The sequence below is a fragment of the Gottfriedia sp. NPDC056225 genome, from assembly GCF_042267765.1.
In the GTDB taxonomy this organism is placed as follows: Bacteria; Bacillota; Bacilli; order Bacillales; family Bacillaceae_G; genus Gottfriedia.
In genome coordinates this window covers 1-57,671 of sequence record NZ_JBHJTJ010000007.1, presented here as the reverse complement: position 1 = coordinate 57,671, position 57,671 = coordinate 1, and the positions used below count along the sequence as shown (strand labels likewise).

Annotated in this window: 56 protein-coding genes, 2 pseudogenes and 2 riboswitches (1 of these 60 running past the window's edge); of the genes and pseudogenes, 41 read left to right on the top strand and 17 right to left on the bottom strand. The window is 32.2% G+C overall.

Annotation, left to right across the window (positions count from 1 at the left end; translation table 11 throughout):
* The 9 genes from ACFCYN_RS07290 to ACFCYN_RS07250 all read left to right on the top strand — a co-directional run.
* On the top strand, positions 1 to 93 hold the 3' end of the coding sequence (locus tag ACFCYN_RS07290) for a hypothetical protein (RefSeq protein WP_172445175.1). 114 nt of this gene lie to the left of the window's left edge; the window shows 93 of its 207 coding nt (coding positions 115-207); its start codon lies beyond the left edge, outside the window; it ends in the stop codon at positions 91 to 93.
* A gap of 202 nt (positions 94 to 295) precedes the next feature.
* Positions 296 to 766, top strand: a complete 471-nt coding sequence (locus ACFCYN_RS07285; protein ID WP_172445174.1) for a DinB family protein — start codon at positions 296 to 298, stop codon at positions 764 to 766.
* Positions 767 to 880: 114 nt separating this feature from the next.
* On the top strand, positions 881 to 1,291 hold the full coding sequence (locus ACFCYN_RS07280) for a DUF4288 domain-containing protein (protein WP_375948451.1): 411 nt from the start codon (positions 881 to 883) through the stop codon (positions 1,289 to 1,291).
* Between the two features lie 148 nt (positions 1,292 to 1,439).
* Positions 1,440 to 2,231, top strand: coding sequence for a GNAT family N-acetyltransferase (locus ACFCYN_RS07275; RefSeq protein ID WP_375948449.1), 792 nt, complete (start codon positions 1,440 to 1,442; stop codon positions 2,229 to 2,231).
* 190 nt (positions 2,232 to 2,421) lie between these two features.
* On the top strand, positions 2,422 to 2,796 hold the full coding sequence (locus ACFCYN_RS07270; RefSeq protein ID WP_172445171.1) for a MerR family transcriptional regulator: 375 nt from the start codon (positions 2,422 to 2,424) through the stop codon (positions 2,794 to 2,796).
* 37 nt (positions 2,797 to 2,833) lie between these two features.
* A complete protein-coding gene (locus ACFCYN_RS07265; protein WP_172445170.1) occupies positions 2,834 to 3,595 on the top strand; it encodes an SDR family oxidoreductase in 762 nt (253 codons plus the stop codon).
* 605 nt (positions 3,596 to 4,200) lie between these two features.
* The gene (locus ACFCYN_RS07260) at positions 4,201 to 4,440 is read left to right on the top strand and encodes a hypothetical protein (RefSeq protein ID WP_172445169.1); all 240 of its coding nucleotides are present in this window, start codon (positions 4,201 to 4,203) and stop codon (positions 4,438 to 4,440) included.
* Between the two features lie 186 nt (positions 4,441 to 4,626).
* The gene (locus ACFCYN_RS07255; RefSeq protein ID WP_375948446.1) at positions 4,627 to 5,049 is read left to right on the top strand and encodes an SRPBCC family protein; all 423 of its coding nucleotides are present in this window, start codon (positions 4,627 to 4,629) and stop codon (positions 5,047 to 5,049) included.
* 178 nt (positions 5,050 to 5,227) lie between these two features.
* The gene (locus ACFCYN_RS07250; protein WP_375948444.1) at positions 5,228 to 5,476 is read left to right on the top strand and encodes a hypothetical protein; all 249 of its coding nucleotides are present in this window, start codon (positions 5,228 to 5,230) and stop codon (positions 5,474 to 5,476) included.
* Between the two features lie 169 nt (positions 5,477 to 5,645).
* Here ACFCYN_RS07250 and ACFCYN_RS07245 read toward each other — a convergent pair whose 3' ends face one another.
* Positions 5,646 to 7,277: a P-loop domain-containing protein gene (locus ACFCYN_RS07245; protein WP_375948442.1), complete on the bottom strand. Its 1,632-nt coding sequence runs from the start codon at positions 7,275 to 7,277 to the stop codon at positions 5,646 to 5,648.
* A gap of 830 nt (positions 7,278 to 8,107) precedes the next feature.
* On the opposite strand from ACFCYN_RS07245, the gene ACFCYN_RS07240 reads away from it, so the two are divergent.
* The 3 genes from ACFCYN_RS07240 (at position 8,108) to ACFCYN_RS07230 (ending at position 10,112) form a co-directional block, all read left to right on the top strand.
* Positions 8,108 to 8,524 carry an NUDIX hydrolase gene (locus ACFCYN_RS07240; protein ID WP_375948440.1) on the top strand — a complete coding sequence of 139 codons (417 nt, stop codon included), beginning with the start codon at positions 8,108 to 8,110 and terminating at the stop codon, positions 8,522 to 8,524.
* A gap of 139 nt (positions 8,525 to 8,663) precedes the next feature.
* On the top strand, positions 8,664 to 8,957 hold the full coding sequence (locus ACFCYN_RS07235; RefSeq protein WP_375948439.1) for a hypothetical protein: 294 nt from the start codon (positions 8,664 to 8,666) through the stop codon (positions 8,955 to 8,957).
* A 612-nt stretch (positions 8,958 to 9,569) separates the two neighbouring features.
* Complete coding sequence (locus ACFCYN_RS07230; RefSeq protein ID WP_172445164.1) at positions 9,570 to 10,112, top strand: DUF1003 domain-containing protein; 543 nt, start codon at positions 9,570 to 9,572, stop codon at positions 10,110 to 10,112.
* 69 nt (positions 10,113 to 10,181) lie between these two features.
* Here the strand turns inward: ACFCYN_RS07230 and ACFCYN_RS07225 are convergent, their stop codons facing one another.
* Together ACFCYN_RS07225 and ACFCYN_RS07220 are read right to left on the bottom strand one after the other, a co-directional pair.
* On the bottom strand, positions 10,182 to 11,441 hold the full coding sequence (locus tag ACFCYN_RS07225) for a S1C family serine protease (RefSeq protein ID WP_375948436.1): 1,260 nt from the start codon (positions 11,439 to 11,441) through the stop codon (positions 10,182 to 10,184).
* A gap of 325 nt (positions 11,442 to 11,766) precedes the next feature.
* The gene (locus ACFCYN_RS07220) at positions 11,767 to 12,225 is read right to left on the bottom strand and encodes a VOC family protein (protein WP_172445161.1); all 459 of its coding nucleotides are present in this window, start codon (positions 12,223 to 12,225) and stop codon (positions 11,767 to 11,769) included.
* Positions 12,226 to 12,386: 161 nt separating this feature from the next.
* Here ACFCYN_RS07220 and ACFCYN_RS07215 point away from each other — a divergent pair, with 161 nt between their 5' ends.
* Positions 12,387 to 13,316 (top strand): helix-turn-helix transcriptional regulator, encoded by a 930-nt coding sequence (locus tag ACFCYN_RS07215; protein WP_375948434.1) that lies wholly within the window; start codon positions 12,387 to 12,389, stop codon positions 13,314 to 13,316.
* Between the two features lie 201 nt (positions 13,317 to 13,517).
* On the opposite strand, the gene ACFCYN_RS07210 is transcribed toward ACFCYN_RS07215, so the two are convergent.
* Genes ACFCYN_RS07210 through ACFCYN_RS07200 form a run of 3 tightly spaced genes read right to left on the bottom strand, consistent with a single transcriptional unit; the run spans position 13,518 to position 14,548 of the window.
* Positions 13,518 to 13,772: a hypothetical protein gene (locus tag ACFCYN_RS07210; RefSeq protein ID WP_375948432.1), complete on the bottom strand. Its 255-nt coding sequence runs from the start codon at positions 13,770 to 13,772 to the stop codon at positions 13,518 to 13,520.
* An 18-nt stretch (positions 13,773 to 13,790) separates the two neighbouring features.
* The gene (locus ACFCYN_RS07205; protein WP_375948538.1) at positions 13,791 to 14,180 is read right to left on the bottom strand and encodes an SHOCT-like domain-containing protein; all 390 of its coding nucleotides are present in this window, start codon (positions 14,178 to 14,180) and stop codon (positions 13,791 to 13,793) included.
* A complete protein-coding gene (locus ACFCYN_RS07200) occupies positions 14,177 to 14,548 on the bottom strand; it encodes a DUF2089 domain-containing protein (protein ID WP_098117382.1) in 372 nt (123 codons plus the stop codon). Before ACFCYN_RS07200 ends, ACFCYN_RS07205 begins: the two co-directional genes overlap by 4 nt.
* A gap of 454 nt (positions 14,549 to 15,002) precedes the next feature.
* Here ACFCYN_RS07200 and ACFCYN_RS07195 point away from each other — a divergent pair, with 454 nt between their 5' ends.
* On the top strand, positions 15,003 to 15,578 hold the full coding sequence (locus ACFCYN_RS07195) for a GNAT family N-acetyltransferase (RefSeq protein WP_172445157.1): 576 nt from the start codon (positions 15,003 to 15,005) through the stop codon (positions 15,576 to 15,578).
* 548 nt (positions 15,579 to 16,126) lie between these two features.
* Here ACFCYN_RS07195 and ACFCYN_RS07190 read toward each other — a convergent pair.
* A complete protein-coding gene (locus ACFCYN_RS07190; RefSeq protein ID WP_172445155.1) occupies positions 16,127 to 16,318 on the bottom strand; it encodes a hypothetical protein in 192 nt (63 codons plus the stop codon).
* Between the two features lie 81 nt (positions 16,319 to 16,399).
* Entirely contained in the window at positions 16,400 to 16,534 is a 135-nt protein-coding gene (locus tag ACFCYN_RS07185) for a hypothetical protein (protein ID WP_257131755.1), read from the bottom strand.
* Positions 16,535 to 16,634: 100 nt separating this feature from the next.
* Here ACFCYN_RS07185 and ACFCYN_RS07180 point away from each other — a divergent pair, with 100 nt between their 5' ends.
* A complete protein-coding gene (locus ACFCYN_RS07180; protein WP_098117379.1) occupies positions 16,635 to 16,778 on the top strand; it encodes an imidazoleglycerol-phosphate dehydratase in 144 nt (47 codons plus the stop codon).
* 51 nt (positions 16,779 to 16,829) lie between these two features.
* Here the strand turns inward: ACFCYN_RS07180 and ACFCYN_RS07175 are convergent, their stop codons facing one another.
* Positions 16,830 to 17,294 (bottom strand): hypothetical protein, encoded by a 465-nt coding sequence (locus ACFCYN_RS07175; RefSeq protein WP_172445154.1) that lies wholly within the window; start codon positions 17,292 to 17,294, stop codon positions 16,830 to 16,832.
* A gap of 192 nt (positions 17,295 to 17,486) precedes the next feature.
* Here ACFCYN_RS07175 and ACFCYN_RS07170 point away from each other — a divergent pair, with 192 nt between their 5' ends.
* Entirely contained in the window at positions 17,487 to 20,222 is a 2,736-nt protein-coding gene (locus ACFCYN_RS07170; RefSeq protein ID WP_375948428.1) for a dynamin family protein, read from the top strand.
* Between the two features lie 63 nt (positions 20,223 to 20,285).
* Here the strand turns inward: ACFCYN_RS07170 and ACFCYN_RS07165 are convergent, their stop codons facing one another.
* Both ACFCYN_RS07165 and ACFCYN_RS07160 read right to left on the bottom strand, forming a co-directional pair.
* Entirely contained in the window at positions 20,286 to 20,540 is a 255-nt protein-coding gene (locus tag ACFCYN_RS07165) for a hypothetical protein (protein WP_172445152.1), read from the bottom strand.
* Positions 20,541 to 20,691: 151 nt separating this feature from the next.
* Entirely contained in the window at positions 20,692 to 21,618 is a 927-nt protein-coding gene (locus ACFCYN_RS07160) for a DUF4349 domain-containing protein (protein WP_375948425.1), read from the bottom strand.
* Between the two features lie 394 nt (positions 21,619 to 22,012).
* Positions 22,013 to 22,158, top strand: a riboswitch (cobalamin riboswitch).
* Positions 22,159 to 22,509: 351 nt separating this feature from the next.
* Between ACFCYN_RS07160 and ACFCYN_RS07155 the strand changes: the two genes are divergently transcribed.
* Together ACFCYN_RS07155 and abc-f are read left to right on the top strand one after the other, a co-directional pair.
* Positions 22,510 to 23,004, top strand: a complete 495-nt coding sequence (locus ACFCYN_RS07155; RefSeq protein ID WP_098117374.1) for an acyl-CoA thioesterase — start codon at positions 22,510 to 22,512, stop codon at positions 23,002 to 23,004.
* A gap of 378 nt (positions 23,005 to 23,382) precedes the next feature.
* Entirely contained in the window at positions 23,383 to 25,218 is a 1,836-nt protein-coding gene (abc-f, locus tag ACFCYN_RS07150) for a ribosomal protection-like ABC-F family protein (RefSeq protein WP_172445150.1), read from the top strand.
* Between the two features lie 71 nt (positions 25,219 to 25,289).
* Here the strand turns inward: abc-f and ACFCYN_RS07145 are convergent, their stop codons facing one another.
* Positions 25,290 to 26,108 carry a YitT family protein gene (locus tag ACFCYN_RS07145; protein ID WP_172445148.1) on the bottom strand — a complete coding sequence of 273 codons (819 nt, stop codon included), beginning with the start codon at positions 26,106 to 26,108 and terminating at the stop codon, positions 25,290 to 25,292.
* Positions 26,109 to 26,270: 162 nt separating this feature from the next.
* Between ACFCYN_RS07145 and adh the strand changes: the two genes are divergently transcribed.
* Positions 26,271 to 27,788: an aldehyde dehydrogenase gene (adh, locus tag ACFCYN_RS07140; RefSeq protein ID WP_375948422.1), complete on the top strand. Its 1,518-nt coding sequence runs from the start codon at positions 26,271 to 26,273 to the stop codon at positions 27,786 to 27,788.
* Positions 27,789 to 27,937: 149 nt separating this feature from the next.
* Entirely contained in the window at positions 27,938 to 28,213 is a 276-nt protein-coding gene (locus ACFCYN_RS07135; protein WP_172445144.1) for a hypothetical protein, read from the top strand.
* Between the two features lie 126 nt (positions 28,214 to 28,339).
* On the opposite strand, the gene ACFCYN_RS07130 is transcribed toward ACFCYN_RS07135, so the two are convergent.
* Both ACFCYN_RS07130 and ACFCYN_RS07125 read right to left on the bottom strand, forming a co-directional pair.
* Positions 28,340 to 28,714 carry a hotdog domain-containing protein gene (locus tag ACFCYN_RS07130; protein WP_375948420.1) on the bottom strand — a complete coding sequence of 125 codons (375 nt, stop codon included), beginning with the start codon at positions 28,712 to 28,714 and terminating at the stop codon, positions 28,340 to 28,342.
* A 95-nt stretch (positions 28,715 to 28,809) separates the two neighbouring features.
* Positions 28,810 to 29,133 (bottom strand): YnfA family protein, encoded by a 324-nt coding sequence (locus ACFCYN_RS07125; protein ID WP_375948536.1) that lies wholly within the window; start codon positions 29,131 to 29,133, stop codon positions 28,810 to 28,812.
* Between the two features lie 192 nt (positions 29,134 to 29,325).
* Here ACFCYN_RS07125 and ACFCYN_RS07120 point away from each other — a divergent pair, with 192 nt between their 5' ends.
* The 3 genes from ACFCYN_RS07120 to ACFCYN_RS07110 all read left to right on the top strand — a co-directional run bounded on the left by ACFCYN_RS07120 (position 29,326) and on the right by ACFCYN_RS07110 (position 32,804).
* Entirely contained in the window at positions 29,326 to 30,732 is a 1,407-nt protein-coding gene (locus tag ACFCYN_RS07120; protein ID WP_375948418.1) for a PQQ-dependent sugar dehydrogenase, read from the top strand.
* Between the two features lie 218 nt (positions 30,733 to 30,950).
* Positions 30,951 to 32,669, top strand: a complete 1,719-nt coding sequence (locus tag ACFCYN_RS07115; RefSeq protein WP_375948416.1) for an alpha-keto acid decarboxylase family protein — start codon at positions 30,951 to 30,953, stop codon at positions 32,667 to 32,669.
* A 9-nt stretch (positions 32,670 to 32,678) separates the two neighbouring features.
* Entirely contained in the window at positions 32,679 to 32,804 is a 126-nt protein-coding gene (locus ACFCYN_RS07110) for a hypothetical protein (protein WP_375948414.1), read from the top strand.
* Between the two features lie 92 nt (positions 32,805 to 32,896).
* Here the strand turns inward: ACFCYN_RS07110 and ACFCYN_RS07105 are convergent, their stop codons facing one another.
* Entirely contained in the window at positions 32,897 to 33,382 is a 486-nt protein-coding gene (locus tag ACFCYN_RS07105; RefSeq protein WP_375948412.1) for a hypothetical protein, read from the bottom strand.
* 380 nt (positions 33,383 to 33,762) lie between these two features.
* On the opposite strand from ACFCYN_RS07105, the gene ACFCYN_RS07100 reads away from it, so the two are divergent.
* Positions 33,763 to 34,800, top strand: a complete 1,038-nt coding sequence (locus ACFCYN_RS07100; RefSeq protein ID WP_172445136.1) for a M42 family metallopeptidase — start codon at positions 33,763 to 33,765, stop codon at positions 34,798 to 34,800.
* Positions 34,801 to 35,030: 230 nt separating this feature from the next.
* On the opposite strand, the gene ACFCYN_RS07095 is transcribed toward ACFCYN_RS07100, so the two are convergent.
* Complete coding sequence (locus tag ACFCYN_RS07095; RefSeq protein ID WP_375948410.1) at positions 35,031 to 35,924, bottom strand: L,D-transpeptidase family protein; 894 nt, start codon at positions 35,922 to 35,924, stop codon at positions 35,031 to 35,033.
* Between the two features lie 458 nt (positions 35,925 to 36,382).
* Between ACFCYN_RS07095 and ACFCYN_RS07090 the strand changes: the two genes are divergently transcribed.
* The 7 genes from ACFCYN_RS07090 to ACFCYN_RS07060 all read left to right on the top strand — a co-directional run bounded on the left by ACFCYN_RS07090 (position 36,383) and on the right by ACFCYN_RS07060 (position 48,282).
* On the top strand, positions 36,383 to 38,011 hold the full coding sequence (locus tag ACFCYN_RS07090; RefSeq protein WP_375948408.1) for a glycoside hydrolase family 13 protein: 1,629 nt from the start codon (positions 36,383 to 36,385) through the stop codon (positions 38,009 to 38,011).
* 378 nt (positions 38,012 to 38,389) lie between these two features.
* On the top strand, positions 38,390 to 40,126 hold the full coding sequence (locus ACFCYN_RS07085) for an ABC transporter ATP-binding protein (RefSeq protein ID WP_375948406.1): 1,737 nt from the start codon (positions 38,390 to 38,392) through the stop codon (positions 40,124 to 40,126).
* Positions 40,126 to 41,913, top strand: a complete 1,788-nt coding sequence (locus ACFCYN_RS07080; protein WP_172445132.1) for an ABC transporter ATP-binding protein — start codon at positions 40,126 to 40,128, stop codon at positions 41,911 to 41,913. Before ACFCYN_RS07085 ends, ACFCYN_RS07080 begins: the two co-directional genes overlap by 1 nt.
* Positions 41,914 to 42,229: 316 nt before the next feature.
* A complete protein-coding gene (locus ACFCYN_RS07075; RefSeq protein WP_375948405.1) occupies positions 42,230 to 42,757 on the top strand; it encodes a YcxB family protein in 528 nt (175 codons plus the stop codon).
* A gap of 628 nt (positions 42,758 to 43,385) precedes the next feature.
* Positions 43,386 to 45,659, top strand: coding sequence for an ATP-dependent DNA helicase (locus ACFCYN_RS07070; protein WP_375948403.1), 2,274 nt, complete (start codon positions 43,386 to 43,388; stop codon positions 45,657 to 45,659).
* Between the two features lie 80 nt (positions 45,660 to 45,739).
* Positions 45,740 to 45,843, top strand: a riboswitch (SAM riboswitch).
* Positions 45,844 to 45,922: 79 nt separating this feature from the next.
* A complete protein-coding gene (locus tag ACFCYN_RS07065; protein ID WP_172445129.1) occupies positions 45,923 to 47,092 on the top strand; it encodes a trans-sulfuration enzyme family protein in 1,170 nt (389 codons plus the stop codon).
* Between the two features lie 5 nt (positions 47,093 to 47,097).
* Positions 47,098 to 48,282 carry a trans-sulfuration enzyme family protein gene (locus ACFCYN_RS07060; protein ID WP_375948401.1) on the top strand — a complete coding sequence of 395 codons (1,185 nt, stop codon included), beginning with the start codon at positions 47,098 to 47,100 and terminating at the stop codon, positions 48,280 to 48,282.
* A gap of 454 nt (positions 48,283 to 48,736) precedes the next feature.
* On the opposite strand, the gene ACFCYN_RS07055 is transcribed toward ACFCYN_RS07060, so the two are convergent.
* Positions 48,737 to 49,159, bottom strand: a complete 423-nt coding sequence (locus tag ACFCYN_RS07055; protein ID WP_172445126.1) for a hypothetical protein — start codon at positions 49,157 to 49,159, stop codon at positions 48,737 to 48,739.
* 360 nt (positions 49,160 to 49,519) lie between these two features.
* Here ACFCYN_RS07055 and ACFCYN_RS07050 point away from each other — a divergent pair, with 360 nt between their 5' ends.
* The 10 genes and pseudogenes from ACFCYN_RS07050 (at position 49,520) to ACFCYN_RS07005 (ending at position 57,533) form a co-directional block, all read left to right on the top strand.
* Entirely contained in the window at positions 49,520 to 50,974 is a 1,455-nt protein-coding gene (locus ACFCYN_RS07050; RefSeq protein WP_375948399.1) for an NAD(P)/FAD-dependent oxidoreductase, read from the top strand.
* 181 nt (positions 50,975 to 51,155) lie between these two features.
* A pseudogene (locus tag ACFCYN_RS07045) lies at positions 51,156 to 51,889 on the top strand (class I SAM-dependent methyltransferase).
* Positions 51,890 to 51,913: 24 nt separating this feature from the next.
* The gene (locus ACFCYN_RS07040) at positions 51,914 to 52,450 is read left to right on the top strand and encodes a sugar O-acetyltransferase (RefSeq protein ID WP_375948397.1); all 537 of its coding nucleotides are present in this window, start codon (positions 51,914 to 51,916) and stop codon (positions 52,448 to 52,450) included.
* Between the two features lie 179 nt (positions 52,451 to 52,629).
* Positions 52,630 to 53,082, top strand: coding sequence for an SRPBCC family protein (locus tag ACFCYN_RS07035; RefSeq protein ID WP_375948395.1), 453 nt, complete (start codon positions 52,630 to 52,632; stop codon positions 53,080 to 53,082).
* 161 nt (positions 53,083 to 53,243) lie between these two features.
* Positions 53,244 to 53,678, top strand: coding sequence for a hypothetical protein (locus tag ACFCYN_RS07030; RefSeq protein ID WP_172445121.1), 435 nt, complete (start codon positions 53,244 to 53,246; stop codon positions 53,676 to 53,678).
* Positions 53,679 to 54,136: 458 nt separating this feature from the next.
* On the top strand, positions 54,137 to 54,559 hold the full coding sequence (locus tag ACFCYN_RS07025) for a VOC family protein (protein ID WP_375948393.1): 423 nt from the start codon (positions 54,137 to 54,139) through the stop codon (positions 54,557 to 54,559).
* Positions 54,560 to 54,703: 144 nt separating this feature from the next.
* Positions 54,704 to 55,144, top strand: a complete 441-nt coding sequence (locus ACFCYN_RS07020) for an NUDIX hydrolase (RefSeq protein WP_375948391.1) — start codon at positions 54,704 to 54,706, stop codon at positions 55,142 to 55,144.
* The gene (locus ACFCYN_RS07015; RefSeq protein WP_375948389.1) at positions 55,145 to 55,699 is read left to right on the top strand and encodes a histidine phosphatase family protein; all 555 of its coding nucleotides are present in this window, start codon (positions 55,145 to 55,147) and stop codon (positions 55,697 to 55,699) included.
* A gap of 254 nt (positions 55,700 to 55,953) precedes the next feature.
* A pseudogene (locus ACFCYN_RS07010) lies at positions 55,954 to 56,675 on the top strand (IS1595 family transposase); the annotation flags it as partial.
* 105 nt (positions 56,676 to 56,780) lie between these two features.
* Positions 56,781 to 57,533 carry a hypothetical protein gene (locus ACFCYN_RS07005; RefSeq protein WP_375948387.1) on the top strand — a complete coding sequence of 251 codons (753 nt, stop codon included), beginning with the start codon at positions 56,781 to 56,783 and terminating at the stop codon, positions 57,531 to 57,533.
* The last annotated feature ends 138 nt before the right edge of the window (positions 57,534 to 57,671 follow it).

Here is a 57,671-nt window from a genome sequence, read left to right as displayed (position 1 = left end):
CGAAAAAGAACCAAGATTCAAAAAATTGGGTTGGTGTCTGCTATTTTTTTAGTTTTATTCATTCTTCAATTTATAGATCTATATAAAAACTAATGTTTTGAATAGTTATGAAAAGAGTCATCGTTTTGGCTCTTTTTTATATTTAAAGAAAGAGTTGATACAAAATACAAATGTCTTTATAAGTTCGATATAATAAAAGGAAAAGGCTACTCTATGTTGAATAAATTAACAGTGGTTACCGCGACTCTACAGAAGTAATTTTCTTAAATTAATCGAGTTTAAGGAGGAGTAGATTTTGAATCGAAAAGATTTAATTTTAAATGTTTTAGACAAAACGTATGATCAGGAAAGCTGGTTTGCGCCATTAAAAGATTCAATCGAAGGAATTAGTGCTGAACAAGCTAACTGGAAACCTACTGGAGAGGCAACGAAATCAATCTGGGAAAACGTTAATCATCTGCTTTATTATAAAGAGAGGTTAGTAGCAAACTTAGAAGGTAGAGAATGGACAAAAAAACTAGATGGTGATGAAACCTTTAACTTTACTGAACAGTCTAATCATAAAAACGAATGGGAAAAAGTATTTGAACGTTTGGAAAATGCCCAATTAAGTTTAAGACAACGATTAAATAATATTACGGAAGAAGAACTAAATAGAGATTCCTTCGAAACGAAGCTAATGGATATACTTCTTCATGAAGCCTATCATACAGGTCAAATTATTCAACTTAGAAAAATGCAAGGATCGTGGCCTTCTCATCGATGAATATAATGTGAAATTTTAATTTTAATAGATTATAAAGGCAGCTATATGTTGTCTTTTTTTTGAATAAAACAAGATAATACAATAGATAAATCGTAATTAATTAGGAGAGAGAAAATGAATAAAAGATTACGAAAAAAAATGACACAACAATGGGAATGGTTTGCAGTAAAAGTATTATATGAATGTAAAATATCTGGAAATCCTACATCAGAAAAAATAAATTATGAAATCGATAATCTTAATACATTTGAGGAAACCATCCTTCTAATAAAAGCTCCTGCAGTGGAACAAGCCTATTTAAATGGTGAAAAAGAAGCTTTAAAAAATGAAACTGAATACTTGAATCAATTTGGTGAAACAGTAGAATGGAAATTCATTGAAATCCTAGACTGCTATGAACTATTTGATAAAAAACTTCAAACGGGAACTGAGTTGTATTCGCGCTTTATAAGAGTGCCAACGGATTTATCGAAAGAAGATCTTATTTTTCAATATTATCCAGAAGTAGTGAAGGAAAATAATTAATAGGCTAGTAATCATTCAGATGATATGCAAGATTTTATTTTTTAAAAGTTTAGAAAATACTAATTTTTCCCTTTTCATTATGTTCGTTTTACTGTAAAATGATGAAAATATTTTTTGTTTGTTTTTACTATGTGGGGGGAGAAAAACAATGATAAGAAGACTTAATCAGAGTGATCATGAGGTTTGTTTTAACTTATTAAAGTCTAGAAGCGCTGAAAATCTATTTATTATTGGTGACATTGAAGCTTATGGATATGACCAAGAATTTCAGAAGGTTTGGGGAGAGTTTAATTCTCATGGAGAATTAGTAGCTATATTGTTAAAATACCAAGAAAACTATATCCCATTTGCAGCGGATTCATTTAGTGCAAAAGAATTTGCAGAGATTATTTCGAATGATCCTGACTTTAAGTATATGTCTGGTCTCAAAGAGATTACTGGAAAAATTGAGCCATACTTAACTAAAGAGCTTAAAACAAAAAGACAAACATATTACGCCAAATGTACACGATTGATTTTAACTAATCATGGAGAATTTTTAAATGTACAACAAGCATCACCAAAAGATGCAGAAGAACTTGTAAAATTATTGACATCTGTTCCTGAATTTAGTGATTCGATTATTTCAGTGGAAAGAAAACGTAGAACATTGACTGATGGTACTTCACGTTCATTTTTTATTAAGGAAGATGGAAAAATGTTATCAAGTGCTTCAACTGCAGCGGAAAATACTTTGTCAGCAATGGTTGTAGGAGTCGCAACGCTAGAAAGCTATAAGAAAAAGGGGTATGCAACAAAGTGTATGCTCAAGCTTTGTAGTACCCTTTTACAAGAAGGGAAAGAATTGTGTTTGTTTTATGATAACCCTCAAGCGGGTGCAATCTATAAACGAATTGGATTTGAAGATATTGGATTTTGGATGATGTATACATGTAAATAATTATTAGTTCATTTTTTTCATTACTTTTTTAATCGGTAAGCTTCATATTACATACATAAAAATTTACTTAATACTAAAAAAATGATTTCATGAGCGATAATTCATTTATTTCTTTTGTTGACTTAAACTATGGTTTAAGTCGTATGATAATCATGTCGACGATGAAAGAAATATTTTATGGGGGACAGTTATGAAATATTGTTCAATTAGTGAAGCGGCAGCAAAATTTAATATTACAGAATCTACATTACGATATTACGAAAAAAAGGGTCTACTCCCACTAATTGAACGTGATCATGCAGGTAGACGGCTGTTCTCAGAAAATCAAATGTTACTTCTTGAAACAGTGATTTGTTTAAAGAATACGCACATGTCTATAAGTAGTATAAAGCAATATATTGATTGGGTAGTGGAAGGTGATCAAACGACGGAATTACGACTTGAAATGATGAAAAATCATAAGCAGGCAGTATTAGAAGAAATTTCGTTAATGACAAAATCATTAGAGGGTATTGATTTGAAAATTAATCGTTATCTAAAACGTACTGAACAAGAAAAAGGATAAGTGTCCTTTTAAAAACGTCAGGAAAAGAGGAAATAAAATGAAACTTACAGGAAATACAATCCTTATTACAGGGGGAAGTACTGGTATTGGATTGGCTATTGCAGAACGCTTTTTAAAATTAGAAAATAAAGTCATTATTATTGGTCGACGAGAAAATGTTCTTAAAGATGCAAAAGAAAAATTCCCAGAGCTTATTACTCATGTAAGTGATTTAGGCACTGAATCAGACCGCGCTTTATTGTTTGATTGGGTAACAAATAACTATCCAGAAGTGAATGTATTAGTAAATAATGCAGGGATTCAACAACGTTTTAATGTCTTAAAAGCAGATGCGAAAAACGATTGGAAATATTTCAATAATGAAATCACAACAAACATCGAAGCTCCAATTCACCTTTCCATGCTGTTTGCTTCATTTTTTGCTACAAAACAAGAAGCGGCTATTATTAATGTTACATCAGGATTAGCTTTTACTCCTTTGGCAATTGCTCCAATTTATTCGGCAACAAAAGCTGCACTCCATTCATTTACAATTGGCTTGAGACACCAACTATCTGATTCAACTGTAGAAGTAATTGAAATTGCTCCTCCAGCAGTTAATACAGATTTAGGCGGAGCGGGATTGCATACTCACGGCGAACCTTTAAGTGAATTCGCAGATGGAATTTTTAAAGGATTAGAAGATGGCAAACAAGAAATTGGATATGGCTCTTCCGTTGAAAGACTACGTATGTCACGCGACAAAGTCGATGAGCACGTTGAAAATATGTACAATGCGTTGAAAAATACGATTTTATAATAATCCTTAGACTAAAAAAAGTTTTTAAGTTAATTGATAAAAACAAAGTTAAGTTTATGTAGTTTGGAAACTTAAGTTTGGAGAAAAAATTAATTAATAAAAGGGCAAGTTCGTTAATTCGAATTTGTCTTTTTTGTCGTTTTGTTATAGGGCTTTTTATGTAACATAATGACAGTTTAAATGCTTAAGGATAATCAAATTTCAATGAAAAATGGGAAATTCGTCTAAGTTACAATTCCCCAGTGTGTAGGTATAATTTTCTAAACTACCTTTAAATCAATCAGAAAAAGTGATTTAATTGACTCGTAAAAATTACATATAACCATTTTAACTTTATTATTTATGAGCGTTATCTTAATTGGACTTAACATAGGAATTTTGTTAAAGGTTATCGAACACAAACTTGGGAATAAAAATGTTTCAACGGAGAATCGAAATCCATAAAATCTACTTTTGGAACTAAATGCATTGGGTTAGGTATACAATGATCGTCTACAAAGGCTATCTATTTTTTTGTACTAATTGACAATATAGTTTAATAAAAAGGATTCCTCTTCTAGGACTCGAATTTAATAAATTAAACATAATATCAGGGAGAAATAAAAATGAAGAACCTTTTTATCGGTGGGATCGGAATTTTATCAAGCATTCTTTTGTTTGGAATGACACTTATTACAGCAGCAGTTTATTCTTTGTATGTAGCTAAACCATATGGTGCATATTATAACTGGCGTATAGGTCCATTTGGTTCGGTATTATTTACTATTGGACTCATTCCATTGGTTATTAGTTTGATATTCTTTTTTATAGGTATTAATTACATAAAGAAAGGTATTAATGAGTAGTTTTATTCAGCTATTGCATTGTTATAGTTGAATTACTAAGTACTTAAACTATTTCCGTTACTAATTGGTTATACTTAACTCGTTAGTGGATTAAGAAATTGTGACTTTCAGAAAGCATATACAATAGGCCTGACAATTGGAAGTTTTCTTTAAATTATTTTTTATCGAAGAGAGGCAGGTAATAAAATGGATACAACTAAAAAAGTAACAGTTGAAACAACTATTAATGTACCAGTAGAAAAGGTTTGGGAATTTTGGACAGAACCAACACATATCAAAAAATGGAACACTCCTTCAGAGGACTGGCACACACTAAGGGCTGAGAATGATTTACGAGTTGGCGGAGAATTCTGTTCAAGAATGGAAGCAAAGGATGGCAGTTTTGGTTTCGATTTTGGAGGAATCTATGATGATGTAAAAAGACATGAACTTATTGCCTATACGCTAGGTGATGGAAGAAAAGTAAATATCACCTTTAGAGAAAAAGAAAACCAGACAGAAGTAATTGAAACATTCGATCCTGAAACAACGAATCCACCTGAGTTTCAAAAACAAGGATGGCAATCTATTCTAGACAATTTCAAAAAGTATGCAGAGCAAACAAATTAATAAGTAGATAACAGAGAATGGTTATATAAATCATTCTCTTTTTTGAATCAGAAATTAATGATTTAGCAGAGAAAATATCGAATTTTTTTTAACTGAATGATGAATTGATAGATCTGCATTCATTGCTTGAGCACGGATTAGACTTGAAAGGGTCTTCTCCAAATAGAGCAGACGCCTTATGCACAAAACGAACTGCTTTATGAAAAAATCTCCGTACTTTATGCACAAAACACCCAACAAAATGAACAAAAACCTCCAGTTTATGCACAAATCACAAACAAATCTACGAAATACACAGGCGCTAGCTGCCCATGTTGATCATAAAAAAGCAATCGAATATGCCATAGAGTCAGTTGAGTCTGCCAAAAGAAATAATTGGAATGTAGAAATTTTTAAGACTTATTTAGAGAAAGTAATTGATAGTTAGGGAATAATGCAACAACACTATCGGTATCACAAACCCACATCTTACGTTAAATTATCAAAACCCGTTTTGATGAAAATTGATCAAAACGGGTTCTTTATTTATCATAAATCTTTTTTTAGTTTGATAGTTTTCTAAGTTCCTATAAGACAATCAAATAATTAAGACATACTTAGAGTTGTTCAGATGGCTCCGGCTGAATAAAATTCAAATGTTTCATTCGGTTTATGACAGATAATACTTCATTAATTCTAGGTAATTCAAGCCATCTTTCGAAACCAGGAAAAAAGGAAGAAAATACAATATCCACTCCATCTCTTTCCATGTCTTCGAGAGCTTTTTTGATCTTTTCATGAAGTAAGATGTGGCGATCTTGTTTATTTATGGCTATTTTTCGAATTAAAAAGGCAATAGCTGCAAGCTGGGCGTGTGATGTGATATTGTATAGTCCTCTGATATCAATTTGTTCATCGCCTATCATCATGTATCCCATCGTTGAAACAATCAGTTTTTCTGTACCGCTACCTTGTGGATAGCTCGAAAAGTGATCGGTGTTTATTTTTCTTTCTATCTCCCAGTTTGTAAGGGGAATACGTTCATGTGGTTTGTCATGTTCACATAAATTTTTTGCTTCTTGCGTTACGTTTTTTGGCATAAAGTTATCCATTAAAATAATTTGATCGGCTACGGATAAAAATTCGCCGCTTCCACCAATTACAAGAATAGAAGATACGCCAACAGCCTCATAAAGTTCCCTAACACGTTCCGTAAAAGGTGTAATCGGCTCATGCTTAATTAATGAACGCATTTTGATGTCTTGAATCATAAAGTTGGTCGCACTTCGATCTTCATCAATAAGAAGAAGCTTACATCCATAATTGATTGCTTCCATAATATTTGCAGCTTGAGATGTAGAACCAGAGGCATAGTCAGTAGAAAACTGTTCTGCCGAGCTATTTGGAATCCATTTTATGAATGGTGTAATATTGATATTTTTTATGGAACGGCCTTCCTCTGCAGAAATTTCCATTGCACTTTGATCTGTAACGACAAATTCTCGTCCGTCTCCTACAATATGGTTGTAAATCCCAGAATTTAGTGCATCCAACATTGTACTTTTACCCGAATAGCCACCACCGGTGATGACTGTGACACCACGTTTTATACCCATTCCGCGCATACCTTTAATTTCAACTTCAACATCTTCTGGGGATGTAAAAGGCAAAGCACCCTCTAGTGGACCAATTTTTTCTTTATTTCTTGGCAAAATGCTGCCATTCCCAATAAATGCACAATAACCATTGGTTTTTAGCCAATCGCGAATCATATTTTGTTTTTTTACTAAATCCATGGCAGTATTCAATTTTATGAGATCAAACTTTGTAATAAACTTCTCCACTTCTTTTGGAAGCATTTTGCATAGCATTCGCATAGCTTTATTATTATCCTTGAATGGAAGCTGTACTGTAATCATTATGCATAAATACCATTTTTCCGAGATGAGCTCGACAAAGGATACATTGCGTTTCAACAACACATTGGTTGGACGAAAACAATAAAACGCACCATTTTCTTTATCGGTTCGTGAACGGTTATAAATCAATTCATTTAATGTTTCAATATGATCAACCCATTCTCTTAACGCAAAATCTGAGAGAACAACTTGATCCATCTTTTCATCTAAGCCAAGACGATCAAACGGTATTTTTATGGTGATACATGGCTTATCCGGTGTGAGTTTATGTGTTTTTTCAATGTAATAGGCAACATCATTATTCCAATAGATTGGGTCTTCATAAATCATACTGTAAGATGACTGTCCTGATTGTAATGAGCGAAAATATTGAGCAAGTCTTTTAATAAAGCATCATCCTTTCATATTTGGAAAACAGAGAATAACGGAAATCTTTCCTTTGGGTGGGGGGCCCTTTATCCTTTGGAACAAAGTAACGATAAAACGAGTTGACCCCTAATCTCCAAATATTAGCCTGCTTAAACATAAACAGGCACTGTTTGAAATTTTCCATGACAAAAATTCCAATCTAAGTAATTCAATTTCAATACATATTCCCCCTAAAAGATTTCAAATTAATTTGTAAGACAAACGATTAAAACCTTACCAGTATTGTTGTCTTGAGTAATTTTTTTCCAAAAAAATAACAGCCACTCAGTAAGTGGCTGTCATAAAATAGGTCGGCAAGAAAGATTAAACAATCCTTTGCCTAAATATAAAAGCCCTGAGAGTGAATCCTACCCTCAGAGCTTGATCTAATTTTTTCATAAAAAAATAACTAAATAGTAATATGAGGATAAGACATATAATTTTTTGTTTTCATTGTTATCCTCACCTCATTAAAATTTATTTTGATAGAACCAATCCTAACATTAATTTAACCATTTGACAATAGGTGTATTGTATATTGTTTTGTATTGAAGTAAATAGCAGAGTTGTTCCAAAAAGGAAATAACAAGTATCTAACGAATTATCCAATATCAAGAAAAGTTAATTGTAGGAAATATATGTACCATGTTTCACACACGATAACATTAGTTCCTATTATACTTTTAGAGAGCATAGTTTAAGAAAATAAAATGTTAAATAGTTATTTAGAATAATAGCAAGAGGTGTTATTAATGAAGAGAGTAGATGTAGTATATGCTTTTATTTATGACGAAACAGCAGAGAAGGTATTAATGGTTAAAAATCAAAATTCTACTTGGTCACTACCAGGTAGAGCAGTAGAAAAAGGAGAAACCATAGAACAGGCAGTTATACGTGAGATAAATGAAGAAACCGGTTTAGTTGTTGAAGTAGTGAACATAAATGCAATTAATGAAGCATTTTTTAAGACGCAGGGGCATCACGGTATAATGTTTACATTCTCAGCGAAAATAATTGGAGGAGAAATTACTATTAAAGATCAGAACGAAATTGAAGAAGTAAAATGGGTAGACATAAATACCGCTAATAGTTTAATGCCCTATCATCCTGGAGGTGTAGAGAGTTTATTAAAATCCTCAACACCGTACATATTTCAGGGCGAATGTTAGTAAAACGTTATACAATTACCATGAAGGTACGAATAATCCTTACATTCAAGAAAATGTAAAATTTATGATCCAAAAGATTTTAGTAACGTTAAAACTTTTAGCAATAAAAGCGTGTTAATTTTATCAATCAGGAGGATTTATGTGGTCGATTAACTGGGTAATTCGAGTAGGACTGTGTATTACAGGTTTACTACTAATCACACAGGGCATATATACAACTGAAAATAATAAAGAACACTTAAGTAATGCTGCAGAGATCACGATTTATGGAAATGAGGTTTTAGGTTGTTTCGGTCTAATACTAACATTTGTTCTTGGTGGATTTTTAAGATTTTTGCCAGTTTGGTTAGTGAGGTCATTATGGTTTTTGTTAGGGATTGGATTTATAGTACTTGGCGTACGATCGAATTTAAGATTTCTTTTACATCCTTAATTTTTGGAACTTAATAAACTCTCATATGGTGTATTGAAGGAATTGGTAAAAACTTTGTAACTACTAAACTAAAAAACTTTAATAAAGTGCTAGTAACAATCCGACTAATGAATAGTTGTATTTTTTTTTATGTTTTTAAGTAGTAGTAATGCCGAATCTATACGGTTATTTTGTAGATTGAGGATTTTTTTAGAAAAAGTTGGAAATGTTGAAGATTTAAAAAGTAATAGAAAAATCAAGCATTTTTATGAAAAATTTAGTGAATGTATGATATCGTATTTGATAGTGGATAAAATTATGATCACGTTTGCGACTTATTAAAGGAATATCGAAAATTTGGAATAAATATATATAGGAATATACCAATTTTTTGGTAAAATAGTATAGTCCAAATGGATAAGTCGTCATATAATAAGAAGAGTATTTTTACTAAAAAAAGTGAGGTGGAACATTTTTATGGGTAGTCCCAGTATAGGTGAGTCGGATAATTTACCGACATCAGAGGAAGTCATACAATTGAATATCCGAGGAGGATTACTTTATAAAAATGTAGTCCGCCTTTTATAAGCTTTTGAAACGTGGCTTCCTCTAAAAAAGAGGAGGTTTTAAAGCATGGTACAAAACATTTGGAAGCAAATTAATTTTAAAAAACAAATTGAGAAACCAAAAAAAATACAAGGTTTTGATATTGATTTAAACCAAGAAAACTTATCACGTATTGATCGACTTGTGGATCGTTATGAGTCAGAAATTCTGCACCATTTAGATAGTGATTACACACAAAAAACAAAATTGTCTGATCGGATTGCAGATAAAATAGCGCAATTTGGTGGCAGTTGGAAATTTATTATATGGTTTAGTAGTACACTTGCTGCCTGGATGATTTGGAATAGCTTATCGTTTACGAAATCATTTCATTTTGACTCTGCGCCTTTTATCTTGCTGAACTTATGTCTATCATTTATTGCAGCATTTCAAGCACCAGTCATTATGATGAGTCAAAACCGTCAAGCAGTAAGAGATAAACATGAATCTGTTATCGATTTTGCTATAAATTATAAAGCAGAACAAGAGATTGATGATATGCAAAGTCGACTAACCAATATAGAGAATCAATTAACTGAGATTAGAGATTTAATTAAACAAAAAAATTAAAATGCGAAAGGACTGTCAAAATATAGACAGTCCTTTTTTAAATGACGAATATCAGTGTTTTCAATAAAGTCAACCGTCCTTATCTTGATCAGTTAATGTTGGATTTTTTACATTTTGTTTTGAATTAGAAGTAAATGTATAAATAAGTAAAAAGATGATGATTAAAATTGAAATTACATAAAATTGAAGAAAGGCCTCCTTATAATTAGTCCACAGTATTTTGCTACTATCAGATTTTTGTGCAGAATCACTGATGAATTGGTTGATATCAGCGTACTTTGGATAGATTTCTTGGACAGCACGGAATTTTAGTAGAGCATCTTTATAATAACCACCCCAATACAACTCCGCTCCTTCTTTAAATAATCGATCAGTGTTACTGCTTGAATGAGGTACATTTAATAAATCAATGTATTTTTTAATTGTATTCACTGGGATAGCAAAATTAAACCCTTGTATTTCTTGACCGTTTACGGTGTCACCGCGAAATGTGAGCAATCCGATGATTTTTCCATTCTGATCGATAACCGGTCCACCACTATTTCCGTGTGTTGCAGCAGCATTGATTTGTATTACTGGTGTGCCTTGCTTGGTTGTTTTTGAAATGGCTGAAATCTGCCCTTCGTTCATTGTTGGGACAAGTAATGAATCATCTGAAAATAAGTTAGAATCTGCTGCGGCTGGGTAACCAATCACCCAAATTTGATCTTGACTTTGAAGGGAATCAGAATCACCTAGAGGGATGGTTGGAAAGCCTTTTCCATCAATTTTTAATACAGCCACATCTTGTGCTGCATTAGTTAACGATGTATTCATTTTAACTTCTGCTTTAATTGATTCATTTACATCAGGTAAATAGACAGATGTTCCTTTTTCGATTACTTTATATGTTGTATTTTTATACATATAATCGTAAGTCTGATCATAGTCCCAATTGTTTGCAGATGCTACTTCATTCACAATTATATCAAAAGCATTAGTTCCAATATCATCATCTGTCATAATATGTGAACTTTCTAGCACATGAGAATTTGTGATGATGTATCCATTTGAACTAATAATGACACCGGAGCCTAAATCGGATACTGATGTTTTGTAATCATCTTTTTGAAGAACATTAATCACACGCTGATCGGATAAATCGAAAGACCATTTGACAGTTGCATAATCTAAAATTCGTACAACTGAAGATTTTGTATAAACGGCTAATTTGTGTGCTTGTGATACATTTTTTGTGTTTGGTTTCATGTGAATTAAAAAAAACGAAGTGACAATCATGGCGATTAGTAGCAAACTAATTGGAATGGAAAAAAGCGCTTTCTTTTTCATTCAACCCCGCCTTTCCAATATAGATTCGACAGTTACTTAATTTCCTGATGCGCACCAATCTATATGCTTGCTAGCAATGTTACACCATCATCCCGTCAAACCATTTTATTCATAGAATTTTTAGTTATTCTTTAATAAAAATTGATTTGGTATTTTTAGTTTTGAGAAAATCAGATTATTTTTTAATCATCAAAAATAAAGGGTGAAAGATTAGCAAATGAGGTAGTTTACAATGAAAAAGGAACTTCTTCGCAATGAATGAAGTTCCTTCTAATTTAACGCTAACTTAACGTTATGATAGGTAAAAGATTGAGGTATTAATAACTTAAATTTCTTTTTGATGTCCTCTTTTTACTGCATCTTCTGATTTAGCTGTGAAAATTTGAAAAGTTACCCCGTATTTGTCAGTTACTATGCCATAAGCTGGACTAAAATGGACAGGTTGCAACGGCATAACCACTTGGCCATCTTCCTTCAACGAATTGTAAAAAGTGTTGGTTTTCTCTATTTCATTAGTAGTGATACAAATATTCACGTTGTTCCCATTTCGATAAATCATAGTGGGAAATAGATCTGCAATCATAATATTCGTTTCACCAATTTTTAAGATTGCGTGTGCGACTAAATCCTTTAAGTTTTCTGGAAGTGGGGAGTTAGAGTCTTCTGGTGCATCTCCAAAAGTTTGACTAAATAAAAGTTTTGCATCAAGAGCTTCTTTGTAAAATTCAATTGCTTCCTTTGCATTGCCATTCATCATTAAAAATGAGTTTAATTGTACAGTCATAATAATAGCTCCTTTAGTTATTGTGAATTTTTTCTTATTTAGATCATTGGAAATATTCCAATCATAAATAAGTTCATATTGTTTTCTTAAACAATATTCATTACACTTACAAGTATACTGTCTAAAGGTGACAATTTTAGGCACCATTAAGAGGGGTTTTTATGAAAAAATCAGAAAGAATAAATCAAATTCTTCGCTTTATTAATCAAAAACAGCATTTTACACTTCAGGATTTAATGCAGGAATTTCAGATTTCAAAAAGGACAGCCTTAAGAGATGTAGCTTCTATAGAGGAAATTGGTGTACCGCTTTATGCAGAATACGGTCGTTACGGAGGTTATCGTATACTGAATCAGATGAAGCTCCCACCTATTTCTTTTAATACTCAAGAAATTCTTGCGCTTTACTTTGCTATGCAGGCGCTTGGAAGCTATTCGAATTTGCCATTTCAAGTATCCTACCGAACAATACATGAAAAATTCATCAATGAACTGTCGGAAAATCAAAAGCAGGAAATAGAGCGGATGCAAAATCGAGTATCTTTTCAAAATGCCGTACAAATCGAAGAATGTAAACATTTAGAAATATTATTAATGGCAGCTGTTCAAAATATTGTACTTAAAATTGTATATAAAAATATATCTCGAACTATTCACCCGATTGCTATATACGTTTTGAAGGAATATTGGTATTGTCAAGCTTATGATATGGATAAAATTGCGTACCGTGTTTTCCGTTGCGATCGCATTTCATCAGCTGAAATAACTAAAATTCAGCCGTTAGAGGAATTAAAGGAAATTACGAAGTTAAATTCACATTCGCTTTGGAAACCATCAGAAAACGCTGTTAAATTTAAATGGTTGATTAATGAAGAGGGAATCGAATTATTTCAAAAGGAACACTACCCATCTATGAAACTAATCAATGAGTTTGAAAAAACATATATAATTGGTACATATGAGCAAAACGAACTAGGTTTTATCATTAAATATCTTGCCAAATTAGGCAAAACAGTCAAAATCATTGAGCCCATTATTTTAAAAGAAAGTTTACGACAATATTATAAAGAGTTACTTGAAAATATAGAATGAACCAATCTAATAAATAAAATTGAAAAAGGAACTTTGCCTAAAGTTCCTTTGATTTTTATGCGTTATTTAGTTGAAGGTCTATTTTTTTATAAAAAGTCTAATTTCTCCACTTCTTACAGGAAATTAGACTTTTCAAGTTGGAACGACCATGAGCTCAGGTGCTAAAAGATGGTCAAAAAGTCAAATACTAAAAATGTGATCTTAAAGTTTTACTACGACCTCAGTTCCATCCTTCAATTTCGTTTCAACAAGGGTGACTCCACGGTTTTTAGAAAGACCCTGCAACAATGGCTTCAAATCATTTCTTTCAATTTTCGGGAAGATGAATTTACTACCTTCTTTTTCGATTGCTTTATTAATTAATTGATTAATCTTTTTTGATGTAATAATTAAACAAGCCAAATTTAAAACGGAATAGGGAACAGGGATGGAGAAACGTTTTTCGTTAACTTTCAACTTGACTCTTAACATAATCTACTCAATAACCACAAAAACTTTATCACCATTAGCTGAAGTAATATCAACGATCTGTCCTACTAATTCGTTTTCGATTGCTTCAATTAGAAGGTCAACATTAATATCTTTTACATATTTTTCTGCTTCCGGTATTTTTTCAGCGATATTTGTACCTACTTTTAAAACAGCCTTTACTAGATTAATTGGTAAATTCACATTTACATTATCGCCAACATCAGAAGTCACACGAATCTTTAACATTTTATTTCCATAAGGTACTTCTTTTTTTGCTGCTACAAACTCAGGTTGATCTTTAACTTGTAATATATTAATTAATTCACTCGCTTTGTCTTTATCAATTTTACCTTCTTCTACCAATGTTAAGATTCTAGAAATTTCATCCATTATAATTCCCCCTCTTTTAATAATTGAATGGCCTTCTCCGCCGTAATTTCGCCTTTTTCTAATAATGTTACAATTTTTGTTTTATCTACTTCTGGTTTCTTTTGAGAGGAGTAGCCTAGAGCTGAGATAATTTCATCTAATTTTCCTCTCACAGTCGGATAGGAAATTCCTAGCTCCTTTTCGACCTCTTTGATATTACCTCTGCATTTAAGAAAAATCTCAATAAAATGAAGCTGTTCCTGGCCAAGAGCCGCTAGTTTCGAAACTTCAAATTCATTTTCAACCGTTGTGTGGCAATGGTTACACTGTAGCTTAGTAATTTTAAGCGTCTTCTGGCAAACAGGACAATTTGTAAGTAAAGGATACGCCATACAATTCTCCTTTCTTTTATTTAATCATATAATACACCATATATTTAAATTTTCAAACAAAAACTTTAAAAATATTTATATTTTTTTATAATTTAATTCAATAAGTTAATTTAAGTATTAAATAAATTAATCTGTTGCTTAATAATTATGAAGGGTAGATAGAAAAATTGAATTTTTTGAAGGATTGTTAGAAAAGCAAAAAAACTAGTAAGGATGAAATAGTGTAAAACTTTTCAAAACTGGTAACACATACTCGTTTGGGTTTTCCAATTATTGAATTTAAGGGGTTATTAATTTGTTTACAGGTAGTCACTCAAGAAAGGGGAAAAGATCATTTTGAAGTAGTGGAAAGTTTTTACATGATCTTTTTAATAATTAATACTTTACTTGCATGAAAATGTTAAATACTTCAAATACTTCCTTTAAAACAGCATATATGAAAAGGAGATTTTGGATGCATTGGTATGAAAAACTGAATCAGTATTTTCCTGTTGAAGAAATGAAATCAAAAGAGCACATGGAAACATTATTAAAAGAGCGTTCAAATATTTATCATAAAGAAGAAGGACCTCATCATGTGTTGATGTATGTTGAACTGGAAGACTTTGTATTTATAGATTACTTATTTGTTTCTAAAGATGCGCGCGGTCAAGGACTTGGTAATAAACTGCTTAATATGCTTAAAAAGAAGGGAAAACCAATTATTTTAGAAGTTGAACCTGTAAATTATGAAGATACGGATACAGAAAAAAGGCTTCGTTTTTATAAAAGAGAAGGGTTTGAGCATGCCCAATCAATTGGCTACAATAGACGTTCACTTGCTACTCAAGAAATAAATTCGATGGAAATTTTGTACTGGTCGCCAAATAATGAGAGTGAAGAAATGATTTTTAAAGCGATGAAAAAAACTTATAATATGATTCATACATATAGGGATACACATTTTTATGGGGAAGCTTATCAACCTGTAGAAGAAGTACTTACATTTGGTGAAAATAAAACAAATCAAAACCTTTTAGAAGACATTTGAAGTTTTACAAAATAGAAGGGGGCGTCCTAAAGGTTAGTGCAACTCATACTTGGGCAGCCCTTTTTAAATTGAGAAAAATTGTTGATCTCAGTCTGAGTAGAAGCAAAAAGAGGTATTTTGGTGGCGGATTCCTATTAGAGCTGATTTTATAAATCCAATTTATAAAATTTCGTAGTTTTCTTCACTTTTTTAGTCAGATTGGAAAGAGTTTGAACAAAATTATTCATTTTCTCTTTTTGTAATCTAATTTTGAACAAATATTAAGGCAGGATACCGGTAACCGGTATGGGTAATATCCTATCAAAGTGGGGATACAGGTAATTTAATTGCAGTTTTACTAAATTTGATTGCAGATTTGGTCATTCTAATTGCAGTCTTACCAATTTTATTTGCGGATTCTCTATTTTTATTTGCACTTAACGTTTATTTGCAGTTTCTAATTTCTTAATTGCACGAATAACTTCTTGCACTTCGCATTTTTTCATTAAATCAACATTATAACTATATAAAATGAGGATGCCCTAAAAATAGGACATCCTCATTATTTTTTAAACACCCATACGTTTACGTTGATTGTTAGGTTTTTTTGCAATTTGATTCTTTTTAGTCGTATCCTTAACAGCATTTAAACCCATATTAGAGTTAGAATTTTGCTGTTTTTTATTTGCTAATTTTTGTCTCATTAAGTCTTGAAGACTTACTTTTTTCGGTTCATTTTTCACTTCATTATTTTCGCTCATAAATTTAGTTTTCCTCCAATTTCATCTTACCTATATAATGACTTGTTGAAGGAAAATAAGCAAGTCAAATAAGTGTTCAAGTTAATTTTCTTTTTCGGTATTTTTCTTATGAAATTCTTCCATTTTTTTGCTCTTTGAGTATGCAGATTCTTCTGAATGTCCAAATTGATCGACAGAACTTTTCTGTGGTCCTTTGTTTGTATGCCCTTTTGCCATGTTTAACCCTCCTTTTTTGTTATTATGTGCTTAAATTCCTTGAATAATCTCTTATTTAATATGGGAATCTATTTATGAAATAGTATTAGGAGGAAGAATGATGACAAGCAAAAATGGTAGCAAAGGTAGTAAAAATCAAAATGCACCTGAACTTCATGGCCAAGCACCAGCGAGTGGAGATAACACAAAAGGGAACGAGTATCGTTCTAAAAAAGGAAGCAAATCTCAAACAGAACTACACTAAAAATGGCTAAAAAAAGAGCTTTGGAATTTCCAAGCTCTTTTTAATTTTGTACTATTTTATTTGAAAACCTTCTTCATCTAAATATTCACAAGCTTCACCGTAACTGTTGAAGGTACCGTCAAGATTTTCTCCTGCATATACATTCCACATGTCCATTTCTGAGACTAATTTAAGGGTTTGTCCATTTTCATTTATCCAAATTTCTTCGACTTCTTCTTCGTATTCATCAAAAATTGGTTCAACAGAAAGGCTTTCAATCGACTTCGATAAAATTGTACGAAGTTCGTTTTCAGAAAAGTCTCTTATATTTACCATGCCTTTGTCATTTGTTTTATATCCTTTAATTCCTTCAGCATATACAAATCCATTACCATTAGGATGTAAATGAAAAACAACGTTCTTTTTTTCTTTTAAACTTTCTTCAAATTGGTAGTTTGTACGCCCAAGTGAAACAGGTTTTTGAGTTAATTCTGGAAATGATTCGATGATTTTAATTTTTTCTTCGTAAGTAAGCATAATGCCTCCAAATAGTTATTATTTTTCCTATGTTTTGTTTGTAACGTAACAAATATAACAAAATTCTATAGAAAATGACATCTAATTGTCACAATTTGTGTTACTCTAATTTGGTAGAATAATAATGCTGTATTAAATTAACACATTCCTTTGGCTTATTTTTAGATTTAATTATACATAGTAGGTGATGAAATGACAGTAAAACAACAATTTATTAAAAAAGAATTTTATAAATCATATTTAAATGAAAATCATAATGAAAATCATCCGATTGCGGTTTTAGCAGACCTTTACAGAGAGCAAGATGAAGAGATGGATCTTTCTTCAATCCGATTTGCACAAGGTGAAGTTTATTTTGAAAATAAGGATTTTGAATCTGCAGTTTTTAAATGGGAAAAGGTTGGAAACCAGTTAAGTGATTGGGCAAAGAAAAATATAGCTGATTCTTATTATGAGATTGGTTCTTATGAAACAGCAGAGAAACTTTATAAAGAAGTTAAAACAGAAAGTAGAACTCTAACATCTGAGATCTACCTACAATTATTTTCACTTTATATTGATGTTGCGAAATATGAGGAAGCAGATCGTATTATTAAAGAAGCAGTGAAATATAATCCTGATTATCCTAATGTAACAAAAATTGCACGTAATTTTTATGAGAAAAACCACGATTGGAACAGTGCTGTAGCATTAGCTTCAGACGAATCAATTCGAACAGAAGATTTAAAATGGTTTATCATTTTGAAGGAATATATCATTAATGGTGTAACAAGAGAAATGGCACCAAGTTATTTCGTTCAAACGTTACTTTCATTAAGTAAAGTAAATCTAGAGCATTTTGAACTAATGGTAGAAGCATTATGGAACAGTTATCGTGAACAACCAGTTTATGTAAATTGGTTACAAACATTTAACGATATGTTATTCCAAATCAACGTTGAAACAGGGGTTAAATGGAATCGTTTGCCTTTAATTTATACTATGACTTACGAGGCATTAGTTGAAGGTGAATATTTTGTAGCTCAGCTTGAAGAGATGATGCCAAGTTTCTTAACAAATTGGTTGCGCATTACTGATTTGAAAGGTGCGGTTTTAGCAACAACTGCAACTTTAGCATGGGATCGTATATTCCCAGGACGTATCGATCAGCAAATAGTTGTTGATGCAGAGAGAGCATTTGAACAACTTATGCAAACGCCTGATTGCTTTGAAATTGGAAAAGAATTATTTGAAAACATTCTACAATGGTCTGTAATTAATGAAATTGAAGTTGGCGACAGCTTTGAATGGTGGACAAACAAATTAACTCAATTTGAAAATACAACTATGCTAATAGCAGGAACAGCTGGAAACGGAAAATCTTCATTTGTTAACTCACTTTTAGGTGAGAAGATGATGGGATCTTCTACGACTATGCCTGTATTATTTGAGCAAAATAATGAATCAGAAATAATCGTATTCTCGAACGAAGGAAATACGCAGCTTGCTGAATACTCTGATTTTTATGATTTAACAACAGTTGAAAATAATCTGTTAAAAGGTGATGAACTAGTTTACTATAAATTGCCAAATTCATTTTTAGAAAAACATAACCTTTCAATAATTGACACTCCTGGAATTGATGGAGACACAATAAATACAAAAGCACTATTACAATCTGTTAAATTAGCAGATCGACTTGTATTTGTACTAAATGCTACTGCACCTTATACAGAGAATGAACGTTCATTACTAATTACTATTCAAAAAGAATTACCAACACTTCCGATTCACTTTATTTTAAATAAAATGGATTCGATTTATAGTAAAGAAGAGATTGAACGAGTTCGTAATGAAATACAAGCAAAAATTACGGTAGACTTCCCTGGTGCTAAAGTATTACCATACTCATCTATTTATAGTAATCAAGATCAGTTTAAAGACTTAGAACTATTTATTGAGAAGAATGTACTATCAACTGAGGCTAATTCAAAGCAAACTGAGAAATTACTTTTAGCAATTCGAAAACTAATCAATTTCCTACTTGAAAAACGAGTTGAAAAAGAAGACGAGTTACGTGCAAATGTAGAATGGAATGAAGTTCTTGATGAAAAGTTAAACGGTTTATTACATTCTTTAAAAGATAAAGAAATGGAACATTTAAATACAATTAAAAACTCATATCGTGAACTAAAAGACGAATTAAAATATGATCTAAAATTAAGTGTTCCTGGCCTGTTAAAGGAATGTAAAGAATTAATTAAAGAAGATAGTGATTTCAGTACTATTCTTGAAACTGTAAATGAAGAGATGAATCATCGAATTGGTGAGTATGTCAGAGCGACTACTTTACCAAAATTAAATGAAGCACTTCAAAATTGGATTAAAGAATCTGGTGTATTACTAGAAGGTACTCAAAGCTATTTAGCAGAAATGAGTAATTCTTTAAATGAGTATATTGGAAATGAATATTTAAGCCTTGAGTGTGACTTTAAAGTATTAGATGACTGGCGTCGTGATGCTGATCGAATGACTAGTATGACTCAATTAGATGAGATGAATATATTATTAAACGCATCACCATCTCAATTTATTTTAAAGAGCTCAGGAATCTTATTAGGTTTATTACCTCAAAATAAATCGAAGCTTGTTGCTCAATACCAAAAATATGTTGATAATGTAAACTACGATGATGTTACATCTGATCTATCAACTAAGTTTTTCCTACAATTTGAAATGTTTGAAAAGACTTTACCAAGAGATTTAGCTATGTTCTTAAATGCTCCATTTGAGCAAATTCATGAGCTAGTTGATGAAATAAGATTAGCAATTTCTAACTATAACCGTACTTTAGATGACATGAAATCAAATCCAAGTATTTACTTTGATCCGATTACATTCTTCACAGTGCGTTTAAGACAATTAGAGTTTTTAACATTACGTAAATAAAAAAAGAGTGTGCCAAAAAGGCACACTCTTTTTTTCAAGTTATTAAATCAATAATAATGACAATTATTCTTCCGCAACTTCTTCATATGGAATATGTACAACAATTGTTTGATAGCCCTCTTTAATTTTCACATAGCCACCCCAAGGGATTTGAAGGATTAAAAAGGCTCCTTTTGAATCAATTGAAAAATGAGCAATTTTTTCATGTTCTTCATCAAGTACAAGAACTTCTCTCTCATTTCCTACAGTTCGAATACCAGCGTGGCAATGAATTTGTATTTTCCAATTACCTAGTCTACTTAATAAGAAATGACTCATATAATAGATCTCCTTCTATAAGTTGTTTTTTAAACTAACTATGAAAATGATTAGTAAAATAGATACTTATATTGAGAAAGGGTAAACGGTTTATTCTATCTAACTAAATTCTATTCTTAAGAATGCTATCTTAAAACTATTTAGGTATGTTTTATGCTTGATATTTTTTAATGGCTTTACGCGTTATAAAATAACCAACTGCAATGATCGCAAACCAAATAATAATCATAAGAGAATTACCAATCAAGAAAACTGTCGTATTTTTAAATCCACTCACGATTGCATCAACATTTTGTTTAAATGTTACACCGATCCGGTCTCCAATCGTTATTGGAGGAGTTGTATCTGTAATCGATGAAACTTCATTAATAAAAAGATTGATTGTACTGTAGTTTACAGCTGAATCATAAGTTTTTAAAGTTGTTGTTAAACTTTCAATTTCGTATCTAACATCAGTTAATTGCTTTTCAATTTCTAAAATGTCTTTTAAAGAGCCAGCTTTTTTTAATAAATTCAATAAACGGTCTTCTTGAATTTTTAATGATTTCATACGCGTTTCTGTGTCAAAGTATTGATTGGATATATCATCAGTTGAAATCGTTTTTGAAATTACATTTCCAATCTTATTTAAATTATATAGGAATTCATTTAAATTTGTTGATGGAACCCTTATTGTATAATTTGCAGTTCTAGATGGTGATTGCTCAGAGTCGTTACTAGAGTACTTTTCCATTATGGATGTTCCACTAATATGATTCGATTCGATATAGCCGCTCGAACTACTAACTGATTTTTCAAGAGCTGAAATGGTTTTATCAAATTTCTTGGTTTCGAGCTGTAATTCAGCTGTTTTTACTAATTTGCGATTACTAGCTACAAGCTGTTCGGATGGTTGCTTTTTTTGATCTTTGACCGAAGCCTCAGTGTTATTTACAAAGTCCTTCTGATCTTGTTTTAAGGATTTTGATGAAATACTACTTAATTCTTCTTTTGAGTCAGGATTTGAACATGCAGAAACGAATAAACATACAAGTAGTATTAAAAATAAGTTTTTTAAAAAACGACGATAAATTAACATGATATTAATCACCTCATATGTAGGTCGAATTTAATGGTTGGAAAGATCGTGAAGAGTTTGGTTAATTGTTTAATTTTTGTTTGTATTCCTTTCCTTTATTTCCTAATCTTTCATCAAACATTCTATTGCAATAGTAATTATTTTTTAGTTGCAGATTTTTATATTTGTTAAAAATTTCTAATTTAACCTACTATACCATAAAAAAAGTTAGGGAAAATGTGGTATTTAAACCATTTTTAGTATATTTTTTTGTATGAAAAGCACATCCGTATCTATGGTTAGTTACTTTTTGTTTTAAGTAAAAGTTATTAAGATGTAATAAATGAATATTATGATTTTTGGAAAAGAAATAAATATTTTGACTATTTTTGTATTTTATGACAAAATAATGAAAACTAAATAGTAGGGAATAGGTGTAAATGAAATTCTTATTAATTCATTTACTTAAAAGGGAAGATTGGTGAAATTCCAACGCGGTCCCGCCACTGTAATAGATGAAAATTCTAAAGTCAGGAGACCTGCCTATTCTAACGACGCTGTTTGACCTACGAGAGATAGGGAGGTGCCTTTTTGAAAGAAAGCTTAATTTAAAGTATTGTCATTATTTTATGTTTTCCAACGATCTTAAGGCATTTTTATCTTTTTAGAGATGAAAATGCTTTTTATTTTTTTAGGAGAATTTATGAAACTTCCAATTTTACATGCAAAAAACGATGGAAATTAAACAAGTAAGATAGCAAAGTTGAAAGAATTGATGAAATAGGGTCAAGTCTGAATTTGAAATAAAGACTCGCCATGAGACTGAATAAAGATGAATTGTAAATTTGATAAAATCAGTGAAAAAAATTAGAGAAATACATAATTCAATTAATTAAAAGTAGGGAGAAACCGATGAACAGTAGATACGTTAAAGAATCCAGAGTATTTGATAGTAGTAGAATATTTCCAACTGATTTAAATAACCATGGTACATTATTCGGTGGGAAAATGCTTGCAGCAATGGACTTAATTGCTTCTATTTCAGCAACAAAGCATTCGAGAATGGAATGTGTAACCGCGTCGATGGATTCAGTCGAGTTTCTATGTCCAGTTCGTGAAAGTGACTGCATTTATTATGAATCATTCGTCATCTTAACAGGCTCAAGCTCAATGGAAGTATTTGTTCGAGCAACTGCAGAAGATTTGCTTTCAGGAGAAAAAAGAGTAGCAGCAACATGTTTTGTAACTTTTGTTGCACTAAAAGATGGAAAACCTCATAAAGTAGTAGAGGCAATACCAGAAACTGAAGAAGAAATTAAATTGCAACAATTAGCATTTAAGCGTTTAGAAAGTCGCCAATTAAGAAAAAAATTAAGTAAGGAATTGGCATTAATTTGGAAAGAATAAAAGTAATGATTGAAATCATACTAAAAGTAAGCTAAGATTAAATTAATATTTTTAAGGAGGCATCAAATTTAGACACTATGTACAATATCCGATAACTTTTAAAGCTAAAGAATTATATAGCAAAAAAGTACTCTGCCTGAAAACAGAGAAATTGGATAAGTATGTCTATTTTTTGAGCCCATAATGAATATTAAGTAAATCCATTCAATTAAAAAAATGGTTTATTTAATAATAACTAAACTTTGTATATACTTTTTCGAATGTACTAGGCTGATTAAATTACATCCAATTTACACACAGGCAGATACTGCTTGTGTGTTTTTATTTTCTCTGGGCTAAAAACAGAGGGATATTTTTAAATTGGATGGAGTGAAGTATATGTTTATTATAAAAGCATCGAACATTGAAATAGAGTTAAACGGAATGACAATTTTTAAAAATGGAAATCTAGAACTAAAAGAAGGCGAACGAGTTGCTTTAATTGGTGAAAATGGAGTTGGGAAATCAACATTTATCAATGCAATTTTAGGAAATATTCCGCTTAATAAAGGGTTATTGCAAATTCAATATTCAAAAGAAGATATAGGTTGGCTTTTAACAGATGAAGAAGACCAGGAATTACTTACAGCAAGGGAAGTAATCGAATCATTTGATCAGGAACGTTATTTAATAAAGAAGAATTTAGAAAAGCTATCACTTGATCTATCTAATGAAAAAAATCTTGATAAATATAATGAGTATTTAAGTAAGTATTTAGAATTAGATGGATACGACTTTGAAAATAATATAGATCAAGTATTAAAGAAATTTCAATTACCGCAAGAATTATGGAATATCCCGTTCAGTCATTTAAGTGGTGGACAAAAAACAAAAGTTAAATTAGCAAAAGTGATGATGAAACAACCAAAGCTATTAATTTTGGATGAACCAACAAATCATCTAGATACAGAGTCGATTCAATGGTTAACTGAGTGGTTAAAAAACTTTAAAGGCAGTGTGCTTTTTATATCACATGAACGACAATTCATTGATGATGTTGCGACTGTTACGGTTGAATTAACACATGCTGGCACATTTAAGTATAATGGTGGCTATTCAGCGTATAAAATACAAAAAGAACATGAGCGAAAAACCCAGCAAGCTCAATATGAAAAACAAGAAGCGGAAAAGAAAAAGTTAATCGAAACGATTAATCAATATAAACAATGGTTTACAAGCTCGCATAATGCAGCGAGTGAACGTGATCCTTTTGCAAAGAAACAAGCTGCAAAAAACGCATTAAGATTTAAATCAAAGGAAAAGGATTTAGAACGATTAGAAAAAAGAAAAGTAGAAAAACCGAAAGAAGTTAAGACAATCGCAGCTAGCTTTGAAAATGAAACGTTCACTGCAAAGCAAATGATTAACTTTGAAAAAGTAGATTTCTCATACGCTGACAAATCATTATTTAGCCAAGTTGACTTTCTGTTAGGTCGAGAAGATCGATTAGCTGTAATAGGTAAAAATGGTTCTGGAAAATCTACATTTTTAAAATTATTAACGGGATTATTGATTCCGAGTAATGGGTCCGTACGACATAATCCTCAATTAAAAATAGGTTATTTTATGCAAGAGCTCGAAGCGTTAAATGAAGATTCTACCATTTTAAATGAAATTTTATCTCTTCCAAATATGACTGAAACTGAGGCGAGGACACTACTAGCTTGCTTCCTTTTTAGAAGAGAGGATGTTTATAAAAATATCGCTCAATTAAGTATGGGGGAAAAATGTAGAGTTGCTTTCGTAAAGCTATATTTTTCAGACTCAAATCTACTTGTTCTTGACGAGCCGACAAACTATTTAGACATTCACACGAGAGAACGAATTGAGGAAGCATTAGCTGCTTATCCTGGAGCCGTTGTAGTTGTTTCTCATGATCCTTATTTACTAAAAAAAGTTTCAAATCGTGTAATTCATATCGAAAATGGTAATCTTTATGAATTCAAAGGTTCTTTTGCGGAATGGAACGGTAGACAAAGCATTACAAACGATCAACAATCTTTATTAAATGAACGAATTAGATTACAACTAGAAATTGCTGCATTGAGTGCGGAAGAAATCGAAACCGATGAAGAAAAGAAAGCTCAAATTACAAAAATCGTAATGTTGCAAAAAGAATTAGAAAACATAAATCAAATTTTAGAATCAGGAATAAATGGGAAACAAGAGGTGTAAGTAAAAAAACAAATCACTTTAGGTAAATGACTAAAGTGATTTGTTTTTTTGTTTAACTTAATATGATTTGTTTATCCTGCTTTTAATACATCATTTACATCATGAATAACGACAAATGCTTTTGGGTCGATTGCGTGAATTATTTTTTTAAGTTCAAACAATTCCTTATTGCTCACAATTATGTATAATGACTCTTTTCTTAAACCTGAGAAATGTCCTTTTGCTGGATAGATTGTTACCCCACGATTCAATTCATTTGATACGATCTGTGCAATTTCATTTGCTTGGTCAGAAATAATTGTAATTGCTTTTTTCGGATTTATTCCTTCCATAACATAATCCATTACTTTAATTCCAATATAAATTGAAATGACGGTATACAGTGTTTTTTCAAAACCGATTACAAAATAGCCACCTAATACGACAACTAAATCAAAGGCAAGTAAAGATTTACTAATACTCCAGCCAAACGATTGATGGACCATTTGTGCAAGAACAGTGGAACCACCTGTTGTACCACCTGCGCGGAAGACAATTCCTAACCCTAGCCCAATTAATACACCAGCAAAAATAGTACCTAATAAAGTCTCGCTTGTTGGTACACCGTAACCATCAGTAATACGTAGGAAAAATGAAATAGCTACAATTGAAATAACTGTATATAAAACTAATTGCTTCTTCAAATACCTATATCCAACTATTAACAACGAAGCATTTAAAACAAAATATACGACATCAGGTGACCAGTTAAAAAGATAATATGTAATCATTGTAATGCCGGTAAAGCCACCTTCAGCTAATTTATTCGGTATCGCAAAGAAGTTAACACCGACTGCAAATATTGCTGATCCAACAAGGAGATATAAAATATCTACGAAGTTTTTACGCACAGTTACCCCTCATTTTCTAACAGATTTTTAACACTTCTATCATTCTACCTAATTATTAGATTTGAATCAAAATATTTCTATTAAATAAAAGATAGATTATTAGTCATAGTTTTAGGTAGAATCTCATAGTTTATATAGACAAGCTATTAAGGGGGAATCATTATGGTATTTGCAACACCTGGAAAATCTGGTTCATTAATTACGTTTAAAAATCGTTATGACAATTTTATTGGTGGGGAATGGGTAAGACCGGTAAGAGAGCAGTACTTTGGAAATGTTTCGCCTGTAACTGGACAAGTCTTTTGTGAAGTAGCTAGATCGACTTCTGAGGATATTGAACTAGCTCTTGACGCTGCTCATAGTGCAAAAGGAAAATGGGGCAGAATGTCAGTCACAGAGAGATCAAATATTTTACATAAGATAGCTGATCGTATGGAAGTGAATAAAGAATATCTTGCTGTTGCTGAAACTTGGGAAAATGGTAAACCTGTTCGTGAAACTTTAGCAGCCGATATTCCATTAGCAATCGACCATTTCCGTTATTTTGCAGGCTGTATCAGGTCCCAGGAAGGATCACTCGGTGAACTAGATGGTGATACAGTTGCTTATCATTATAAGGAGCCACTAGGAGTTGTAGGTCAAATCATTCCATGGAATTTTCCTATCTTAATGGCTGTATGGAAGCTTGCACCTGCTTTAGCTGCAGGGAATTGTGTAGTTCTTAAACCAGCAGAGCAAACTCCTACTTCAGTGTTAGTATTAATGGAACTAATTCAAGATTTATTACCAGCTGGAGTTGTCAACGTCGTCAATGGTTTTGGTCTAGAAGCTGGTAAACCATTAGCTTCTAGTAATCGAATTGCTAAAGTTGCGTTTACTGGTGAAACTTCAACTGGACGATTAATTATGGAATATGCCTCAAAAAATTTAATTCCTGTTACATTAGAATTAGGTGGTAAATCACCAAATATTTTCTTTGAAGATGTAGTTGAGAATGAAGAATTCTTCGATAAAGCACTTGAAGGATTTACAATGTTTGCTTTAAATCAAGGAGAAGTATGTACTTGTCCATCTAGGGCGTTAATACACGAATCGATTTATGAAGAATTTATGGATCGCGCAGTAAAACGTGTTAAAGCAATTAAACAAGGAAATCCATTAGATCCTCAAACAATGATCGGCTCGCAAGCATCACATGAGCAATTGAATAAGATTTTATCTTATTTTGAAATTGGAAAGAATGAAGGTGCAGAAGTTTTAGTTGGTGGTAGTCGTAATGTTCTTGATGGAGAACTTAAAGATGGCTTTTATGTTAACCCGACAATTTTTAAAGGGAACAATAAAATGCGAGTATTCCAAGAAGAAATTTTTGGTCCTGTTGTTTCTGTTACTACATTTAAAACAAAAGAGGAAGCATTGGAAATTGCGAATGATACGTTATATGGATTAGGAGCGGGTGTTTGGACTCGTGATATGGATACTGCCTATCGATTCGGTCGCAACATCGAAGCAGGTCGAGTATGGGTAAACTGCTACCATGCATATCCTGCACATGCTGCTTTTGGTGGATATAAAAATTCAGGCGTAGGCCGTGAAACGCATAAGATGATGTTGGATCACTACCAAAATACAAAGAATATGCTGGTTAGTTATTCTCCAAGTAAACTAGGATTCTTTTAATTAATCTAACACTCCGGTAAGCATTTACTGGAGTGTTTTTTGTTCTAATAGAAAAGCTGCAATAAATATAATAATTTTCGAAAATACATACATAAAAACTAGTAGCAGTTAAATATGCTAAATAAAACATGTTAATTGGAGGGACTAGTATGTTATTTCTAGTAATCTATTTATTTATAATAATTGTTCTTTATAGTTTCATTCAATTATATTTAATTCGAAAGTGGAAATTAATTTATACTACTTTTGGTTACCAAAACTATTTTCTTATTATTGGTAAATTGAAAAAGAATGGTATTGAGTATAAGACGAAAGTACCGATGAATTTAAGAAATAGGAGGCAATTTGATGAGAATACGCAATATGATATATATGTAAAAAAAGATTCAGAACATGAAGCATTACAGTCACTATATCAAACTTAAAAATTAAGAGACTGTTAGTTAGACAGTCTCAAAGTGTAGGTATAGTGAATGTGAATTAAATGAAATTAATGTCATCGTCTTTTCGGCTACCCATTGTTACATCAAATTGATTTACGTTAAACGAGTTTATAATATTACTCCTGAAAAACTTCCGCTCAACACTTTTTTCTCATTCTGATTCGTACATAGGAAGGAGGCTAAAATCGAAAGCCTATTCTCTTGCTTTTCATACTTTTCAATTGTTACTTCACAAATAATTGTATCTCCTGTAAAGACTGGTCTTAAAAAGTCAAAATTCACAGAGCGTGCTAGTACATTGTGATCTCCACCAATTTTTGTTGGTAATGTTGCTGTCAATAACCCTTGAACGACAAGCCTACCTTGTTCATCAGGGGACACGTGATGAACACCTGCATCGCCAGAAACCTTTGTAAATAATTCAACATCTTCTAGAGTAAAAGTTCGCTCAAATGAAATAATATCTCCGATTTGTAAAGCCAATTTTACCACTCCTTAAACTATTATCAAAAAATGCTGTAATTTTCTTAACTATAATAGTTCAATTTCTAATTGTACTATCCTGCCTGAATAGTAATTTAATTCCGAGGTGCCCATAAAATGACAGACACACCGACTAAACAGAAAGCAGCACCGATCCAATCGTATATATCGGGTGATTTTTTATCAATACCCCATCCCCATAAAATTGAAAGAACGATAAACACGCCCCCATATGCAGCATATACTCTACCAAATGTAGGAAAAATTTGAAACGTTGCAATGACACCGTAAACGGCTAAAATTATCCCCCCGATTAGTCCTAAATAAGCTGATTGTCCTTCTCTTAGCCATAACCAAATAAGGTATCCACCACCTATTTCTGCCAAACCGGCTAATAAGAAAATAAATATTGCATTTATCAAAATTACTCATTCCTCTCTAATTCTTTGAAATATACGCTCAATAAACATAACCATATTTTAACAATAATAACCAATGGAAACTATATTTCTAACTGTGGAATCCCTCTTAAAGTTGAATTTCGGTACTAGTGAAACTGTTCTAATCATATTTTTAATAGAAGAAAACAGATAAAAGTAGGTGGAGAATAGATGGGAGATGTAAAGGTTGGTTTACGCCCTATTGTTAGTAATATTAATTTGCCGACTGTCATGAAGACAACATTTCTTCCAGGGGATTCTGTTGAAAGATTATTTATCGCAACTCAACTAGGGGAGATTTTTTACATAGGAAATGGAGAAATCAGGACATTTTTAGATTTACGGCCACGGGTATTAAAACTAGGTGCTTCAGGTGGCTATGATGAACGTGGGCTGTTAGGACTAGCATTTCATCCTTATTTTTATCATAATGGTTTGTTTTATCTTCATTATTCAGTAGCTGATTCTCAAGGTCCGGGTACACTCTCAGAACCGTTTAAACCTAATCCATGTGAGCCAAATACTCTAAACTTAAAATGGGAAGATAGGGAAAATCATTATGATCATATCGATACAGTTGAGGAGTGGGCTTTGCAATCCAATGGCACGCCCCAAATACGGAGAACATTACTTAAATTTAGAAGACCATTCTTAAATCATAATGGTGTTAATTCATTAAACTTTTCACCGGAAACAGGAAAGCTTGTTTTAACGACAGGAGATGGCGGTTCAGGCTATGATCCTTTTAACTTAAGCCAGAACAATTTAGAAATCGCGGGCAAAATTGTTGAAATTGATGTAGGAAAAAATACAATCGTCGATCATCTCCCAGTTGTTACTCGTTTTAATGAACTACCAACAACCATTCAAGAAACTCTCACAGTTATAGCAAAAGGTGTTCGCAACATAACAGGTATTTCATATCAAAGTTTATCTAATCAATTTATTAAATATGTAGGTAATGTTGGTCAGGATATGGTTGAGTCAATTTATTCATTTATTCAATATAAACCAATACCTGTTATTCAGCTGATTCAAGCTAATATGAATGCTGAATCTAATTTGGATGGGTTTATTAACTTTGGTTGGCGAGGCTGGGAAGGTAATTTCCCTACTTCGATCATAAATGCATGTAATGAAACTTCAAATTTGGAAGAGAAAGCAATTGCTTATTACAATGAATCAGTAGAGCTTTCAGCTAGTCGTCTCCAACCTTTAACTTGCTATTATCACAAAGATCCAAGAACGAATAAATTTGAAGGAACTGCACTTACAGGAGTCCAAGCATATATGGGGAATGAAATAACTAGTCTGTCTGGTAGTGTGGTGTTTACTGATCTAGCACGGAAAGGTACACAAGGAGAAATTAAAGGTGTTTTAGCTTATACGAAAGTAAGACATGATGGTAAACAAAGCGATTTCAGTATAATTCAAACCGATTATAATTTTGGGTCCAAACCAGCTTACTATGTTGGGCTAGGTACGAATTTAAATCAATCAAAAATGTATTTAGGTGTTTATGGTTCTACGAAAGTGACTGATTATAATCAAGGAACTATTTTTGAAATCGTTCCATGAATCTAGTTAATAATTTATACAGAATTTAAAAAACCGCAGATTCTTCTGTGGTTTTTTAGCGTGGGGTGAAGTTTAATTACTACATTTAACTATTCGAAAAGGTTTTTAAACTTGATGGATTATTAAACAAATATCGAATAGCCTGTTCAAAGAAAGGGGACGAATAAAAAGGTATAAAAAAATGGGAAAACCCAATTGGAATATGGAGTGAGCGTGTAATGGATAAAATGAATAATACAGAAAGTCCCGTCATTCATACTGCAAAAGCTCAAAAAACTGTTGGTCAGTATTTGTTCGATTGTTTGAAATTTGAGGGCATTACAGAAATTTTTGGCGTTGCAGGGGACTATAATTTTTCACTGCTCGATACTTTAGAGCAATATAATGGAATCCAGTTTATAGAAGGACGGAACGAACTAAACTCGGGTTATGCTGCAGATGGCTATGCAAGAGTTAAGGGGATATCAGCACTTATTACAACATTTGGGGTCGGAGAGTTAAACGCAACTAATCCGATAGCTGGCTCATATAGCGAGAATATTCCTGTAATCCATATTGTTGGTTCGCCTCCTACAAAAGATCAAAATGAACACAAACAGATGCACCATACTTTAATGGATGGAAATTTTCAAGTTTTTCGTAATATGTATGAGCAAATAACGGCTTATTCTGCAGTGTTGACACCGGAGAATGCCATGATCGAAATTCCAACTGCCATTCGCATTGCTAAAGAAAAGAAACAACCTGTTTACCTAGTTGTGGCTAATGATTTAGTGAGCAAACCAATTGTAGTACGGGAAGTGCCGAAAGCGCCATTACGTACGTCTAATCCAAAAACTCTACAGGCTGCGACTGATCATGCTCGTCAACTGCTAGAACGTGCTAACCAGCCAGTTATCTTAGTGGATGTAAAAACTATGCGTTTTGGCCTCCAAGCTGAAGTTTTACAACTGGCAGAAGCTATGAATATACCTGTTGCAGCTATGATGTTCGGCAAAGGAGCATTCGATGAAACTCATTCTAGTTATGTCGGAATGTATATAGGCTCTTTCGGTTGCTCAGAAGTGCAACGTATAGTAGAAAATGCAGACTGTATAATCGCTATCGGAATGGTAATGGCAGACACTAACACAGCTAACTTTACCGCAAAATTGAATTCACTTGTGACTGTTAATATTCAGTCTGACTTTGTTAAAGTCGCTGAAGCAGTTTATCAGAACGTTTTTGCTTCAGATATGATTCTATCAGTTCAAAAACTCGGTTTCAAAGGTGATGGATTTCAAAGAAAAGTAGCATTTCCATATAATCAGTTCACATTAGGTACGGATGAATCTTTGAAAGCGGCTGGCTATTATCCACTTTTTCAGCGCATGCTGAAAAAGAACGACATTTTGATCGTCGAGATCGGTACATTCTACAATGGTATGTCGGAGGTAAGGCTGCCGAGTAATGTTACATATATTGGACAAGGAGGCTGGGGATCAATCGGATATGCTACCCCCTCGACGTTCGGTGCTTGTATCGCTGCGCCAGAACGACGGGTGTTGCTGTTTACAGGTGATGGCTCACTGCAGCTAACGGCCCAAGAAATCAGCTCCATGCTCTACTATGGTTGTAAACCAATCATTTTCGTCTTAAACAATGATGGTTACACGATCGAAAAATATTTAAATGTCAAAACAAAAGATCAAAAATACAACAAAATCCCACGTTGGTCGTATACGAAACTGGCTGAAGCTTTTGGAGGCAATGCGTTTACTGCAATTGTTCGAACTTATGAAGAACTTGAACAGGCTATAAGCCAAGCAGAAATTGAATGTACCGAAAGACTCTGTATGATTGAAATGATTGTAGAAGATCCATGGGACGCACCAGAAAATATGAAAAAAATGCGTAACTATATGGAGAAACAGGCAATGCAAACGAGGCAGAAATAATCACAATTCTTGAATTTTCAAGCAAAATACGGTATGACGAAAAAAGAAATCAATAAATGGAAAGAAATTTATACAGAACTTGAATTTAGAGTAAAAGCAGAAGTTCATCTAAAAGGAACTGGAACTATGTATTAAACAAATAGTTGTTAGGTCGAATCTATTATCGATAAAGAGTAAGGAAAAGAAAAATCGTACTCATAACAATTCCATGAGTACGATTACATCTGTTAAATTAACAAAGCCAATCTCTTAGAAATAATTAAAGCAATTTCAACCCATAACCAGCAATAAAAGAAAGAAAAAATTAATATGATTAGTACGGTAAATGTTGAAAAAGAATCAGAGGAGGCTGGACCTAAAACAGGAAAGTGAAAAATAAATAATAGATTCATGATTCCTAACACTAATAGAATTGCTCCAGCTAGAATGATACTTAATCTCTTTTTAAAAAAGTAAAAAGAAGAGCCTATTCCAATTCCTAATAAGCCTGTTGTAAACGGAAATATAATAAGTTCGGTTGGCTGAAGGATGAGTAATAAGATGATTGTTAGAAAATAGGACTTTAATCCATTCGTAACGGAGAACATGGAGCAAATTAGAATAGGTGCAGTGGCAAGTGGACTTAAAAATAATCCTACAACAGGTAAAAAGCCACCTGCAGCTTGGAAAAATGCAGCAATACAAGCAAGAATAGAGACTAAAATAAATTTCATCGTTTTACTCTGTTTATTGAATTTTAGTTGAAATAAATGAATTTTATCAGAAATGGGCTTGAAAAAATACACCTTTTCACCTCGTTTTTAAACTTAATTACCATGTAAGATCTATATTATTTATATGAAGTAGAATATAGTGCAATTCATTCATAATTTTTAGTAGGCTAATATAATCGGAATATAAGTTAAACCTCAGACAGTTTTCCAGACCTTGAAAATAGTAGCTAAGATTTAGTCCTTTTTTACAATCATTTAATATTTGATGGTCCTAACGATCAGTTTAGTAATTTTCCAATATTATTGATAACAAACATAAATAAATGTATGATAAATACGTTGAGAATTGCATGAAAATTTAAAAATTGAAGGGGATAACTATGAATATTAAAATTGATAAAGCATATGTGCTAAATACTGCTAAACAATTACTTGAGTTTAATAGTCCAAGTGGTTTTTGTTTTGAAATTATGGAGTTAATCCAGTCTTGGTCAAATAGTTTAGGTTATGAGTTCGAAACGACTAATAAAGGTTGCGGAGTCATTACTATTCCAGGGAAAAGCAATGAGCAAGTCATCGGATTATCTGCACATGTTGATACACTAGGGGCAATGGTTCGATCAATTACAAGCAAAGGTACTTTAAAATTCACTATTATTGGTGGGCCAATCGTACCAACTCTTGATAGTGAATATTGTCAAATTAGAACTCGTGAAGGAAAGATTTATACAGGTACATTTTTATCTACTAGTCCATCGATTCACGTATTCGAAGATAGTAAAACAAAAAAACGCGATCCAGAAAACATGGAAGTTCGCATTGATGAAAATGTTAAGTCTAAAGAGGACGTATTAAATCTTGGAATTTGCCCAGGAGATTTCATTTTCTTCGACCCAAAAACGACGATTACTGATAGCGGATTCATTAAATCAAGATTTATTGACGATAAAGCAAGTGTTGCTTGTTTAATTGGTTTACTTGAATTATTTAAAAGGGAAAACATTGTTCCTACATATACAACGAAATTATTTATTTCAACGTATGAAGAAGTTGGTCATGGATCATCTTATATTCCATCTGATATTACTGAATTAATCTCAGTTGATATGGGCTGTATTGGAGATGATTTAAGCTGTACTGAGTATGATGTTTCTATTTGTGCAAAAGACTCTGGCGGACCATATGACTTCAACATAACAACTGATTTAGTCAATTTAGCGAAAGAAAATGAGCTTAGCTATGCGGTCGATATTTATCCAATGTATGGATCTGATACAGTTGCTGCATTACGTGGAGGTCAGGATATTCGTGGAGCGCTAATTGGGCCAGGTGTACATGCTTCTCACGGTATGGAAAGAACTCATTATAGTGCGATGGAAAATACGATGAAATTATTGTATTTATATTTAACGAAATAATCATGTAGAAGAGCTGTTGAATCAATCACAACAGCTTTTTGTTTGTAACGATTGCTAGTTGAAAATACGAACACTTTATTTAAATTATTGATAAAGCTGTGAACTTTGTTGATAAAGTATCGATTTTTATTGATAAACGCTAATTTTTACTGATAAATCAGTCATTTTTGTTGATAAAGTTTGGTACATCAAAAAAAAGCCATTAGATAGCTAATGGCTTTTAGTATTGATTAGTAATATAATTTTTGAACCCCATTTAAACTACTATCAAATCGATCTTCCCCAAGTACATTAATATTTTTCTTTATTGTATACGTATAAAAATAAGCGGATAATGACTCACGGGTTTTTTCTTGGAGTTTGTCTATTAATATCTTTTTTGTACCTGCGCCAACGACACCATCAGCAGTTAATCCATTATCTATTTGGAATGCCTTTACTGCTTCATCTGTACCTTTAGCAAAATAGCCATCAACTCCGTTTGTTGAGTAGCCTAGTTTTGTTAAAGTATCCTGTAGCCATTCAACTTCTGAACCCACGCTTCCCAACTGTAAACTAGTAGGAATATCAGTTGGCTTTGTTACAACGACACTTCCTGAATCTGCATCAAATAAATGATTTGCAACGGCGATGTCTTGGAATGACTGGTTAGAAGATGTGATTAAAACAGTAGCACCTTTTTGAACACGATCGAATAACCACTCTACTTCCTCATCATACATCCGTACACAACCGTGACTAGCGTAAGTTCCGATCGAACTTGGGTTGTTATTTCCGTGGATTGCATAGGTTGTACCCCATGTCCCTCTTGCATTTAAACCTAACCACCTGTTTCCAAGAGGGTTCCTCGAGTCACCACCAGGAATATTTTCCTTATAGTAAGGACGGTTTACAATTTTAACGACGATTTTAAACTTCCCTTCAGGAGTTAAATCTTGACTCTTACCAGTAGCAACTTTAAAAACTTTTACTAATTTACCATCTTCATAAAAAGCTAATCTATTAATCGATTTGTTAATAATGATAAATTGAGAAGCTGGTTCAGTTTCTGCGAAAGACCGAACAAAAGAAGTGCTCAAAAATAAAAGAAGTACTAAGAAAAAAATAAAACAGCGCTTAAACAATTTTTTCCCCCCAACAATATTTAAAAATCTGTAGCTATATATACTATGTAGAGATGGCTTGTCCTATCTAATAAAAATTTCAAATAAATAAAAAATAGATTAATTTGTTATCTGGAAAATTAATCTAAGGAGTTCGAAATCTATTTAAAAAATGTAAATGGTTGCATTACGAATCATTCTTGTTAAAATAGTAAATGTAAGCGGTTAAAAAGAGTGTGGACCAGACTTCTAAAAAATAGTTATTATTTTTAACAGAAAAAATGCACACGGTTGCACAAGTTTCGAAAGGGAATTCAATTCTTTGAAATTTCAATTACCGTAATTGTTTTAATCTTTTTTGACCTATGTTTTATATTTTAAATGACTTGTTCAAAAAGTTTTGGACAAACAGGTGTTAACTAGAATGGAAAAAGAGTTTTTAAGATTTAAATTGATACATAATCTAGGAGGCAATTAAAATGGAGAAAAAATGGTGGCATAATAGCGTAGTATATCAAATTTATCCTAGAAGTTTTATGGATAGTAATGCTGATGGAATCGGCGATATTAAAGGGATTATTGAGAAGCTTGATTATTTAAAGCTATTAGGTATAGATGTTATTTGGTTGAGCCCTGTATATAAATCTCCTAATGATGATAACGGTTACGATATTAGCGACTATTGTGACATTATGGAAGAGTTCGGTACGATGGAAGATATGGATTATTTAATTTCTGAAGCAAATAAACATGGAATTAAAATAGTAATGGATTTAGTCGTAAACCATACTTCCGATGAGCATCCATGGTTCATTGAATCACGAAAAAGTAAAGATAATCCTTATCGGGATTATTATATATGGAGAGACCCTTTAAACGGAAGTGAACCAAATGATCTACCTTCTGTATTCAGTGGTAGTGCTTGGAAATTTGATGAACAAACCGGTCAATACTTCTTGCATTTATTTAGTAAAAGGCAGCCTGACTTAAATTGGGAGAATCCAAAAGTACATGATGAAGTATATAATATGATGAATTTTTGGCTTGATAAAGGAATTGGCGGGTTCCGTATGGATGTAATTGATTTAATCGGAAAACTTCCTGATCAGGAGATTACAGCAAACGGACCGAAGTTACACGATTATTTACATGAGATGAATCAAAAAACGTTTGGAAAAAGTGACGTATTAACAGTTGGTGAAACTTGGGGAGCAACACCTGAAATTGCAAAGCTTTATTCGGATCCAGCTCGAAATGAATTAAGTATGATCTTTCAATTTGAGCATATAGGTCTAGATCAACAAGAAGGAAAAGAAAAGTGGGATTTAAAGCCATTGAATTTATTGGAGCTTAAAGAAGTATTTCATAAATGGCAAACACAGCTTGATGGGAAGGCTTGGAATAGCTTATTTTGGAATAATCACGATTTACCACGAATTGTTTCAAGATGGGGTAATGATGAGGAATATCGAATTGAAAGCGCAAAAATGCTTGCAACCATACTACATTTAATGCAAGGTACACCTTATATTTATCAAGGTGAAGAAATTGGAATGACAAATATTCGTTTTGAAAGTATTGAGGAATATGACGATATTGAAACGAAGAATATGTATAACGAACGAATTTCAAATGGGTACAAGCATGAAGACATAATGGAATCAATTTATACAAAAGGTAGAGATAATGCTCGCACTCCAATGCAGTGGAATGGGGATCAGCATGGAGGTTTTACACGTGGAAATCCGTGGTTAACAGTGAATCCTAATTATACGAATATTAATGCTGAGAAATCGATAAACGATCCAGATTCAATTTTTCATCATTATCGTCAATTAATTCAATTGAGAAAAGAAATTCCTGCTATTGTTTATGGTTCATTTGAAATGCTAGCGGAAAAAGATGAAAAAGTATTTGCTTATACAAGACAGGACCAAGATGAAAAACTGTTAATTGTTGCAAACTTTACGAAAGATGAATCAGAATTTAGTTATAATGCTCAATTAGATCAAGTAAGTATACTATTGAGTAATTATAAGGATTCAAGTTTAACGATTGATAAGCTAAGCTTAAGACCGTATGAAGCAATAATCTTTAAAATTAAATAATAAATTTATTAAAAATAGTTTGACATTTTAAAGTGTACTCGTATATGATAAGATTATCAAATAAGAAGGAGGTAGGTTAACATGATGATTGTAAGAAAATTAAACGCGACAGCAACAAATAATTTCATACTGATTATGAACCCTATCTCTACGCAGGACGGACCACGTTGAAATTTTGATTTCAATTGACGATTTAGCCATGGGTTTATATTCCCCATGGCTTTTTTGTGCCAAAAAAGAACGAACTATTTTGTTTGTTTTTGGTCGAAACGTTTCTTTATGGCCATGGGGTATGGAAAATTATCCCATGGTTTTTTGTTGTCAAAAAAGTGGAGGGTTGCGTAGAGATAGGTTGATTGATACAAAGGAGGTAAAACATTGTCTCGAATATTAAAATATGTCTATAGACATAAGCTATCATTTATTATTGGTTCAATTTCTATGGTTTTGGTTATTGGTGTAGATCATTTAATTCCGTATTTACAAATGATTTTAATTGATGATGGAATTACAAAAGGAAAAGCATCAGTCGTTCTTCCAGTAATTGGGGGGATTATTGGTGTCACAATTATTAAATCTATTTTTGGTTATGTAAAAGAGTATCTGTATGATTTAGTAAGCTCGAAAGTACATGAAGATATTAAAAATGATATGTTCAAGCATATTCAAAGCTTTGAGTTTAAGTATTTTGACTCAATGAATACTGGTGAATTACTTTCAAGGATTAATGAAGATGTGGAAAATATATGGCAAACAATTGCATTTGGACTAAGATTATTTGTTGAAAATATTATTTATTTTACTCTCAGTACAATTATCTTATTTGTGATTAATTGGAAATTAGCTCTAATTTGTTTAGCAATTATGATTCCAATTGGATATATGGGTACACGATTAAATCGCTTATTAAATAAAGGTTACGGAAAAATAAGTGACCATACTGCTGAAATTAATACAACAGCACAACAAAATATTGCAGGTGTAAGATTAGTTAAAGCGTTTGCTAGAGAAAAGCACGAGACGTTGAAATTTTTAAAAATGAATCGTGGTTACTATGATTTAAATATGGCTCAGGCTAAAACAATGCGAAAATATTTTCCTAATATTGAATTTTTAACAAATATTGCACTTGTAGCGATGATCATTATTGGTGGATATTTTGTTTTGCAAGAAAGCATGACATTAGGTGAACTTGTTGCGTTTAGTGGATACATTTGGAACTTAATTTGGCCGATGAGAATGTTAGGTTGGTTAACGGATGTACTTTCTAAAAACCAAGCTTCTGCGAAAAAGATTTTTGATATTTTAGATCGTAAAACAGCAATCGAGAATAAAGAGGGGGCATATACGCCAAATCTTGTTGACGGTTCAGTGGAATATAAAAATGTTAACTTTAAATACAACGATGAAATTGTCTTAAAAGATATTAATCTATATATTCCAAGTGGTAGTAAAGTAGCAATTATGGGGACGACTGGCGCAGGGAAATCTTCAATTCTTCATTTAATAGGTCGCTCATACGATGTGGCAAGTGGGGAAGTTTTAGTAGATGGTGTTAATGTTAAAGATTTTAATTTAACTTCTTTACGTCAAAATATGTCTCTAGTTTCACAGGATACATTCCTATTCTCAGATACGATTGAAAATAATATTAAACTAGGAAATCCTGAAGCTACTATGGATGAAATCCGCGATGCATGCCGAATTGCTTGTTGTCTAGACTTTATCGAAGAGTTGGAAGATGGATTCAATACCGAAATTGGTGAACGAGGTATTGGTTTATCTGGAGGACAAAAACAACGTATTTCAATTGCACGTGCCTTATTGCGTAAAGCTCCAATTCTAATTTTAGATGATGCAACTTCTGCGTTAGATATGGAAACGGAGTATGAATTATTACACAACTTAAATAGACGATTCTCACATAGTACAACATTTATTATTGCACACCGAATTTCAGCGGTGAAAAATGCCGATTTAATATTATTTGTTGAAAATGGAGAAATAGTTGAAAAAGGAAATCATAAGCAATTACTTGATAAAAAAGGAAAATACTTTGAAGTGTATGAAGAACAATTCAAAGATTTTGAAACAGTCGAAAGTGGGGTGATCTAATGGCGCAAAATACAATTAATCGCGATGAAGACCAGCTAAACCGTAGTAAAACCGAGCTGATTTTTAGGCTCGGGACGTATTTAAAACCTTATAAACTAAAAACCTTTACCGTTATTTGTTTAATGCTATTTGTAATGGTAGTAGGTATTTTAAACCCGTATTTATTAAAGATAGCAATCGATACAAATATTAAAAACCATGATGTAAAAGGTCTCTTAATAATCGGGGCAATATTATTAGCGCTGAATTTCCTAGCTATGATCGCTTCTAAAACTCGCTGGACATTGATCAGTTCAGTTACGAACAATATTTTAGTAAATATTCGTCACGAGCTGTACACACATATTCAAAAATTGTCTTTTACATTTTTTGATAACCGTCCGGTTGGGAAAATTTTGGCTCGTGTAATGGGGGATATAAGTGCGCTTCAAAATTTATTCAACCAAAGTATTCAAACGTTAATACCAGAATTATTAAGCTTAGTCTGTGTTACTGTTGTAATGTTTGTACTAAATGTTAAACTAGCACTCGCATCTGTATCTATTCTCCCATTTTTGGCAGCTGCTATGTTTTATATTGAAACACGAGCACGTAAAAGATGGGACGATTATCGAAAGAAACGTTCAAATCTAATTGCATTTATACATGAAGATTTTTCAGGTATAAAAGTTGTACAGTCTTTTGCGAAAGAAAAAGATAAAGAAAAAGACTTTAAAGAGAAGGTTTCCGAATTAATGGGTTCATTCATGAAAGCAGTAAAAATGAATGATTTCTTTTGGCCATTAGTTGAGCTATCTTGGGGTGTTGGTACGGTAATTGTTTTTTATGCAGGGTATAAGCTTGTAACTACGCAAGAAATAGAAGTGGGTACATTAATCGCATTTTCTATGTATATTGGTATGTTCTGGCGCCCAATTATGAACTTATCAAATTTTTATAATACATTAATATCAAACTTCTCCGCAGCTGACCGCATTTTTGACATTATGGATATTGATCCTGAAATAATTAGTGAAGAAAATGCACCAGCAATCGAACGGATTAATGGAGAAATTCGATTTGATAATGTAACGTTTGGTTATGATGAAAATTCTACAGTATTAAAAAATGTAAATTTTACAATAAATCCGGGTGAAAAAATTGCCTTAGTTGGTGCAACTGGTGCAGGTAAAACGACAATTGTTTCCCTAATAAGCCGTTTTTATGACCCGACTAAAGGTAGAATTTTAGTTGATGGAAAAGATATTAAAAAAGTAGATTTAGAATCTTATAGAAGTCAAATGGGAATCATGCTACAAGACACGTTCTTATTCTCAACTTCAATCATGGAAAACATTCGATATGGTAAATTGAATGCAACAGATGAAGAAGTAATCGCTGCAGCAAAAGCAGTCCATGCACATGATTTTATCATTAAAATGGAGGATGGTTATGATACGGATGTTAATGAGAGGGGCTCAAGACTTTCATTAGGTCAAAGACAATTAATCTCTTTTGCACGTGCGTTACTTGCTAATCCACGTATTTTAATCTTAGATGAGGCAACGTCTAATATCGATACACATACGGAAAAATTAGTCCAAAACGGAATCGAGAAGCTATTAGAGGGGCGTACTTCATTTGTAATTGCCCACCGCTTATCGACAATCCGTGACTGTGACAAAATCATGGTAATTGGTAATGGTAACGTTGAAGAAAGTGGAACACATGAAGAATTATTAAGATTAAAAGGTCATTATTATAATTTATACATGGCACAATATAGCTTTATTAATGATGGAGCTTAATAAATTGTTTTGTATAAATTGAGGGTCGCATTAGTCGTTTAACGAATAAGGGTAGATTCAGCTTATATAAGTTGAATCTACCTTTTTTATTATAAGTTGACGTTCATTTAGGCTTAATTACTTTAAGACAAGTTTCTTTATGAAAGTTATAATAGAACTTTTGCAATGAATTATTACGAACTCTTAATATAAGAATTAATTCTATGAATCTTGAAAAGTCATCTTAATATTTGTAGATGAAATATCTATATTTTCTGTGTTTTACTAATGTTAGAATATTAGTAATTAAATATTAATTAGAAAATGGAGGTAAAGTATGAAACTTAATTATGAAATAAATTTGGATGATTATATTGAATTTAATTTACATGAATTGAAAAACTCAAAAACTGTCCAAAAATCATTAACTAATAATCGAATTGCTGTAAGTTTAATTTATTTAGTAATTCCATTTCTAATTTCTTTTCTACTAAAGCAACCTATAATCGGTTATTTACTTGCCTTTTCGTTAGTAGCGATTGTTATTTACGTTTATTTTCCTAATTTATATTACAGATCAAGTAAAAATAAAATGATGAAACTTCTAAATAATAAAAGTAACGAATCATTATTCGGCGAGCATTCCCTTAAAGTTGATGAGAATGGCATTAAAGAAATTACACAATCAAGTGTTCACGAAATAAAGTGGGATCATATCGTTGAAGTAAAAGGAACGAAGAAATACTTTTATATTTATGTTACAAGTATGAAGGCGATTATAGTGCCGTTAGAAGCAATAAAAGATGATATGGAGAAGTTATTGCAATTTTATCGAAAATATAATATTGAAGTTTTGTATTGTTAATGATTGTTGGCTTTTTGATATTATTATTTATAAACACTAAAAGATCAAGTTATTTTCAACAATATTTTTCAATGTAAATGAAGCGATATGATGTTGATTTCCACTACAGGATGCTCGCTTTCCATGGGGCGAGACCTGAGCCTCCTCGGCTGTGCCTGTGGGGTCTCAGGCTTCCCGCATTTCCCATAGGAGTCGAGCACCCTTTCGTTCCAATCAACTTCTTCAAAATAAAAAAGCATGCATCGAAGACTCTTATAAATACCCTTAACTTAGAGAAATATAAAATTTATATACACGCTTATTTTGCTACAGTAAATCGTCTAGTTATAATCTAATAAATGAAATTGTTTACAAATTATTAGCATCCCAATAATTTATATTTAGAACAGAGCCATTTCTAAAGTTTGATAGTATTCCACAAACAAATTATCTATTAAGACAAATAAATAATATCATCAAAAGAAATTTACCATCAAATAGATCGCTTAGTAATATTTTGACTATTTTATATTTTAACAATCTGTAAGTTCAAGTTATTTACCTAACTTGAACTTTTTTATTTTAAAGTACTACTACCTAATCAAGTAATCCGAAATATGGTAAAATGAACAAAAATGGGGGTGCTCAATTGGAAAATTGTATAAAAGTTTCAGTACGTTCGCTAGTTGAGTATGCTCATACAGCGGGAAGTATTGATTTAACATATAAAAGTTCGGTTTCATTAATCGAAGGAACGAAGGCACATCAAAAAATTCAAAGTGAATACGGAGAATCTGATGTAAAAGAACGACATATTTCTGGAACTGTCCCATATAAACAATTGGAATTTCAAATTGAAGGTAGATGTGACGGATTATTATTAAATGATGATCAATACATAATAGAAGAAATTAAATCAACAATGAAGGATTTGAATGAAATAAATGAAAATTCTTATCCGGTTCATTGGGCTCAAGCAAAAGTATATGGGTATTTTATTTGTGAAGAATTGCAACTTGAACAGATCACCATCAAGCTTACTTACGTGAATATTTTAACGGAACAAAAAATGAGCTTTTATCTTTTGTTTACAAAAAATGATTTAACTAATTATCTGTATAAGATGTTAGAGAGCTATTATCCTTTTGCAAAATGGAAGTATGATCATATTGAATTACGTAATCAAACGATTAAAGATTTAAGTTTTCCATTTCCTTCATTTCGAAAAGGACAAAGGAAACTAGCTGGAGCTGTATATCAAACAATCCAAGAAAGTAATAATTTGTTTGCTATCGCTCCAACGGGAATTGGTAAAACTGTTTCAACTATTTTTCCGACTGTTAAAAGTATGGGTGAGGATCGTATAAATCGAATGTTTTACTTAACATCGAAAACGATTACTAGGACTGTTGCTGAAGAAGCGTTTAAGCGAATGACAGATCAAGGATTATGTATATCATGCACAACGATTACGGCAAAAGATAAAATTTGTTTTAAAGAAGAGACGATTTGTCAAAAAGAATATTGTGAATTTGCTAATGGATACTATGATCGGATAAATGGGGCTGTGCTTGATATTCTTTCGTCTGAAACGGCTTTTACACGAGAGAAAATTGAAGAATATGCCCGAAAACATACAGTCTGTCCATTTGAATATTCGTTAGATTTATTAAATTCTTCAGATGCCATTATTTGTGATGTTAATTATATTTTCGATCCTAGAGTATCATTAAAACGGTTATTCGATGAGCATAAACGTAGTTCGGTATTATTGATTGACGAGGCTCATAATCTTGTAGATCGTGCGAGAGAGATGTATTCTGCAAGTATTTTTAAATCTAAATTTTTAGAGTTGAAAAATAGATATAAAAGTATTAAAGATGATTTATATGAATCTGTAAATGTCATTAATAAGCGATTTATAGAATTAAGAAAAATTTGGAAGGATACTGTAGCTCCTGTATCAAAGGAATTTGATGAGGAATTAATTGAGCTTCTTCACAAATTTAATGAAATAGCAGAAATTAAATTGCAGGAATTGGACGAGGATGAAAATAAACAAATTCTACTAGATACGTATTTTGAATCACTCAACTTTGTTAAAATCGCAGAGTTTTTTGATGAACAGTATATTTGCTACTATGAGCTTTATAAAAGTGAGGTTCACGTAAAACTATTTTGCCTTGATCCATTTAAAGTAGTAAACGATGTTATAAAAAAATTTCGCTCTACTATTTATTTCTCAGCAACCTTAACGCCAGTACAATATTTTCAAGATATGCTTGGCGATCAAGATCGTGATTATACGATTACGATTGATCCGCCTTTTAGTAAAGAACAACTTCAAGTAACCATTGACTCTTTATCAACCCGATATCAAGACCGTGTAAAAAATTTAGAAAGATTAATCGATACGATTTATAAAGAAATTTCGAAAAGTAAAGGAAATTATTTAGTTTTCTATCCTTCTTATCAATATCTCATTCAAAGTATCGAATTATTTCAAACTAAGTATCCGACTATTAGAACAATTGTTCAAGAAAATGGTATGTCAGAATTTGATAGAGAAGATTTTCTATTACAATTTAATAGTCTTAATGAGAAGACTTTAGTTGGATTTGCTGTATTAGGTGGAATTTTCTCCGAGGGGATCGATTTAAAGGGCGATCGATTAAATGGTGTCGTAGTAATCGGTGTAGGATTGCCACAAATCTGTTTAGAAAGAAATATTTTAAAAGATCATTTTAATTCGGTTGGGAAAAATGGGTATTATTATGCATATGTCTTTCCCGGGATGAATAAAGTCATGCAAGCAGGTGGAAGAGTTATCCGATCAGAAACGGATAAAGGGACTTTGTTACTAATTGATGATCGATATAAGAGTGCACTTTATCAAAATTTACTACCTGCAGAATGGAAATGAAATATTAATAATTAAATAATTCGAAAAAAACAATTGATAATTATCAGAGTTTTTAATATACTAATCAATATAATTAAATAATCTTATCAAGAGCGGTGGAGGGACTGGCCCGACGAAACCCGGCAACTCTAGTGAAAACTAGAAAGTGCTAAATCCTGCAGGTATATAGCCTGGAAGATAAGAGCGATATGTTATCGAGACATAACCACTTCTTATTTTTTAGGAAGTGGTTTTTTATTTTGACTAAAATGGGGGATTTAATAATGACTAAGACAAAAGTAGCTTTAAATACGAAGGAAAAATCAATCGAAACAATTGCTGTACATGGAAGTAAAGGATATGATCCATTAACTGGTGCAATCAGTTATCCAATTTACCAATCTGCAACATTTAAGCATGCAGGGTTAAACCAATCGACTGGATATGATTATGCAAGATTACAAAACCCAACTCGTGAAGAAGTAGAAAATACTGTGGCAAAATTAGAAAACGCAAATTTTGGTGTTGCATTTGCAACTGGTAATGCAGCCGTTACAGCAGTATTAAGTTTATTTAAAAAAGGAGATCACGTGATTGTGTCAGATGATTTATACGGTGGTACATATCGTCTGTTTGAAGAAATCTATTCGCCGTATGGAATTGAGCATAATTTTATTGATACAACTGAAATTGAAGAAATTCTGGCTTCGCTTAAACCGAACACAAAAGGAATTTTTATTGAAACACCTTCAAATCCAATGATGAAAGTGACAGATTTAAAAAGAGTTGTTGAGATTGCAAAAGAACGAGATATTCTAGTGATTGTCGATAATACATTTTTAACACCTTATTTCTTCAAACCAATCGAACTAGGCGCAGATGTTGTTGTTCACAGTGGAACGAAGTATTTAGGTGGTCATAATGATACACTTGCTGGCTTTGTTGTGACAAACTCAGAATCTACGAATGAGCGTATACGCTACTATCAAAAATCAACGGGTGCAACTTTAGCTCCATTTGACTCTTGGTTAATTTTAAGAGGAATAAAAACATTGCACTTACGTATGGAATATAGTCAAAAAAATGCGATTGTACTTGCAAAGTATTTAGAAAATCATCCGAATGTTACTGAAGTGTACTATGTAGGACTACCAACACATAAAGGTTATTCAATTATTAAAGAACAAGCAACAGGATTTGGGGCAATGATTTCATTTAAAGTAAAAGATTTAAGTTTAGTTGAACAAGTTTTAGGAAGTGTAAACGTCATTACATTTGCAGAAAGTTTAGGTGGAGTTGAATCGCTAATAACGTATCCTCATACTCAAACACATTCTGAAATGCCTGAGGAATTTAAAAGAAAACTTGGTCTAGATGACCATACATTACGATTATCAGTAGGAATTGAACATATCGATGATTTATTAAATGATTTAGAAAATGCATTGGGGTGATAAAATTGAAATTTGGAACTAAATTAATTCATAATGGAAATGAAGTGGATCCGACGACAGGTGCATTAAGTATTCCTATCTATCAGACTTCAACATTTCACCAATTTGATATTGAGAATTTTGGGAAATATGACTACGCAAGAAGTGGGAACCCAACAAGAGAAGCATTAGAAAATACAATTGCAAAATTAGAAAACGGTGTGCGCGGCTTTGCGTTCTCATCAGGGATGGCTGCTATTTCATCTGTTTTATCACTGTTCTCAGCAGGAGATCATATTGTTATTTGCGAAGATGTTTACGGAGGGACTTTCAGAATAGCGACGAAAGTATTAAATCGTTTTGGTATCGAATTCACATTTGTAGACGCTTCAAATTTACAGGAGATTGAAGCAGGAATAAAGCCAAATACAAAGGGACTTTATTTAGAGACCCCATCTAACCCACTTTTGAAAATTACTGACTTAAGAGGTGCAATTAAACTTGCGAAAGAAAATGACATTCTAGTAATTGTAGATAATAGCTTTTTATCACCATATTTACAAAAACCACTAGACCTAGGTGCAGATATTGTAGTTCATAGCGCAACAAAATTTATTGCAGGCCATAGCGATGTAATCGGAGGCTTAGCAGTTGTAAATTCTGAAGAACTTGCACAAGAATTATACACAATCCAAAATTCATTCGGTGCAATTTTAGGCCCGCAAGACTGTTGGCTAACACTTAGAGGATTAAAGACACTAAAGGTTCGTATGGATGCGTATGAACAAACTGCTTCAAAATTAGCGAATTGGCTTTTAGAACAAGAAGAAGTTGAGGATGTCTATTACCCAGGATTAAAAAACCATCCTGGTCACGATATTCATTTTGAGCAGGCTTCCGGAGCAGGAGCAGTCCTTTCATTTACATTAAAAACAATTGAACAAACGACGAAATTTCTTCAAACAGTCGAAAATGTAGCAGTTGCTGTTTCGCTTGGTGGAGTAGAGACAATTGTTTCATATCCTGTTAAGATGTCTCATGCAGCAATACCTGTTGATGTACGTGAAAGATTAGGTGTTAAAGATACACTAATTCGAGTATCTGTTGGATTAGAGGATCTTGAAGACTTAATTGCAAGTTTCCGAAAAGCGTTAAATGCAGGAGCAAGAGAAAAACAAACAGTACTTGGCACGGGGAAATCTAATAATTAATTCAAAAAGCGAACACAAATTGAACAATATTGATAAAGCTGTGAACTTCGTTGATAAATGACGTTTACTCGTTGATAAATGACGTTTACTCGTTGATAAATCATTAATCTCGTTGATAAATGACGATTACTCGTTGATAAATCATTTAATCTCGTTGATAAATGACGATTACTCGTTGATAAATCATTAATCTCGTTGATAAATGACGATTACTCGTTGATAAATCATTTAATCTCGTTGATAAATCATTAAATCTCGTTGATATAATATTATTTGGACGTATATTCTTCTCGTTCCAACTAATTTTCGTTCGGTTTTTTCGACCATTGAACGGATTTCATCTAAGATGATACACAAAATCCCACAAGGTTTCTTGTGGGATTTATACATGTTTTTTTGATATTGCACTTTTTTAATTAAGAGTTAAATGCATTTTAGTTTCATATAGATGTGACTATGAAAGGAATATTTCCCCATCACCAATTTCCTCTTGAATTACTTCAGCTGCACCAATAAGTGCCAATGCGTTACCAACTATTTGAATTGAGTCAGAAAGCACAATTTTTCTTTGTAAATCAAGTAAATTTATTTTATCTGAAGTGAACAATTGCTTAGAAACGAAAAAAGCTACGGATAATTGACCAGCTGTACCAATCCACATTCCCGAAATGATATCTCTTTTCCCTTGAAAGATTGGATCTTTGTCGATTGAATATAATTTTGATAATGTAATCGTTTCATACAATTGTGCAACTGCTTTAACCCATGAGGCAGCCACAATTTGTCTTTCAAGACTTACTTGTAAACTGTCATCATCTATATTAGTTTTCTGTTCTTGGTCTTTACCTTCCTTTTCCTTGAAATTTTCTTCTAGCATCTATTCCAACTCCAATATGAAAAATCTATTATTTATATAACTATTCAAGTTCATCAAATTGTGTTTCTATCCGATTTGTTATTTTTCTATTTCAAACGTTAAACTTTACTTTAAATGAGATGAAATACTATGTTTAATATCAATTGATTTTTAAATTTGAATTGTCTAATTTTGGACAAAAAAACCAGTTGACTATTGATTCAAGATAATGAAAAGGTTTCACTTGTAATAATAAACGAATAATTTTTTATAAAAATAATGAGATTGTTCGTATTTTTACTTGAAACCCTTTCATATTGATGGTATTCTATCTTAGGTTGAATAAATGAAATAACTTAAACCTTTTGGGGGTAAATATAAATGTATGATGTAATCGTTGTTGGAGCAGGACCTGCTGGAATCTTTACTTGCTATGAATTAACTTTAAAAATGCCGAATGCTAAAGTATTACTTGTTGATAAAGGACATGATATATTCGCAAGACATTGCCCGATTTTACAAAAGAAAATTGAAAAATGTCCACCTGCTGCAGGTAAAAAAGAATTTTCAGGATGCTTACCAGCATGTTCAATTACAAATGGTTTTGGTGGTGCTGGAGCATATTCAGATGGAAAATTTAATATTACAAGTGAATTTGGTGGATGGATGACAGATTACTTATCAGACTCACATGTAGTAGAATTAATAAAATACGTTGATGAAATTAATCTACAACATGGAGCAACTGAATCGATCACTGATCCATTAACTGAAGAAGTAAGAGATATTGAACGCCGTGGTTATGCTGCGGGACTAAAATTATTACGTGCACAAGTTCGTCATTTAGGAACTGAGCAAAACTTAGAAATTCTAAAAAGTATATATGAATATTTAAAAACGAAAATTGAAATGAGATATAAAACTGAAGTAGAGGACTTATTAACTGAAAAAGTTGATGGTACTCATAGCGTTAAAGGAATTAAATTAAAAAATGGTGAAGAATTACAAGCTGAGAAAGTTGTCATTGTACCAGGTCGTGATGGCTCAAAATGGTTAACTGATGTGATGAAAAAACGTCGTTTAAAAATGTCAACGAACCAAGTAGATATTGGTGTACGTGTAGAAACTTCAAATGTTGTTATGGAAGAAATAAACAAGCACTTATACGAAGGTAAATTCGTATTTAATACTAGCGTGGGTACTAAAGTCAGAACATTCTGTAGTAATCCATCTGGACATGTAGTAGTTGAAAACCATTCTGGTATTATGACTGCTAATGGTCACGCTTATAAAGACCCTAAATTAGGAAGTCCAAACACAAACTTTGCATTATTAGTATCACATCAATTCGCAGAACCATTTGATAAACCAAATGAATATGCACATGAAGTTTCACGCCTTGCAAACATGCTTTCACATGGTGGCGTAATTGTACAAAAATACGGAGATATCATAAGAGGTCGCCGTTCAACTGAAAAACGTATTAAAGAAGGATTTTTAGAACCAACATTAAAAGAAGCAGTGCCAGGAGACTTAGGTTTAGTCTTACCATACAATACAATGAAAAGTTTAATTGAAATGGTTGAAGCATTAAATCTTGTTACACCAGGTATCGCTGCAGAACATACACTTTTCTACGGCGTAGAAGCAAAATTCTACTCAGCTCGTCCAAAATTAAATGAACACTTTGAAAGCGAAATCTCTGGATTATATCTAGGTGGTGACGGAGCTGGCGTAACTCGTGGTTTAGCTCAAGCAAGTGCATGTGGCGTTTGGATCGCTCGTGATATCATTACGAAAATTGGAAGTAAAGAGAAAGAATTAGTTACGGTTTAATACTTACTTGAAAAACCTCTAATGCATTTTGCATTAGAGGTTTTTTATTATTATAAAATATTCTCAAAGTTTAGCTTAAAAAGGAATTACTGATATACGTTAGTAGATGTATAATGAATAAAAAAACTTTAAGGTAGGTGAACTCGTGAAATCAAAAACAAAATATCAAACGTGGATCCGAATGTATAAACTGATTATATTCTTAGTAATTTCACTCGTTCTACTTTTAATAGCACTATTACCGATCAATACATACGTGCGAATCCTCTCAGGAATTTTAGCACTGCCTTTTATTTATATAACATCTATACTCTCCTATTCGATCTATCAATTTGCAGAGAACGGAGGGAACTATCAATCAAAAATACATGATTTAATTGTGTCGAAAGTAATTTGGGATGGAAATGGAAAAATTTTAGATATTGGAACGGGTAGCGGTTCTCTGATTATTAAACTCGCAAAAGCTTTTCCTAAGTCCACTTTAACTGGAATTGATTATTGGGGTGGTAATTGGGAATATTCAAAAGTACAATGCCAACAAAATGCAGAAATAGAAGGTGTCGCAAACCAAATCGATTTTCAGAAAGCAAGTGCCTCAAAGCTCCCTTTTATTGACGATGAATTCGATCTAATTGTAAGTTGTCTACATTTCATGAAGTAAAGGATCGAAGTAATAAAACGGATGTAATGAAAGAGGCATTAAGAGTATTAAAATCTGGTGGGAAATTTGTTTTCTTAGATTTATTTATGGATGAAAAAATATTTGGTAATGAAAAAGAGCTATTAAATGATTTAAAGAAACATGGTGTATCTGTATTGAACAGCAATACACTTAATAATGAGATGAAATTGCCAAAGCTTCTATTAAATAAAAAAGTATTAGGAAATGCGATGATTTTTAGTGGAAAGAAATGAATGATTAAAAAGGAGGCATATATAATGGAGAATAGAGAGAAAATTTATTATAAACGTGGAACAGAAAAATTAAAAATGAAAAATATTCGTGCCCATAAGCTTGTTCAAGAGTTTAATAGCATTAGTGTAGAATCGTTCGAAAGAAAAGAAAAAATCATAAAAGAGCTGTTTGGGACTGTAGGGGAAAATCTGAGTATTGAACATAACTTTCATTGTGATTTAGGATATAACATTCATGTAGGTGATAATTTCTATGCCGGTTTTAACTGTACAATTTTAGATATGGCAGAAGTGAGAATAGGAAAAAACTGCATGATCGGCCCGAATGTCGGAATCTATACAGCTGGCCATTCCATTGAACCAAAGGATCGTAATAAAAGTGGTTATGCGATACCGATTAGGATTGGTGATGATGTGTGGATTGGGGGAAGTTGCACTATTTTACCTGGTATCACGATTGGGGATAATTCAATCGTCGCTGCTGGTTCTGTAGTTACGAAGGATGTTCCTGCTAATACAGTAGTGGCAGGTAATCCGGCTAAATTTATAAAAAGTATATAACATTAAAAATATAATTAATCTATTTAACATTTGATTTATATGGAACTAATGGACTGTTATTGCAGTCTTTTTTTTATAACCTCTGAGTGTAGTTTAATTGAAAAGGGCTTATGTAAGAGTAGTAGAAATAAACTATTAATACAATGGAAGAAGTTCAGTCGTATATAGGAGTGTGCCTAATGCCGATCATAAAAGTATCCATGTTAATTAATGCTCCAATTGAATTATGTTTTAATTTAGCGCGAAATATTGATATTCATATGGAATCAACATCTCATACAAATGAAAAAGCAGTTAAAGGACGAATAAGTGGCTTAATTGAACTAGGAGAATCGGTTACATGGGAAGCTACTCATTTCGGCATTCGCCAACAGTTAACATCAATTATTACAGAGTTTGATCCACCAAATAGTTTTGTAGATGAAATGGTTAGTGGAGCATTTAAAAGGTTTAGGCATGAACACGTATTTGAATTAAAATATGGTGGTACCTTGATGACGGATGTATTCGAGTACACTTCACCAATGGGAGCACTAGGCAAGTTGGCGGATATACTGTTTTTAAAATCATATATGGAACGGTTATTATGGAAAAGAAATACATACATAAAAAATTATGCAGAAAAATTATAGAGTTGGTAAAAGAAGGGGAAAGCAATGTCTTTATTAAAGTGACAAACTAGAAATTCTCACTAGGACTATTTTAAAATCTTTTGAATATAATTTAGAAGATTTAAATAGAGCTGGGGGGATGTAACCTGAAAAGAATTGCATTTTGCTTCGTTTGTTTCTTTTTGTTGTTTTTATCGAGTGTATCAACATCAAATGCAGCATCTCGCTATTTAGATCAAATAGAGAAACAAAATCGTAAGGAAGTTAATTATTATGTTAAAAATTCAACTTCGATCGTCGAACAAAAGGAATTGAATGTAACGATTAAAGGCCAAACGACAGACGAGAAAGCAATGGCGATTGCTGTAAAATACAACACAGTAAGAGATGATTTCTTTAAAACTGCAAATTATAATACTTTTTTACTGGATGAAAAAACAGGTGAAATCCTGAATTCAAGTAATCTTGTCTCATCGAAATCATTTGATGAATTTACAAAAAAACATATAAATGATGGCGACAATGATTTTAGATGGAAAAATGAGTTAATTGTTTTGTTGTTAGTGTTTATTACAATCATATTCATTCCGATTTTTGCTTCTAAATTAAATGAATAATAAAAAGACTGTTTCGACAGTCTTTTTGTTTTGTAAAAAAACTATTTTCATAGAGGATAATTATAAATCAGAGTTTAATGTCAGCATCTATTTATTATGTTGTCGGATTAGTTTAAAATGAACTTGATGTACAAGTTCATTCAAATTCAATAATTAATGAAAGAAGATATGATAAATAAAGACGAAAAATTTATGGCTAAATAATGAAAGAATACCGAGTGTTTCAATAATAAAACCGATGATCCAAAAAAGTAATCCTGCTTCTAAGCTGTATGAGTCATTATTGTTGTTAAAGACCCATCCTAGAAGAGAAAATAGTATTCCGAATAAAATCATAATCAAGGCTTCAATCAACGTACATCACCAGCCCTTTACATATTTTTAATCTTGATCAGTTGTCAGATGAATAAAAATCGCTCTAGATTTTATTAATATAATTCAAGTTAGGAGTTAAGAAAATGATCCAATCAATTGTTCATATTGCTCTTGTCGTAAAAGATTATGATGAAGCAATCGAGTTTTATACAAAGAAATTACACTTTAATTTAATTGAGGATACGTATCAACCTGAACAAGATAAAAGATGGGTAGTAATTTCTCCACCTGGTTCAAATGGAACAACTATTTTACTAGCAAAAGCATCTAAAACTGAACAAGAGCCATTCATCGGCAATCAAGCTGGTGGGAGAGTTTTTCTATTTTTAGGTACAGATGATTTCCGGAGAGATTATAACGAAATGATTTCAATAGGAATTGAGTTTGTAAGAGAACCTAAGGAACAAGATTATGGTACGGTTGCTGTATTTAAAGATTTATATGGGAATTTATGGGACTTAATACAATTTAGTGAAAATCATCCATTAGTAAAAAGAATTAAATAAAATATTTGCAGGATTAATTTTTGAGTGCATATTTCTTTAAATCGGTTGGAGTTAGTTAACTCCAACTTTTTTGTTGGAATTGGAATGTTATAATAAACTGAATTACATTATTTTTAAAATTATTAAATAATTAAGGTGGAAATTATGTTCATAGTTAATGTAGAAGGTGCAATTCAAAAAAATGGAAAATGGTTAATTATCGAAAGAAGTAAAAAAGAGGAACATGCAGGAGGATTACTTTCACTTGTTGGTGGCAAAGTAGAATTGGAAGGGAATTCATCAGATATATTAGAAAGAACCATTAAACGTGAATTGATGGAGGAAGTCGGATTAGAAATTAAAGACGAAATGAAATACGTTCGAAATACTTCATTTGTAACAGATAAAGGGGAGCATGTGATCGATATAGTATTTGTTTGCGAATATGATTCGGGTGAAGCTTTTGCCAAATGTCCTGAAGAAGTCGAATCAATATTGTGGTTAACTTCAGACGAAATTTTTGCACATCCTAAAGCCCCCATATACTTAAAAGAAAGCATTAGACAGGCAGAATTGTTAATCGAAGCGGGTAGTAGGTGTAACTAAATGGAAAAAGAAATTTATATAATTAGGCACTGCGAAGCAAAAGGGCAACCTATTGGGGCTGAACTAACAGAAAGAGGAATTCAACAGGCAAAAGATTTAGCCAAATTTTTCTCAAAGATAAAGATTGATCAAATAATCTCCAGTCCTTTTTCTCGTGCAACTCAATCAATCGAACCTACAAGTAAAGAAAAGAAAATCGATATCGTAATCGATGAACGTTTATCTGAACGCAAGCTAAGTTCACGAGATTTACCAGATTGGCTAGAAAAATTAAAAACAACATTTGAAGATATGGAATTGAAGTTTGATGGAGGAGAATCAAGTCAAGAAGCTACGAATCGTGCAATAAGTGTTATTGACAAGATCATCAGTAGTGAACATCAAAGCACGATTATTGTAACGCATGGAAATTTAATGTCTTTAATTTTTAAGCATTTTAACGACGAGTTTGGGTTTGAGAATTGGAAAAGCTTAAGTAATCCTGACGTGTTTCAATTGAAGTTTAAGAATAAGGAATTTGTTTATGAACGCTTGTGGAAAGAAGATTCAAAATAAGCATTATTTTTTATTTTGCTCTGTTTAAGCTGATTGTTGATTTTTTATTTAATTAACGGTTTTTGTTAGTTCTTTATTCATAACGGCTAATATCGTATTTTTTTATTTAAATGGTGATGGACTCATAGGTAGATTAGATAAATCAACAGTACAAGGTAAAACAGGAATATCTGCAGTAATCGATAATAAAACAGAAATTGTAAATTTACCATTTTCGTTTTATGTCGCAGCATGGAACATATTAATCTAAATATTGGGCAGAGTTTATCAAACGAATGTTTGAAGGGTGTTCACTTCGAAAATGTGAACAAATATTAGAAATTAAATGGGTCACACTCTTCTATTGGCGACACAAAATTTTAAATGCACTAAAAGAAATTGAAATTGATGGATTTGATGGTATCGTCGAAATGGACGAGACCTATTTCCTTTACTCAGAAAAAGGTTGTAAACGTATATCTGGTCGTAAAGGTCGTAAACGTGGTGGAGTATCAAAGTTCCGAGGCATTAGCCGTGAGCAAGTTTGTGTATTGGTTGCTCGTGACCGAAACAAACTGTTTCTAAAGTAACTTGTATCGGACGAATTGTAAAATCTAAAGTTGAAGAAACGATTGGTCATTTATTAGACTCAGATAAGATTTTATGTACGGATGCTTGGCGAGCATATATGACCTATGCGAAAGATAAAAGGATGGAACATTATCGGATTAATACATCTAAAACAGGTCATGTTATCAAGGGGATTTATCATATTCAAAACGTTAATGGTTACCATGCGAGATTGAGTCATTGAATTGACCGATTTAAAGGTGTAGCGACAAAATATCTTGATAATTATTTGGCATGGTTTCAATTTCTCGATATGATGGGATTTGACGCATCAGCATCTAATATTAAAGAAGTTTTTGTTAGTACCAGTCTTTGTGAACACTATTCAACAAACCAACAAATTCGCCAATCAAAGTTAATCTTCTAAATTTAATTTGAATTTATTCAATATAATGACAGTATAGTTGTACAAGGATTTCGGTAATTCCTGTCGAATTATATCTGATAAAATAATTATTTTCAGGAGAAAAAAATGCCAAAATTAACGTTTCTTACAATAACAGGCTGTCTCTTATTTTTACTGTCGGTCGTACCAATATTCAATGAAATTCGAGAAGTTTCAATTGGCAATGAGATGACAAAACGATATGAATTAGATAGTTTATTTCCAAGTGATGAAAATGGGCAATTGATAAATCCTACTATTCATTACGGGAAAAATACCATTGCATTTAAGGAAGAGAAAATGGGGAAAACGGTTAAATTATCTGATTACGAAAACGTCAACCATGAAATTAAGAAAAAAGAACTGGTCAAAATGCATATCTTTGTCAATCAAAAGGAAATTTCAAAGCCAAATATAATCAATGCCTACACTTATTTCCAACAAAATGTAGATGCAGTAAGATACAAAAAATGGCTTGGAGTTGTCACTGTAAAAGACCATAAAACTAAAACGGAAAAAATCAAAATTGTGCAAAGGTTATCAGATGATGATGCCACGAATCGTCGAAACAAATGGAAAATCATTACCGTCAGCAAAGATGGGAAGATTAATGAAGAAATTTTAGAATATAAACACCGAGGTCATTCACCACTGGGCGTTGAGGTCGTCAACTTCTCTGGAACGGCTTTATCTGGAATGGGTTATCATTCGAATATTATGCAAGGTTTTCCATCCATTATGTTCCCGTTCATTTATCCATATGGAACACTTTTATACTCTATTGTTGTACTTTGTGTCGTGTTGTTTATGCGACGTAAAAGTAAACATCTACAAATGTAACGAATGTTTTATTTCATTAAAGGAGTAAAAAGACTGTTAACTTTGGTCTTAACCCTGTCAAGTAGACACACATAAAAAAGACTTTCTAAGCAGCCGTTGTTAACCTGTATTTTACAGGGGAACAACGGTTTAATCGTT

Bases quoted from the DNA above. Each gene is read 5' to 3' on its own strand.
- ACFCYN_RS07175 (WP_172445154.1), bottom strand. From the start codon at position 17,294: ATGCTTACTTACGAAGAAAAAATTAAAATCATCGAATCATTTCCAGAA.
- ACFCYN_RS07195 (WP_172445157.1), top strand. From the start codon at position 15,003: ATGCATTGGTATGAAAAACTGAATCAGTATTTTCCTGTTGAAGAAATG.
- ACFCYN_RS07105 (WP_375948412.1), bottom strand. From the start codon at position 33,382: ATGAAATTTATTTTAGTCTCTATTCTTGCTTGTATTGCTGCATTTTTC.
- ACFCYN_RS07080 (WP_172445132.1), top strand. From the start codon at position 40,126: ATGGCGCAAAATACAATTAATCGCGATGAAGACCAGCTAAACCGTAGT.
- ACFCYN_RS07120 (WP_375948418.1), top strand. From the start codon at position 29,326: ATGGGAGATGTAAAGGTTGGTTTACGCCCTATTGTTAGTAATATTAAT.
- ACFCYN_RS07170 (WP_375948428.1), top strand. From the start codon at position 17,487: ATGACAGTAAAACAACAATTTATTAAAAAAGAATTTTATAAATCATAT.
- ACFCYN_RS07055 (WP_172445126.1), bottom strand. From the start codon at position 49,159: ATGCTAGAAGAAAATTTCAAGGAAAAGGAAGGTAAAGACCAAGAACAG.
- ACFCYN_RS07265 (WP_172445170.1), top strand. From the start codon at position 2,834: ATGAAACTTACAGGAAATACAATCCTTATTACAGGGGGAAGTACTGGT.
- ACFCYN_RS07065 (WP_172445129.1), top strand. From the start codon at position 45,923: ATGACTAAGACAAAAGTAGCTTTAAATACGAAGGAAAAATCAATCGAA.
- ACFCYN_RS07005 (WP_375948387.1), top strand. From the start codon at position 56,781: ATGCCAAAATTAACGTTTCTTACAATAACAGGCTGTCTCTTATTTTTA.
- ACFCYN_RS07255 (WP_375948446.1), top strand. From the start codon at position 4,627: ATGGATACAACTAAAAAAGTAACAGTTGAAACAACTATTAATGTACCA.
- ACFCYN_RS07040 (WP_375948397.1), top strand. From the start codon at position 51,914: ATGGAGAATAGAGAGAAAATTTATTATAAACGTGGAACAGAAAAATTA.
- ACFCYN_RS07035 (WP_375948395.1), top strand. From the start codon at position 52,630: ATGCCGATCATAAAAGTATCCATGTTAATTAATGCTCCAATTGAATTA.
- ACFCYN_RS07280 (WP_375948451.1), top strand. From the start codon at position 881: ATGAATAAAAGATTACGAAAAAAAATGACACAACAATGGGAATGGTTT.
- ACFCYN_RS07155 (WP_098117374.1), top strand. From the start codon at position 22,510: ATGAACAGTAGATACGTTAAAGAATCCAGAGTATTTGATAGTAGTAGA.
- ACFCYN_RS07090 (WP_375948408.1), top strand. From the start codon at position 36,383: ATGGAGAAAAAATGGTGGCATAATAGCGTAGTATATCAAATTTATCCT.
- ACFCYN_RS07270 (WP_172445171.1), top strand. From the start codon at position 2,422: ATGAAATATTGTTCAATTAGTGAAGCGGCAGCAAAATTTAATATTACA.
- ACFCYN_RS07215 (WP_375948434.1), top strand. From the start codon at position 12,387: ATGAAAAAATCAGAAAGAATAAATCAAATTCTTCGCTTTATTAATCAA.
- adh (WP_375948422.1), top strand. From the start codon at position 26,271: ATGGTATTTGCAACACCTGGAAAATCTGGTTCATTAATTACGTTTAAA.
- ACFCYN_RS07220 (WP_172445161.1), bottom strand. From the start codon at position 12,225: ATGACTGTACAATTAAACTCATTTTTAATGATGAATGGCAATGCAAAG.
- ACFCYN_RS07075 (WP_375948405.1), top strand. From the start codon at position 42,230: ATGAAACTTAATTATGAAATAAATTTGGATGATTATATTGAATTTAAT.
- ACFCYN_RS07225 (WP_375948436.1), bottom strand. From the start codon at position 11,441: ATGAAAAAGAAAGCGCTTTTTTCCATTCCAATTAGTTTGCTACTAATC.
- ACFCYN_RS07200 (WP_098117382.1), bottom strand. From the start codon at position 14,548: ATGGCGTATCCTTTACTTACAAATTGTCCTGTTTGCCAGAAGACGCTT.
- ACFCYN_RS07135 (WP_172445144.1), top strand. From the start codon at position 27,938: ATGTTATTTCTAGTAATCTATTTATTTATAATAATTGTTCTTTATAGT.
- ACFCYN_RS07020 (WP_375948391.1), top strand. From the start codon at position 54,704: ATGTTCATAGTTAATGTAGAAGGTGCAATTCAAAAAAATGGAAAATGG.
- ACFCYN_RS07165 (WP_172445152.1), bottom strand. From the start codon at position 20,540: ATGAGTCATTTCTTATTAAGTAGACTAGGTAATTGGAAAATACAAATT.
- ACFCYN_RS07240 (WP_375948440.1), top strand. From the start codon at position 8,108: ATGAAGAGAGTAGATGTAGTATATGCTTTTATTTATGACGAAACAGCA.
- ACFCYN_RS07260 (WP_172445169.1), top strand. From the start codon at position 4,201: ATGAAGAACCTTTTTATCGGTGGGATCGGAATTTTATCAAGCATTCTT.
- ACFCYN_RS07025 (WP_375948393.1), top strand. From the start codon at position 54,137: ATGATCCAATCAATTGTTCATATTGCTCTTGTCGTAAAAGATTATGAT.
- ACFCYN_RS07100 (WP_172445136.1), top strand. From the start codon at position 33,763: ATGAATATTAAAATTGATAAAGCATATGTGCTAAATACTGCTAAACAA.
- abc-f (WP_172445150.1), top strand. From the start codon at position 23,383: ATGTTTATTATAAAAGCATCGAACATTGAAATAGAGTTAAACGGAATG.
- ACFCYN_RS07250 (WP_375948444.1), top strand. From the start codon at position 5,228: ATGCACAAAACGAACTGCTTTATGAAAAAATCTCCGTACTTTATGCAC.
- ACFCYN_RS07160 (WP_375948425.1), bottom strand. From the start codon at position 21,618: ATGTTAATTTATCGTCGTTTTTTAAAAAACTTATTTTTAATACTACTT.
- ACFCYN_RS07180 (WP_098117379.1), top strand. From the start codon at position 16,635: ATGACAAGCAAAAATGGTAGCAAAGGTAGTAAAAATCAAAATGCACCT.
- ACFCYN_RS07230 (WP_172445164.1), top strand. From the start codon at position 9,570: ATGGTACAAAACATTTGGAAGCAAATTAATTTTAAAAAACAAATTGAG.
- ACFCYN_RS07050 (WP_375948399.1), top strand. From the start codon at position 49,520: ATGTATGATGTAATCGTTGTTGGAGCAGGACCTGCTGGAATCTTTACT.
- ACFCYN_RS07235 (WP_375948439.1), top strand. From the start codon at position 8,664: ATGTGGTCGATTAACTGGGTAATTCGAGTAGGACTGTGTATTACAGGT.
- ACFCYN_RS07275 (WP_375948449.1), top strand. From the start codon at position 1,440: ATGATAAGAAGACTTAATCAGAGTGATCATGAGGTTTGTTTTAACTTA.
- ACFCYN_RS07115 (WP_375948416.1), top strand. From the start codon at position 30,951: ATGGATAAAATGAATAATACAGAAAGTCCCGTCATTCATACTGCAAAA.
- ACFCYN_RS07190 (WP_172445155.1), bottom strand. From the start codon at position 16,318: ATGAGCGAAAATAATGAAGTGAAAAATGAACCGAAAAAAGTAAGTCTT.
- ACFCYN_RS07015 (WP_375948389.1), top strand. From the start codon at position 55,145: ATGGAAAAAGAAATTTATATAATTAGGCACTGCGAAGCAAAAGGGCAA.
- ACFCYN_RS07185 (WP_257131755.1), bottom strand. From the start codon at position 16,534: ATGGCAAAAGGGCATACAAACAAAGGACCACAGAAAAGTTCTGTCGAT.
- ACFCYN_RS07245 (WP_375948442.1), bottom strand. From the start codon at position 7,277: ATGATTTATGAAGACCCAATCTATTGGAATAATGATGTTGCCTATTAC.